The organism is Dyadobacter sp. CY343, from assembly GCF_021390335.1.
Classification (GTDB): Bacteria; Bacteroidota; Bacteroidia; order Cytophagales; family Spirosomataceae; genus Dyadobacter.
The window spans coordinates 1-42,324 of record NZ_JAJUXK010000011.1; the positions used below are offsets into that span (position 1 = coordinate 1).

The 42,324-nt window shown below is 45.6% G+C and carries 38 protein-coding genes; 23 read left to right on the top strand and 15 right to left on the bottom strand.

What is annotated here, in order from left to right; all coding sequences use genetic code 11:
- Window positions 1–159: 159 nt before the first annotated feature.
- Window positions 160–489 (top strand): hypothetical protein, encoded by a 330-nt coding sequence (locus tag LZG94_RS26000; RefSeq protein WP_233794574.1) that lies wholly within the window; start codon window positions 160–162, stop codon window positions 487–489.
- A gap of 37 nt (window positions 490–526) precedes the next feature.
- Here the strand turns inward: LZG94_RS26000 and LZG94_RS26440 are convergent, their stop codons facing one another.
- The 4 genes from LZG94_RS26440 to LZG94_RS26020 all read right to left on the bottom strand — a co-directional run bounded on the left by LZG94_RS26440 (window position 527) and on the right by LZG94_RS26020 (window position 6,412).
- Window positions 527–1,180 (bottom strand): DNA-binding response regulator, encoded by a 654-nt coding sequence (locus tag LZG94_RS26440; RefSeq protein WP_304488642.1) that lies wholly within the window; start codon window positions 1,178–1,180, stop codon window positions 527–529.
- Window positions 1,181–1,283: 103 nt separating this feature from the next.
- Complete coding sequence (locus tag LZG94_RS26010) at window positions 1,284–4,238, bottom strand: ATP-binding protein (RefSeq protein ID WP_233794575.1); 2,955 nt, start codon at window positions 4,236–4,238, stop codon at window positions 1,284–1,286.
- A 69-nt stretch (window positions 4,239–4,307) separates the two neighbouring features.
- Window positions 4,308–5,915 carry a murein L,D-transpeptidase gene (locus tag LZG94_RS26015; RefSeq protein ID WP_233794576.1) on the bottom strand — a complete coding sequence of 536 codons (1,608 nt, stop codon included), beginning with the start codon at window positions 5,913–5,915 and terminating at the stop codon, window positions 4,308–4,310.
- A gap of 77 nt (window positions 5,916–5,992) precedes the next feature.
- Window positions 5,993–6,412, bottom strand: a complete 420-nt coding sequence (locus tag LZG94_RS26020) for a hypothetical protein (protein ID WP_233794577.1) — start codon at window positions 6,410–6,412, stop codon at window positions 5,993–5,995.
- A gap of 334 nt (window positions 6,413–6,746) precedes the next feature.
- On the opposite strand from LZG94_RS26020, the gene LZG94_RS26025 reads away from it, so the two are divergent.
- Window positions 6,747–9,926, top strand: coding sequence for a SusC/RagA family TonB-linked outer membrane protein (locus LZG94_RS26025; RefSeq protein WP_233794578.1), 3,180 nt, complete (start codon window positions 6,747–6,749; stop codon window positions 9,924–9,926).
- Between the two features lie 32 nt (window positions 9,927–9,958).
- Window positions 9,959–11,512 carry a SusD/RagB family nutrient-binding outer membrane lipoprotein gene (locus LZG94_RS26030; RefSeq protein ID WP_233794579.1) on the top strand — a complete coding sequence of 518 codons (1,554 nt, stop codon included), beginning with the start codon at window positions 9,959–9,961 and terminating at the stop codon, window positions 11,510–11,512.
- A 7-nt stretch (window positions 11,513–11,519) separates the two neighbouring features.
- Here LZG94_RS26030 and LZG94_RS26035 read toward each other — a convergent pair whose 3' ends face one another.
- From LZG94_RS26035 to LZG94_RS26045, 3 genes are all read right to left on the bottom strand, one after another.
- Window positions 11,520–12,767: a voltage-gated chloride channel family protein gene (locus tag LZG94_RS26035; RefSeq protein ID WP_233794580.1), complete on the bottom strand. Its 1,248-nt coding sequence runs from the start codon at window positions 12,765–12,767 to the stop codon at window positions 11,520–11,522.
- 83 nt (window positions 12,768–12,850) lie between these two features.
- Window positions 12,851–13,384 (bottom strand): DinB family protein, encoded by a 534-nt coding sequence (locus tag LZG94_RS26040; protein WP_233794581.1) that lies wholly within the window; start codon window positions 13,382–13,384, stop codon window positions 12,851–12,853.
- A gap of 127 nt (window positions 13,385–13,511) precedes the next feature.
- Window positions 13,512–13,907, bottom strand: a complete 396-nt coding sequence (locus tag LZG94_RS26045) for a DoxX family protein (RefSeq protein WP_233794582.1) — start codon at window positions 13,905–13,907, stop codon at window positions 13,512–13,514.
- Window positions 13,908–14,034: 127 nt separating this feature from the next.
- Here LZG94_RS26045 and LZG94_RS26050 point away from each other — a divergent pair, with 127 nt between their 5' ends.
- The 14 genes from LZG94_RS26050 (at window position 14,035) to rhuM (ending at window position 25,329) form a co-directional block, all read left to right on the top strand.
- Window positions 14,035–14,373 (top strand): helix-turn-helix domain-containing protein, encoded by a 339-nt coding sequence (locus LZG94_RS26050; RefSeq protein ID WP_233794583.1) that lies wholly within the window; start codon window positions 14,035–14,037, stop codon window positions 14,371–14,373.
- A gap of 390 nt (window positions 14,374–14,763) precedes the next feature.
- Entirely contained in the window at window positions 14,764–15,750 is a 987-nt protein-coding gene (locus LZG94_RS26055; RefSeq protein ID WP_233794584.1) for a ScyD/ScyE family protein, read from the top strand.
- 1 nt (window position 15,751) lies between these two features.
- Window positions 15,752–16,729, top strand: coding sequence for a c-type cytochrome (locus LZG94_RS26060; RefSeq protein ID WP_233794585.1), 978 nt, complete (start codon window positions 15,752–15,754; stop codon window positions 16,727–16,729).
- 281 nt (window positions 16,730–17,010) lie between these two features.
- Complete coding sequence (locus LZG94_RS26065; RefSeq protein WP_233794586.1) at window positions 17,011–17,226, top strand: AraC family transcriptional regulator; 216 nt, start codon at window positions 17,011–17,013, stop codon at window positions 17,224–17,226.
- 292 nt (window positions 17,227–17,518) lie between these two features.
- Complete coding sequence (locus LZG94_RS26070) at window positions 17,519–18,757, top strand: site-specific integrase (RefSeq protein ID WP_233794587.1); 1,239 nt, start codon at window positions 17,519–17,521, stop codon at window positions 18,755–18,757.
- A 52-nt stretch (window positions 18,758–18,809) separates the two neighbouring features.
- Window positions 18,810–19,829 (top strand): hypothetical protein, encoded by a 1,020-nt coding sequence (locus LZG94_RS26075; protein ID WP_233794588.1) that lies wholly within the window; start codon window positions 18,810–18,812, stop codon window positions 19,827–19,829.
- Between the two features lie 72 nt (window positions 19,830–19,901).
- Window positions 19,902–20,201 carry a helix-turn-helix domain-containing protein gene (locus LZG94_RS26080; RefSeq protein ID WP_233794589.1) on the top strand — a complete coding sequence of 100 codons (300 nt, stop codon included), beginning with the start codon at window positions 19,902–19,904 and terminating at the stop codon, window positions 20,199–20,201.
- Window positions 20,191–21,396, top strand: a complete 1,206-nt coding sequence (locus LZG94_RS26085; protein ID WP_233794590.1) for a primase-helicase family protein — start codon at window positions 20,191–20,193, stop codon at window positions 21,394–21,396. Before LZG94_RS26080 ends, LZG94_RS26085 begins: the two co-directional genes overlap by 11 nt.
- Before the next feature lie 218 nt (window positions 21,397–21,614).
- Window positions 21,615–22,544: a toprim domain-containing protein gene (locus LZG94_RS26090; protein ID WP_233794591.1), complete on the top strand. Its 930-nt coding sequence runs from the start codon at window positions 21,615–21,617 to the stop codon at window positions 22,542–22,544.
- A gap of 123 nt (window positions 22,545–22,667) precedes the next feature.
- The gene (locus LZG94_RS26095) at window positions 22,668–23,045 is read left to right on the top strand and encodes a MobC family plasmid mobilization relaxosome protein (RefSeq protein ID WP_233794592.1); all 378 of its coding nucleotides are present in this window, start codon (window positions 22,668–22,670) and stop codon (window positions 23,043–23,045) included.
- On the top strand, window positions 23,035–23,418 hold the full coding sequence (locus tag LZG94_RS26645) for a relaxase/mobilization nuclease domain-containing protein (RefSeq protein WP_409013374.1): 384 nt from the start codon (window positions 23,035–23,037) through the stop codon (window positions 23,416–23,418). The genes LZG94_RS26095 and LZG94_RS26645 overlap by 11 nt, the downstream gene beginning before the upstream one ends.
- Window positions 23,419–23,472: 54 nt before the next feature.
- Window positions 23,473–23,970, top strand: coding sequence for a hypothetical protein (locus LZG94_RS26650; RefSeq protein ID WP_409013375.1), 498 nt, complete (start codon window positions 23,473–23,475; stop codon window positions 23,968–23,970).
- Window positions 23,967–24,551 carry a hypothetical protein gene (locus LZG94_RS26105; protein WP_233794593.1) on the top strand — a complete coding sequence of 195 codons (585 nt, stop codon included), beginning with the start codon at window positions 23,967–23,969 and terminating at the stop codon, window positions 24,549–24,551. The genes LZG94_RS26650 and LZG94_RS26105 overlap by 4 nt, the downstream gene beginning before the upstream one ends.
- Window positions 24,552–24,981: 430 nt before the next feature.
- Complete coding sequence (rhuM, locus tag LZG94_RS26110; protein ID WP_233794594.1) at window positions 24,982–25,329, top strand: RhuM family protein; 348 nt, start codon at window positions 24,982–24,984, stop codon at window positions 25,327–25,329.
- 527 nt (window positions 25,330–25,856) lie between these two features.
- Here rhuM and LZG94_RS26115 read toward each other — a convergent pair.
- The 5 genes from LZG94_RS26115 to LZG94_RS26135 form a co-directional block, all read right to left on the bottom strand.
- Window positions 25,857–26,693 (bottom strand): phytoene/squalene synthase family protein, encoded by an 837-nt coding sequence (locus LZG94_RS26115; RefSeq protein WP_233794595.1) that lies wholly within the window; start codon window positions 26,691–26,693, stop codon window positions 25,857–25,859.
- 33 nt (window positions 26,694–26,726) lie between these two features.
- A complete protein-coding gene (locus tag LZG94_RS26120) occupies window positions 26,727–27,440 on the bottom strand; it encodes a hypothetical protein (RefSeq protein ID WP_233794596.1) in 714 nt (237 codons plus the stop codon).
- A 21-nt stretch (window positions 27,441–27,461) separates the two neighbouring features.
- Window positions 27,462–28,226, bottom strand: a complete 765-nt coding sequence (locus LZG94_RS26125) for a LytTR family DNA-binding domain-containing protein (RefSeq protein ID WP_233794597.1) — start codon at window positions 28,224–28,226, stop codon at window positions 27,462–27,464.
- A gap of 54 nt (window positions 28,227–28,280) precedes the next feature.
- Window positions 28,281–29,315 (bottom strand): sensor histidine kinase, encoded by a 1,035-nt coding sequence (locus LZG94_RS26130; protein WP_233794598.1) that lies wholly within the window; start codon window positions 29,313–29,315, stop codon window positions 28,281–28,283.
- Window positions 29,316–29,398: 83 nt separating this feature from the next.
- On the bottom strand, window positions 29,399–30,349 hold the full coding sequence (locus LZG94_RS26135; RefSeq protein WP_233794599.1) for a fasciclin domain-containing protein: 951 nt from the start codon (window positions 30,347–30,349) through the stop codon (window positions 29,399–29,401).
- Window positions 30,350–30,445: 96 nt separating this feature from the next.
- Here LZG94_RS26135 and LZG94_RS26140 point away from each other — a divergent pair, with 96 nt between their 5' ends.
- Window positions 30,446–30,616, top strand: a complete 171-nt coding sequence (locus LZG94_RS26140) for a hypothetical protein (protein WP_233794600.1) — start codon at window positions 30,446–30,448, stop codon at window positions 30,614–30,616.
- Here the strand turns inward: LZG94_RS26140 and LZG94_RS26145 are convergent.
- The 3 genes from LZG94_RS26145 to LZG94_RS26155 all read right to left on the bottom strand — a co-directional run bounded on the left by LZG94_RS26145 (window position 30,613) and on the right by LZG94_RS26155 (window position 35,288).
- Window positions 30,613–31,350: a hypothetical protein gene (locus LZG94_RS26145; protein WP_233794601.1), complete on the bottom strand. Its 738-nt coding sequence runs from the start codon at window positions 31,348–31,350 to the stop codon at window positions 30,613–30,615. The genes LZG94_RS26140 and LZG94_RS26145 overlap by 4 nt on opposite strands.
- 510 nt (window positions 31,351–31,860) lie before the next feature.
- Window positions 31,861–32,259: a response regulator gene (locus LZG94_RS26150; protein WP_233794602.1), complete on the bottom strand. Its 399-nt coding sequence runs from the start codon at window positions 32,257–32,259 to the stop codon at window positions 31,861–31,863.
- On the bottom strand, window positions 32,256–35,288 hold the full coding sequence (locus tag LZG94_RS26155) for a PAS domain S-box protein (protein WP_233794603.1): 3,033 nt from the start codon (window positions 35,286–35,288) through the stop codon (window positions 32,256–32,258). Before LZG94_RS26155 ends, LZG94_RS26150 begins: the two co-directional genes overlap by 4 nt.
- A gap of 415 nt (window positions 35,289–35,703) precedes the next feature.
- On the opposite strand from LZG94_RS26155, the gene LZG94_RS26160 reads away from it, so the two are divergent.
- The 5 genes from LZG94_RS26160 to LZG94_RS26180 all read left to right on the top strand — a co-directional run.
- Complete coding sequence (locus LZG94_RS26160; protein ID WP_233794604.1) at window positions 35,704–36,963, top strand: PAS domain-containing sensor histidine kinase; 1,260 nt, start codon at window positions 35,704–35,706, stop codon at window positions 36,961–36,963.
- Complete coding sequence (locus tag LZG94_RS26165) at window positions 36,956–38,512, top strand: hybrid sensor histidine kinase/response regulator (protein WP_233794605.1); 1,557 nt, start codon at window positions 36,956–36,958, stop codon at window positions 38,510–38,512. Before LZG94_RS26160 ends, LZG94_RS26165 begins: the two co-directional genes overlap by 8 nt.
- Before the next feature lie 465 nt (window positions 38,513–38,977).
- Entirely contained in the window at window positions 38,978–39,718 is a 741-nt protein-coding gene (locus LZG94_RS26170; protein ID WP_233794606.1) for a cupin domain-containing protein, read from the top strand.
- A gap of 309 nt (window positions 39,719–40,027) precedes the next feature.
- Window positions 40,028–40,465 carry an Rrf2 family transcriptional regulator gene (locus tag LZG94_RS26175; RefSeq protein WP_233794607.1) on the top strand — a complete coding sequence of 146 codons (438 nt, stop codon included), beginning with the start codon at window positions 40,028–40,030 and terminating at the stop codon, window positions 40,463–40,465.
- A gap of 43 nt (window positions 40,466–40,508) precedes the next feature.
- The coding region (locus LZG94_RS26180) for a cbb3-type cytochrome c oxidase subunit I (protein WP_233794608.1) at window positions 40,509–42,324 on the top strand (1,816 nt) is incomplete at its 3' end.

Consider the following 42,324-nt stretch of genomic DNA (forward strand, 5'->3'; position numbering starts at 1 on the left):
AACCTGGTATAATAGAAAAAGGCTCCACTCGGCCTTAGGATATGTTTCACCAAAAGAGTTTGAGGAGCTTTTACACAAACAAAAAATTGCGGCTTAATATCTTGTCCGCTTTATTGTTGCAATTCCAATACCGATCCTCCAAAAATTAAGAGATTAGTAGTGGTCGGCGAAACGGGAGATAAATTAACGGTAGTATCAGTCTTCTTCAATACCAAATTAAACGAGAAGGTTAACTGGAATCTTGATTTTAAGGCACAACAGATTGAGTTTGGACCGGAAGGACGGGATTACTTAGATCACAAATGCCTTATTGACTGCTCCAAATTGAGGCCGATTCCCAGGGACGAAATCAACGAAGCAATAAAAGCCAGACCTGGAATTATTATTGGGAAACTGAGTGACGAAGACTTCTCTCTGGTCAGAACTCAGATTATACATTCCACAACTATAAAAGGCAAACTTAAAAAGAAATACGGTTTCCTTGATTAGGATTTTCCGTCGAACGACTGTATTCTCGACGTACTCTTCAAACAACCCCCAGCCTAACCGCTACTTTCGTCAACCCGACGGAGTTTTTTACGCCCAGTTTCTGGAAGAGGTTTCGGCGGTGGGATTCTACGGTTTTGCCGCTGATGAAAAGCTCGGTGGCAATGCGGTTGGTGGAATATTCGCTGGCTACCAGGCGGAGGATTTCTATTTCTCTTTTGCTCAGAAAATCTTTCGTTGTGCTAGGCGCAGGCTGCGCGTCCGACTGTCCGATCGGCGACTCCGACAGTCGCATCATTACTTCCTGGCCATAATAGATCTTTCCTTCCGAAACCGACCGGATCGCCTGTTCCCATTCGTCGATTTCTGCTTCGATCCCGATGTAGCCGCTGACACCCGAGCGGATGAGCTCTCTTACCAGTTTCATGGAGGAGCTGGGGCCAAGAAGCAGGAATTTCAGGTTGGGATGAATTTTCCGAAGGGCGAGTATCTGTCCCGCCGTATGTTCCGTGCGGTAGGCAAATGCGATCACGAGCTCAATGTCCATCAGGTAGGGAATGTGCATTACCCTGTCGAGGCAGGCACTTTTTCCGATCAGACTAATAGACGATCTGTTTTGGAGCCAGCCCGCCACCGCCTCGCATTCCAGCGGGTGGGGATGAACCAGTATTGCTTGTGTGACGCAATGTTTCATAGCCAGGGTTTTAGGACAGCACAAAACACGCCAATCCGGTTTTTCCCGACATTTGGATTTGTTGCAAAAGCATTTGAATGTGTAACAGCAGCCGAAAATGGGCCTATTTGGTACTAAAATCGACTTTTTTAAATGCTTCGCTGGGTGGATACCCGAAGTGCTGTGCAAAACTGGTGGAGAAATTAGAAGGATTTCCATAACCGACCTGATACCCTATTTCGGCCACGGTACCGGCATTTTTCCGGAGCAGTTCCAGCGCCTTTTCCATGCGTACAGTCCGGATCAGATCGCCGGGCGTTTGGTTGATCAGCGCTTTCAGCTTGCGGTGAAGTTGTGTTCTGCTGAGGTTTACGTCGCTCGCGAGCAGCTCAGCACTGTATGTTTCGTCCGACAAATGCGTTTCCAGCGCGGCGCGTATCTTGGTTAAAAAGGTTTGCTCGATCGAAGGCAGTTCGGCGGTGTGCGTGAGCCAGAGGTTGTTGCTGTTGTATTTTTCGCGCAGTAACTGCCGCGTGGTGATCAGGTTTTCGATCTGGGCGATCAGCTCGGCCTCGTGGAATGGTTTTCGGAGATAAGCGTCAGCGCCCGTTTGCAAGCCCGTGAGCCTGCTGGGCATATCTACTTTGGCGGTCAGGATAATAACGGGAATGTGGCTGGTTTTCTCATTGCTCTTGATATCCGCACAAACCTGGTAACCGTCTTTTACCGGCATCATCAGATCGGTGATGATCAGATCGGGGACTGTGTCCAATGCGAGATTAAATCCCTGTTCGCCATTTTCAGCTTCCAGGATCCGGTAATTGCCGGAGAGTGAAGAGCGGATAAACGTGCGGAGATCGGCATTATCTTCAATCACCAACACCAGATGCGAATCCGGCGCACGTGAAAATGCATTGTGATCAGGAAGTGAAACCGGGATCGAAAGCGATTGCTCCACTATTTTAATGCTTTCATAATCAGACTGTTCCGCCGCCATTTCCACTGGAATATGCACCGTTACAACGGTTCCTTTGCCCGGTTCGCTTTTAACCTCAATACTACCTTTCAATAAATCAACCAGCTCTTTTGTCAGCGCCAGGCCGATGCCGGTACCTTCCTGCGGCCGGATATCCGAAGAATCGGCCTGGTAAAACCGGTCAAAAATATAGGGAAGTTTTTCAGCCGCGATCCCGGTGCCAGTATCTGAAACGGTGGCGACCAGCTCATTTGAATGATCTCTTTGATTAAAAATAAGAGAGACAAAAATGCTGCCGCTGTGCGTGAACTTCACCGCATTGGATATCAGGTTGTAAAAAATATTTTCCAGCTTGTCCTTATCCGTATTCGCGGTGAATTTTTGCGCAGCCGCTGAAAAATGAATGCTAACCTGCTTCTGGTTCGCGAGCGTTTCAAACGAATAGGTAATGCTTTTTATAAATCCGACCACTTCCAGAGGAGCTTTGTTCAGCTCCATTTTTCCGGCTTCCAGTTTGCTCAGATCCAGCAGCTCGTTGATCATTTTAAGCAGCCTCTTCGCGTTTCTGGCGATCAGGCCGAGCTGGCTGCGCGTTTCTATGTCCCGGGTTTGGGATAGAATACGTTCCGCCGGACCGAGTATCAGTGTAAGCGGGGTACGGAATTCGTGGGTCAGGTTGATGAAAAACCGGGATTTAAATGTGTCCAGCTCACGCAGTTTGTCAGCTTGCTCCTGAACCTGAGCGGTTCTTTCTTTTACCGTTTTTTCAAGAGTAACTGCTTGTTGTTCAATTAATTCACGTTTATCCTGTTCTGCCAGCAGTTTTTGGGAAGATAGCGCTTCCACTTCTGCAAGCTGCCGGCTCAGGTCTTTGTTTGTTCTTGCAAAATCCAGTGCCAGGAAAATGGAAAAGCACAGCGGCATAAAAAGCAGCCCGACCGCCATGAGCCGGTCTATCAAATGCAGCTTGCCCGCAAAAAGATCAAGTATATCAACTCCGACAAAAAAGAAGAACAGGGCGGTAATAAACATGCCCAAACCAATCAGCCAGACACCTTTTCTCCCATTCCGCGAAGCTTTAAAAATCTCCCGTAGCCCATCGATAATGACCGCCAGAAAATACAGGTTGAATATGTCGTCATGCGCAGAATCGTGGAAAAAGGCGAACTCGATCACATAGTATATTCCCGGCATCAGAAACAGCGCGAGCCGCAGCCAGGTGAGTTTTGTACCTGCAATTTTATATAACAGTAAACCTGCGGCAATGGTAGTGAGCGTTTTGGAAACGTCGAAAGCCGGCCACATATATGCTTGCAGGTAGGGATCAGAAATTACCTGATTGAAATAACGAAAAATCTGCGTTGCAGCCGCAAAACCGACGAAAAGCGCATAATACAGATTTGCTTTTTGTTTGGGATAAAAAAAGAAGAGGAACAAATGCAGCAAAGCAAATGCGAACATGGCGGCAATGCTCATTAACATATAGTCCTGACTATCTGAGCTCAATTTCAAGACAGGCAACATCATTCCATATACCCCGATCCAGGCCTGGAAACCTGTAAAATTTGCAAATGCCGGCGCATAGTTGGCATACCGGATCGCGATCAGGATCGTGTCGGATTGCGGGGCTTCGAACGGGATCAGCTGATCGGGCGCGCGTTTCGGAATTGTTTCGGCTTTACTCCGCCCGATCTGACCAAATCCACCCTTTTTAATGCCATTAATAAAAATTTCAGAGGCTCCATCGTGGTTGATCCGAAAAGCGAGTGTTTGGCCAGCCAGTGTTGAATCCATGATCAGCCGCAGCCGGAACCAGCCAATTCCTTTCCAGTTTTTTGGTAGATTATCTTCTCCAAAAACACTTCCCAGCTCAGCCCAGTCGCTATCCTTATACTTCGCAGAGGCCCACTCAGGCGAATCACCGGGATGAAATTTCCATTTTAATCCTTGTAGCGAAAATGAATTGGTTTTATTGATCAGGCTGTCAGATGAAATCGGAACAGCAGCCGACTGAGCGAGCATTTCGCCGGAATACAGAAGGCAACAAAGCAACAGAAGCAGGTTTTTCGGTTGCTTGAATATGTTCTTCAGTATCCCGATCATCCAGTTATTACAAATTAAGATTGTACAACTTAGCGATTGAAAGTCACATAATCAAGCACTTGCAATGCATTACCTTGCAGCTACCTCCGCAGGTTCGGCAAAAAGTCTTTCAGCCATTTTTTTGTCGTGCCCGTAAACATCTTTCCGGAAATTCAGTTTGCCGGTATGGTCTACCCACGCGGTGAAATAGCCGATAAATACCGGAATTTCGTTTGCACCCCGCAGCCGCACATACTTTTCCTTGCCGCTATTCATCGCAGCTGTAATTTTCGCGGAAGTCCAGGTTGAATCTTTACGTAGCAGAAACTCAGCCAGCTTTTTAGGTTCAGACAACCGAATGCAACCGTGGCTGAATGCACGCTGTGACTCTCCGAACAGGCTTTTGGAAGGAGTATCGTGCAGGTAAATATTGTAGCTGTTCGGAAAGAGGAATTTCACCAAACCGAGTGAATTGGACTTGCCCGGTTTCTGGCGCACGCTGTTTCCATTCCACTCCATATTATGCCGCGCCAGGTAATTCTTGTTTTTCTTGATTCCGGGCAGAATTTCGTTTTTCAAAATGCCCGGCGGGATATTCCAATAGGGACTGAAAACGACCTGGTTGAGTTTGCCGGCGAATATCACCGTACTATGCGCCTCCGTGCCGACCACTACATTCATATCAAATGCAAGCTCGCCCTTTTCGTACATGTGAAGTCGGAATTCGGGGATATTGACGAGGATATAGTCGGTTGCCGGTGCCGCGGGGACCCAGCGAATACGCTCCATATTGATCAGCATCAGGCGAATCCTTTCGCTCACGGGCACATTCAATTCCTTCATAAATGCAGGCCCGATCTCTCCCGACGCCTTGAAGCCCATTCTGGCTTGAAATGATTTTACACCGACCACCAGCGTGGAATCGAAGATATTGGTAGAGTCGCCAGGTTCCATATCCTGCATCAGTGCGAGTCTTCTTTTTATTTCCGCAATAACCGGCGAGCTGTCGCCCATTTTTAATTTTTTGACCGGTTCCAGCTCTCGCCAATCCTCGTTTTTGAGGCTATTATAATGTTTAAGCTGCTCTTTCAACAGATTATATTGCCGGTTCACGGGTTCGTAAGACGCTACATTTTCTCCTTTATTTTTCAAAAGCGAATCCAGAAAGGCGGCGGGGTTGATCTTTTTCCGCGGGATAAACCAGTTGAGTTCCTGGATATTAAGACTCCCGTCGCCGGAATATGCTTTTTCGGTATAGTTAAAAAAGTGCTCCGTCAATGCAAGCTCGGTGTTGATCACCAAAGAGTCCGTCGGAACAATGCGTTTCAGGGTTTGTAGTGAATCAATTTGCGCCATGAGTTTCGCGTCGTAAAGCGAGCTGTCGCCTGAACCGTGGATATAATCGTTTTGCAAACTCAGAAAAGTCTGCACAAAATCGGCCATACCGTCGGGGAAAAACCAGGCAAACTGATAATTTCGTCGATTGTAAAAGCTCCGGATCTTATTGACCGTGCTATCCTGCATACTCCGCGTTTCCACAAAGCGGCCGAGCGCAGTTGTATCGATAAAAAGCTCGGTGAAGGAGTTTTCAACCTTAATGGTCGTGTCCCGCACCGCGATTTCCGGCTGCTGTTTTTCTTTGGTTTTGCAGGAAGCAAATAGCCCGCAAGCGATAACGAACAAGAATAGGATCCGCATAGAGAAGTAAGATGGCCGCCGAAACTTAACTTTTATTTCGTTCCCGAGCGCATCTTTTTTCGATTAATCGGTGCGGATCACTGATCGAATTTTTTCCGCAACCCTCTCACCAGCTTCCGCACTGAGGCGGATTGTGAATTGAACCCATTTGCGCCGTTTGGAGCAGCTTTGTAATATTCCGACTGCCAAATCTCGCGATCATCTTTTGTGACAAATGACGCGCTCAATGCCACGGCTTTACCTCCCCAGGAAGTCCAGGTAACGCCGCCGGATATTTTGGTATCAAGTTTTAAAATCACGTCCGCTTCACTTTTTGACGACGTTACTTTCCAGTATCCCCATTCCTCCAATGCACTTTTGAGTTCCTCGCCTGCACTTTTACCTACATCTGTTTTATTGCTTTCTACATACACCGACTTGCCTTTTTGCAGCGCCTCGTCTTGCGTGGCATCCAGCAGGGGAAAAAGTATGAGTATCAAAAATGAAATCCGTTTCATAGTGTTTGTGATTTGGTACAATGCAAAATTCGGGATTTAATCTGCCCGGCACCATCCCTGAAATCAGCCATATTTCTGTATAAACCTGGTGGGACATAATTTGTCGGAAAATTTCTCTGTATCCGGGCACAATTCAATAGCGCTTTGTGTTTGATAAACTGACACCTGGTAATCAGGGAATAAGACAAATAAATTTATTTACTCTATAAATTCGATAGAGAATAAATATTTAGACACTTTTTAATAAATTTGCAGCGAAATCAATACTTAAAGGCCAATACAGGTTTAGTGTAATCTCAATAAACAATCTCACCACTCTTACAATAATGCAATTATGAAAATACGGTTTCTATACCTTTTTCTGCTGACTTTCCTGGCGACCGGATTTGTCAGCGCGCAACAGCGTGTTATCACCGGTATCATTACCGACGCTGGCGATGGTTCTCCGCTGCCGGGCGCTTCTGTGGCTGTGAAAGGCACTTCATCAGGTACACTTTCTGATGCGGACGGCGCTTTCAGTCTGAATGTAAATGACGATGCCTCTATTCTCGTGGTATCTTTTATTGGTTACCTGGCTCAGGATGTGGCGATCGGTAATGTTGACAAAATCAGCGTCGCATTGAAAGCCGATACTAAGATCCTCAACGAAGTAGTGGTAACTGCACTGGGTATCTCGCGTGAAAAACGTGCATTGGGTTATGCGGTGCAGGAAATCAAAGGCGAAGCTTTGCAAACGCGTCCAACCAATGCATTAAGCGCACTTTCCGGGAAAGTTGCGGGTTTGCAGGTGGTTACTTCCGGTGGAAATATGGGCGGCTCGTCACGTGTACTTTTGCGCGGGGTGAATTCTATTTCAGGAAACAACCAGCCTTTGTATGTGATCGACGGAACGCCGATCGACAATGCGGATTTGAACAGCGCGGCGACGAGCTCTGGAAGTGGTGGAAAAGATGTGGGTAACATGATCCAGGATTTGAACCCGGACGATATTGAGAATATTTCGGTATTAAAAGGACCTTCGGCGGCGGCACTTTACGGAACGCGCGCTGCAAACGGGGTTATTTTGATTACTACCAAAAAAGGAAAAGAAAACAGCAAGGTCAACCTAACGCTGAATACAGGTATTGAATTTGAAAATATCGTTCGTCTTCCAAAACGCCAGAAACTCTACGGCGGCGGTTTTTCAAGCACATTTCAGCAAGCTAATATCGGTGGTACCAACTATAACATCGCCGAATATGCAGTAGACGAAAGCTGGGGCCCGAAACTGGATGGAACACCCGTTTTGCATTGGTATAACCTGGATCCTGAGAATACTGCGGACTATCTGAATCCGCAACCGTGGATTTACCCTAAAAACGATGTGCATACTTTCTTCGAAACGGGAGTAGCGAATACAAACAGTTTGTCTGTGAGTGGCGGGAATGCGAATTCAACTTACCGGCTTTCTTACACCAATAAAAATGTAACAGGTACTGTGCCGAATTCTTCATTGAAACGGAATTCGATCAACTTTTCGGGTTCTTCGCAGCTGGGTAAGTTGAAGGTTTATAACAATTTCAATTATATCAAAAACCATTCGACCGGCCGGCCGTGGACAGGTGCTACCAACCGGAATATCATCCTGGAAGCATTTCAATGGGGCGCGGTACAGGTGGATTACGAGAAGCTTAAAAACTACAAACGCGCCGACGGGACGCAGATTTTGTGGAACCGCAGCGGCTATCAGAATACGCCAGCGGGCGAGGCTGCCAAATTTATCGATAACCCCTATTGGTCGGCTTACGAAAGTTACCTGGACGAAAACAGGGATCGTTTTTACGGAAACGTAGGTCTGGTTTACGACGTAAACAGCTGGCTAAAAGTGAGTGGAAAAGTGAATGCGGATCTTTACAATTACCAATACCAGGACCGCATCGCGGTATATTCACGCACCCAGTCTCAATATCAGGAATATAACAACAATTTCAGCGAGTTCAACTACGAGTTGCTGGCTTCTGCGAACAAGAGCTGGGGAGATATCTCATTGAATGTGAATGCGGGAGGAAACCTGATGAGCCAGCGCCGCCGCATCAGCGACGCAGTGACGCAGGGTGGTTTGATCATTCCTGAATATTATAACCTGAAAAACGCGAGCTCGGTTTTGGTCAATTCCAATTCGTACCGGAAGCAGATCAACTCGCTTTTTGGAAGTTTCTCACTGGGCTGGAAAAGTTTGCTCTTCGTAGACGGAACCGTGCGTAACGACTGGTCTTCTACTTTGCCGATCGGAAGGAATTCATTTACATATCCTTCATTAACAACGAGTTTGATCCTGAGCGAGCTTAATGGAATTAAAGATGTAAGCTGGCTGGATTTTGCAAAAGTTCGTCTTGGTTGGGCGCAGGTGGGTAATGATACCGATCCTTACCAGTTGCAACGCGCCTACGAAGCAACCCAGTCTTTCGACGGACTGGCTTCTTACAGACTGCCGACCCAGCTGAACAACCAGGCTCTGAAACCGGAGATCACCAGTTCGTGGGAAACGGGTCTGAGCTTGCAGGCATTCAAAAACAGGGTAGGGCTGGACGTGACTTACTATGACAATGTGAGCCGCAATCAGATCATCAATATCCCTGTGTCTTCCGCTTTCGGGTACGATTCGAAGGTGATCAATGCGGGTAAGATCAATAACAAAGGGGTGGAAGTTACATTAACCGGCACGCCGATCCGCAGTAATGGTTTTGAATGGAATTCGAGCCTGAACTGGTCGCGGAACCGGAATAAGGTGATCCAGCTTGCGCCGGGTGTGAATACTTTCCAGCTGGCGAACAGTCTCGTTACATTGGTAGCGCGCGAAGGTCAGCCTTACGGACAGATTTTGGGTAACGATTTTATCTACACAACCGACGGTCAGAAAGTGATCAAAGCGGACGGAACTTACGAGCGCGGGCAGCAATTGACGCCGCTGGGTAGTGTTTTGCCAAAATATCTGTTTGGTTTCCAAAATAGCTTCACCTACAAAAACTTCAACCTCGGCTTTTTGGTAGACGGTCGCGTGGGCGGAAAATTCTTCTCACAAACCTATAAGGTAGGTATGTATGCAGGTGTGCTCGAAAAAACGGCTGCCGACAATGTGCGCGAAACCGGCGTGGTGCTGGAAGGTGTGAAAGGAACGGTAACCTACAATGCCGACGGGACTTACCAGGTAACCAACATTTCACCAAACGATACCCGCATTACGGCGCAAGCCTGGGCGCGGGGCGAATACAGCGGCCCGACGCCGCAAACGATCTTCGACGCGACATTTGTGAAGTTGCGTGAGGTAACGTTCGGATACAGTCTGCCACTGGCGAACAAAACGGTGAAGTCGATTTACTTCGGACTGTACGGAAGAAACCTGGTGAACATTTACACCGCCAGCAAATACATTGACCCGGAATTCACAAGCAGCGGCGGTAACATTCAGGGATTGGAAGGCGGAAGCATTCCGGTGCCGGCGACTTACGGTTTGAATGTGAATGTGAAGTTTTAAGCCAGCTATTTTAAAGTAAAAAATTGAAGACCATGCAAAAGTTCATATATCAGAAAAGCATTTTTTCACTCGCAGTTGCGGCATCAGTATTGCTCGCTTCTTGCAGCGACAGCCATTTCGAGGAAGTAAACAGGGACCCGAACCGTCCCGAAAATGCGACCACGACGACCATTTTATTGAATGCTGAAAAACAGGCGATCGATAACATTCGTAATGAAAACAGCTCATTGCGCGGAACCCAGCTTTTTGCGCAGTATTACAGTCAGAATATTTACAGTGACCAATCGCGTTACGATATTCCGCGCTCTTACTCGGATACTTATTGGAGCAATGCTTACAAGGCGCTCAATAACCTGAACGAAATCATTATCCTCAATACCGACCCGGCCAAAAAAGACGTGGCGGCGGCTGGTGTGGCGGGTACCAATGCAAACCAGATCGCGATCGCGCGGATTTTGAAAGCTTACGTTTTCCAGAACCTGACCGACGTTTTCGGAGATGTACCTTACCAATCTTACGGTAACCCGGATCCTGAATTTCAGGCTTTGCAACAAAATCCCGAGAACCTGAGCCCGGCTTATGCAAGTCAGCAGAAGATTTACCAGGATATCCTGAATGAGCTGAAAGCGGCTGGTGACACCTTGATCAAGTACAAAACGGCGACTACATTCGGGAATTACGATGTGATTTATAAAGGTAAAAATGAGTTGTGGGCCAAATTTGCAAACTCGCTTCGTCTGCGTATTGCTACCCGCATCAGAACTAAGCTACCTGCTGAGTCGAATGCACATTTTGAAGATGCATTGGCAAAAGGCGTTTTCACTTCGAATGCAGATAATGCAGTGTTCAAATACCAGGCACTCGCGCCGAACGAAGCGCCTTTGTACCGCGCTACGGTTACGGCCAATCGCAAGGATTTTGCCGTGTCGCACGTGCTGATCAATGCATTGAAAGGTCAGACCGGGACTGTGAAAGTGCAGGACCCGCGTTTGCCAATTTATGCAACCAAAAATGCAGCCGGTGAATATGTGGGCCAGCCTTACGGATTGCCGGTAGCAGCAGCAGGCTTGCTGACAGCCACAGACGTGAGCTTACCGGGAACCGCAGTGAATGCAGCTAGTTATGGCGAAGTATTGCAGGAATATGCGGAGGTAGCTTTTCTGATTTCTGAATATAAAAACTGGGATCAGCAGGCTTATATCAATGGCGTAACTGCCTCTCTGCAAAAGTGGGGCGTAGCGCAGGCAGATATTACCACCTACCTGGCAGCACTTCCGAAGGCGGATAAAGCGAACGTTTTGAACCAGAAATACCTGGCTCTTTATACCCAGGGTGACGAAGCTTGGAGCGAGATCCGCCGCACGGGTTATCCTACGTTTTTGGTAAAACCAGGCGACGTGGTTTGGAGCAGAACTGCGAACGGAGCCACTACGGATTATAAATTCCAGCCGCTTTTCGGAGAGGGTGTTCCATTGCGGTTATATTACCCGCCCAAAGAACAAAGTGTGAACCTGGCAAACTATCAGAATGCCGTGAAAGCGCAGGGAAATGACGATATCACCACTTCTTTATGGTGGAATAAGTAGAGAGAAATTATCTGTTTAGAGCAAATCGTCTATCAAAAGGATGCTTGGGCTCGCCTACAATCTGGGCACTATAAATACCCCGGTGACCGGAGCAGAGATAGGCGAGGACACACGCAATAGCCACATACACACCGCATTCGCTGCCGAACAGTTCGATCGCCAATACAATACACGCGAGGGGCGTATTGGCAGCTCCGGCGAAAACGGCGACGAAGCCCATTCCGGCGAGCAGGCCAACCGGCAGCGGGAGGAAATAGGAGAGTGCATTGCCGAGGGTAGCGCCGATAAAAAACAACGGGGTTACTTCCCCGCCTTTGAATGCGGCACCGAGTGTTACTGCCGTGAAAAGGATTTTTAGTAAAAAATCATAAGGAGGCAGCTGGTACTCAAAAGATTCGAGGATAACAGGAATACCCAGGCCAATATACCTGGTAGTACCGGAAGCAAAAACTGCAACCGCGACCAGCGCGCCGCCCAACAATGGCCGTAGCGGAGGAAAAGGAATACGTTTGAACAAGCTTCCGGCAGAATGGGTGAGCCTCGTAAAAAGCATTGATCCCCCGCCAAATGCAATACCTGCAATGCCGGCGTACAGCATATTCAGCGCAGAAAGATCAGGAATTGCTGGAATGTGATAATGCGTGTGGCCCACTTGCCACGCTCGGGTAGTGAGGTCTGCAACAATGGCGGCGGCAAATGCCGGCAAAAGTGCGTCGTACCGGATGCGGCCGATCAGGAAAACTTCAAGTGCGAATATCCCGCCTGCCAGCGGTGTCCCGAATACAGAGCCGAAACCCGCGGCGACTCCTGCGATCAGTACGAGCCTGCGATCACGCGGGCGCAAGCTCAGGAGTCGGGTCAGCTGGTCGGCCAGGCAACCGCCCATTTGCAATGCGGTCCCTTCCCTGCCCGCAGAGCCCCCAAACAAATGCGTGGCAACGGTACCGATCAGTACGAAAGGCGCCATTTTTAGTGAAATAATTTTGGAAGGGCGGTTGATGTTTTCAAGCAGCAGGTTGTTGCCGGCCTCCACTTCTTTTCCAAAGTAATGGTACATGCAACCGATCAGAAAACCAGCCAGCGGAAGAAATGCGATGATCCACCGGTGGGTTTCACGGTACTGCGTGGCCCAGTCGAGGGAAACTAAAAAGAATGCAGATGCAGATCCGGCAAGAATGCCGATAATGCCCGACAGGATCAGCCACTTAACTATAAAAACCAATTTCTTGGGAAGACGAAACCGGGGTGCTGACATGCTATTCATGCGTAGTTGGTCGGCAAAACAGCCCAAAAAGAAGTAGCAGCCGTTTCGTGGCTGCTACCTGAAATAAAGGAATATTAAAGCAACTTTTCTTTTGGAGGTGTAGCGCCTGCCATACGTATGTATACAGTTGTCTGGCCTCTGTGGTGAGTTTGATGTTCAAAGTTTTTGATCAGCGCCATTCCTTTTGTCATATCAAAACGACCAAAAAGTTTCACTGACTCAGCCATTTGCGCGGGCGTCATTTTTTTGATCCCGTTAATTACAAAATCATACCCTTCCAATACGATTTTGGTAATGTTCGCCTTCGACTTGTCTGTCGTCGATTTTTCCAGTTCTCCCATTCCGTAAGGGCTTTTTACGCCAGTCGCAGCGGAGGCGAATCCGTAATTTGCGTCGGTAATGTGCAGCATCTGTTCGGCAAATGAGCGCATTTCCGGGGTAGGCTTCAAAGCGTAACCGGTCTCAGGCATTGCGTCGAGGTATTCCTGGGTATAGGCTTTCGCTCTTTCCCATTCTTTAACCATCTCATCTGCCGACGATTGAGCGTTGGCAAACTGGATCATAGTAATCGCTATAAATAGCGTCGATAATAGTCTAAGTTTTTTCATGTCCATTCATGTTTAGTGATTTACAAAACTAACTAATCTAATCAGGCCGCGCTAATCATCTGATTAAGAAAGCGCGTTGACTCGTAGTTCTCTATTTGTTTCGTACAAAACGAAGGTTAAGCCGGTATTAACGGGATGGCGCATTTCCGTATCTTCCCCAGGCGACAAATGCAGCGAGTGCACCAAAAATGATATTGAACATCGCCGGTTCGCCCCTGGAAATGTGAAAAACCAGCGCGCTCAGCATGAGTACCACAATCCCTGCGGCCGCGGCAAATGTCAGACGAGGCCGGATGTTCACCAAAGTGGGAAGCAGGATGCCAATTCCTGCAATGAAGTCGATAATACCGGTAAATTTTACAAATGAGGCCGGCAATTCCCCTGTCCATGGCCACATCCCGGAAAGTAGTTCCGGCGACTGGAACAGTTTCATGTAAGAGGCCCAGATGAGCGTTAATGACAGTGCTAGCTGCATAACGAGCAACAATATATGCAGCGTTTTGGAAGATTTTCTGATCAACATTGGGATAGTCTTTTTGTGAGTAAGCAAAAGTATTTACATTCACTTCCCGTTCGTCAGTACTTTCCCGGTGGGATAATACTATCAGTTAGGGTAGTAACGCATCACCGCAATCACTAAAGAATCACAAATGCTAACCGAAAATGGCTGCCCTAAGACTGCATTATCCATACGCGATGCGCTCGAAGCCCTGGAAGGGCGGTGGAAACTGTTGATATTATTTGCACTCTCGTCAGGTCCGAGGCGGTTCAGGCAACTTTCTGTCGAAGTAGCGGGTATTACGGATAAGGTTTTGTCAAAAGAATTGAAAGCAATGGAAATGAACCAGCTGATCAAGCGGCAGGTTTTCGACACATTCCCCCCAACAGTTGAATATTCCATCACCGAGCACGGAGCATCATTAGACAAAGTCCTGGAAGAGCTCCATTACTGGGGCCTCGCGCACCGGGTCAAGATCATCGGGAAGTAAGTGTTCCGGCTTTGGAGATTTTCTGAACGGCAAGAGATATGTGCATTTACACAAGCCCTTGTGTGATAGCCAGGCTCACAGCTTCGGTTGCGCTGTCATCCGACAAAATTAGTGACTCAGGAGATAGCATTGCATAGCAAGAATTTGCTATTGTGCCTTCGCTCCCTGTCGTCTTCTTTTGCACTACATATTACTCAACGTTATTCTTTTTAACCACCACTATAAACCGGGATGCACCGGCCAAATCGACATTTTGGGGCCGGGCCACAAGAGCCCAACACCGTGGCCCGACCTACGCGGCGCGACCGACGTGGCCCGACCTACGCGGCGCGACCAGTATGCTTTGGTTTTCAAACTCAATCCTTAATCAAATACTCAATTTTCCAGACAATGAAAAAATTAGTACTATTCGTCAATGTTATCATTGCGTCCATGTTCATTCAGGCTTGCACCGACCATGTGGAGCCAGTCGCGGAACCGGAGTCTTTTTCTTCCGAACCCTTTGCGAGCGGATTAAAATACCCGATTGGACTGACGGTTGACGATCATGCAAATGTATGGGTGACCGAGGCTGGGACAGGTAACAACGGCACGGACGGAACTGTGTCTATGTTTACCTCCGCCGGCGTTAAAACAACATTCGTAACCGGACTCCAGTCGCTGGTTCGTGAAGGTTCGATTGAAGGTATTGGTCACCTTATTTATAAAGACGGGACCCTGTATTTTCTACACGGTTCGAATGGTATGCTTTATACTGCCGATGTATCTTCTTTTAAATCAGGTGACCCGGCCGTGAAGCTTGCCGATATTCCTTCTCAGGATCTTGGAACTTTTGTCAAAAGCCTGAAACTGACCGACCCGCTTAATTCGAATACATACGATCTCACTTTCGGGCCTGACGATCACCTGTACATTATTGACTCAGGGAGCAATGCGGTTATTAAGAGGGATAAAACAACCGGCAAACTGTCATTGTTTGCGAAATTCCCCAACGTTGCACCGGGTGTTGAACCAGTACCGACGGGTATCGTTTACGACGGCAGCAAACTCTTGGTCAGTACATTAACCGGCTTTCCTTTTGCACCGGGCAGTGCCAATATTTTACAGGTAGACCACGAGGGAACTGTGAATGTGTATAAATCAAAATTCACGACACTGACCGGCATTACACTTTCAGCGAACAATAAACCTGTTGTGATCCAGCACGGGGAGTTCGGCCCAATGGGATTTAAAGCAAAATCAGGTTTGGTACTGGACGAAAACGGAAAAACGCTTTTTGCTGGCATCACGCGGCCGACCGATATTATGCGTGCTGGTGATAAAACCTATTATTTGCTAAGCTACCAGGACGGAACAATCAGTAAACTCAGCTATTAAGGTGAAAGTGCTTAAAATCATTGGCAAAATAGTTGCCGGCCTTGTTGTAATTATTGCAATAGGAGTCATTTATGTGAGCGTCGGACTTCCCGATACCGGTCCCGCGCCCAAACTGAAAATTGAGCTGACACCAGCACGCGTCGAGCGCGGGAAATATCTCGCCAATCATGTGACAGTTTGTATGGACTGTCACAGCACACGCGACTGGTCGCAATATGCGGGACCTCTTAAAGGTGGACTGGGTGGCGGCGGCGAGGCATTTACGCAGGAAATGGGCTTTCCAGGCAAATTCTACGCGCCTAATATTACACCATACGCACTGGCTGGTTGGACGGATGGCGAGATTTTTCGCGCCGTCACAACCGGTGTGAATAAAAGCGGAAAACCACTTTTTCCGGTCATGGCTTACCACCGTTTCGGGCAGCTGGATAAGGAAGATATTTATTCAGTGATCGCCTACATTCGCGGATTAGCACCGATGGAGACTCATATTCCGGAGTCTGAGCCTGACTTTCCTGTCAATATCCTTATCAATACAATGCCCCGGGAAGCTGCTTTCACGAGCCTGCCTTCGGAAACGGATCAGGTGGCTTATGGTAAATATCTGATCACTGCTACCGGCTGCGTGGATTGTCACAGCAAAACTGAAAAAGGCAGCGTGGTAGCTGGAACTGAGTTTGGCGGAGGAATGGAATTTAAAAGTCCGAATGGTGTGGTGCGCTCGCCTAACATCACGATGCACAAAAAAACAGGCATTGGCAACTGGACGGAAGATGCATTCGTAGCACGTTTTAAAGCGTATACAGACAGCGGTTACGTTTCGCCGAAACTCAAACCCGGTGAGCTGAATACCCCAATGCCGTGGACCATGTACGCAGGCATGAAGGAAAAAGACCTTGCTGCAATCTTTGCTTATCTGAGCACGGTCAAACCGATTGAAAATCAAATAATAAGATTCGAGAAAAATCAGGTTCAGTGATGAAATGCGTTTGCTGATATGTTCTAAATTGGCATACTCACATCACAAACAGGCTTTTAGGTTGCACACCTGGAAGCCTGCTTTTTATGTCGGGATGATAAGATTTGCCTCGGCTGCCGCTTGTCTTAGCGATCTAAATGAGCCACAGAAGACATTAAATTGAGCCGCACAACTAACCGGGGATACATCGTTGATGGGCAGGCAGCCCGCAATTTTAAAATTCAATGTCCCGATCGACAATTTTGCTAAACTGACCGGAAGAAGTCCGGCAGGTTTCAAGCGTGACTTTAACAAAATATTCGGGATACCGCCCCCGGCATTGGTTACAAAAGAAACGGCTTATAGAGGCCCATTTTCAGATAACCAGGGAAAACAAAAAGCCTTCATCCATTTATTTAGAGCTTGGTTTTGAGAGTTTTTCCCACTTTTCGTATGTTTTCAAAAAGCAATTTGGTTACTCACCCAAAGATATTCGTAGTCTGAATATTGGCGGATAAGTATTCTTTCAGGTTTTCTACGATTGTGAAGAGAACGAATACCTACGTTCGAAAAAAAGCCACTCACAACTTTCGCTGTAAGTGGCCTGATAATCAATGTCGGGATGACAAGATTCGAACTTGCGACCCCTAGCACCCCATCGGAGCAAATTTGTATTATTCCAAGAAGTTTCTCTACGTAGAATTATCCTAAGCATCTCTAAATGAGCATTTTCATTATTTTTTGTAACTTTGGTTAACTTACGTTAGACACGAAATGTTCGACCTATGTTCGACCTAAAGTTGCAGCATCATGGCTATTTCAACCAAGTTTGTCCTAAGAAAGAAACAAGAATCAGCGGAAGATCAGTTTGCGATAATGCTTCAAATAATTATCGACAGAAAGAACCTGCTGGTTAGTACAAGGAGATATTCGGGTGAAAAGGAATGGCAGCCTAAATCTCAATCTGTAAGCAAAATACATCCAAAACATAAGGAAATCAACCTTTTGCTTAGGACGATAGAGTCAGAAGTTGATTTTATGATAATTTCCTTTGGCAAACAAGGCAAACGTCCATCGTTCGAAGATGTCAAGGCTCTGGTAAAAAAGCTGACCGGAGGCCAAACGGAAGGCGAGAAGAAGAAGCTCTTTGTACTTTTCGAAGAACATATCGCCAAGCTTCGTAGTTTGAACCGGTTGGGAAGCGCAGAGTCCTATGTTTCAACTTTGAAAAGCCTAAAAAATTTTACAAACCAAAAGGACCCAGATATGTTGTCAATTGGGCTTTCATTTTTGAATAAGTATGAGAACTGGCTGATTGACAGGGGTTGCTCTATAGTTACGAGAAGTTTTTACTTGAGAACATTCCGTACACTTTGGAAAGCTGGGATAAAGGAAAAGTATTACCCTGAAACACATTATCCGTTTAAGGACTTTTCATTTTCTAAGTATAATAATCCTCGCACCAAGAAAAGGGCTATAACCAGGGATCAGATTGAACTGATTGCATCTGCGGTGATAGATCCTGAAAACGACTCCTTAATCAATTCGAGAAATTACTTCCTTTTCAGCTTTTATTGCAGGGGATTAAATTTTACCGACTTGGCTGAACTCAAATGGACTAACATCGTAGACGAAGAGCTTCACTATGTAAGATCTAAAACCAAGGAGGAGTTCAGGTTTCGATTGCATCCAGCAGCAATTCAGATCTTAGAATACTACAGAGATTTGAAGGGGAATAGCGATGCTGGCTATTTATTCCCCATTCTTTACAAGCGGCATGCAACTATCCAGTCCATCCGAGATCGTAAGAAGAAAATACTCACACGAGTAAACAAGCAAATTAAAGAACTTGGAATATCCCTTGGTATCTTAAAACCAATAACCACCTACGTGGCCAGGCACTCATATGCAACAGCTCTCCGCAGGAATGGCATATCAAAGGAAACCATCGGTCGAAGCCTGGGGCATGATAGCCTTAAGACGACAGATATCTATTTAGAAGACATCGGTGATCCGTTGTTAGATGAATTGATCAACTCAACAATCTAGCTTAATGTACTTTTTCAATTTGCAGGGTTTTCATCCTAATCTTGGGATAGATTTGGATGAGCAAGGAAAATACCCTTTTCTTAGGTTTGAAGATCGCGTGTTTGCTAAGGCCGAGACCGACTATCTCTATTTCCATTTTCCTTTTCAAAATATCGCAGGTGATGATGTGGCCCCAGTTTTTGTCAGCGAACCCAATTTGCTAGCTCTTTTCGGCAAACAAAGCAAGTTGGACAACATCATCGTTGATCACCTTTTTACAGTTGGGCAGAATTATGTCAACGAGTTGAGAGGTAAATTCGAGCAAGGTTATTTTGAAGGAATGAAGGATTACCCGGGTCAAATCGTATCTGCCCTCTTGAATCCCGATCTCCACCAGAAAATCAAGCAACTTGATCACTTCATTAAATTCTGCTCTGACCATTTGTTTTTCGAGGGTTTTGCGGTCCCGTCATGCTTATATGCCTTAGGCTTTATTCAAGCCTATCTTGTCCGTGCCTGCGGGGAACGTGAAAACACCTTGCGCATTCTGCCGCATCAGCCAGCAGCTGTGGTGGTAGCCAAAGAAACCCAACAACCTGTTGAAGTGCTTCCAGGGGAATACGAGCGGATTCCGCTCGATTATTCCGTTGATGAAATTATATCGCTATGGTTAATCTTAGTCGATGCATGGAAATGCAAACCGGTCAATTCGATCCAAGTGTTTACCTCGGAGGCGGAAGTATTGCAACTTCTGGGAATGTTATTTGAAGACAAGGAAGGCAAGCTTGAAAGGCATGCCCACAAATACTTTGAATTGCCGCCAGGAAACTATGAAAGGATCCTTAATCTTTTGATGCATGCAACCTACAAGCTAAATACTGACAGAAACAACATTGGACTGGAACGGTATTGCCAACTTCTAATTGATACATTCTCCTGCTACTCGAAGACCAAGCTTGAAAGCCTTCGAAGTAACATCAATAAAGAGCGCGGAAACATTGTACAAAGTATCAGCAACTTAACTGGGAGTCCATATTCTAAAAATGTATTAAAAACATTAAGAAAGATCAACGAGTACAGGATCAGGGAATAGACTTAGTCAACTTCATATTGTTTTTTCACGCTTTTCTGGCATTGCTTTGCTCATCACCAAAACACAAAAGGGATGAGCACAACAGTTTTAGTTTCATTGAGCGATCAGCAATTTGCTGACCTGATTGAATCCTCGTTACGAAAGGTTTTAGATTCAAAACCGGCTACGGTTGCTGATACGAGTGACACGCTGCTTGATACAAAAGAGGCGGCAGTACTTACAAAGTATAAGGAGACTTCGATATATGGGCTGGTGAAAAGAAAGAAGATCCCATTCTGCAAAATGGAAGGCAAACTTCTTTTCTCCCGTAAGGAGCTCCTGGAATGGATAGCGAACGGACAACAAAAATCCGTAGGTAGCCATGAAAGATGAACCGCTTTATCTCCGCATCGGCACCAGCTATTTTAAACAGGTAAACCGTCCTTTATCTTCCGGGGATTCGATGGCGACCTTAATTCCCTGGTCAGCCGAATGCATCCGGTTAGATCATAGCCGGGATTACCTAAAAGACAGAGTAGAATGCTACGACGGTTTTTGCTTCGTCCCAAGCCATCTGGACTACCAGCAGAAAGTAGGTGGGTTCTATAATCGCTACCAGCCGTTTCAGCACGTTGCTCGTCAAGGCGAGGCTCCCACGATCTTTCATTTTCTCAAACATATTTTCGGGGAGCAGATCGAAATGGGCTATGACTACTTCAAGATCTTGCTTGAACGGCCTACACAGATCCTGCCGATTCTATGCCTGGTCAGTGAAGAACGTGGAACAGGAAAAACGACCTTTCTTCATTTTGTCAAGTCGATTTTTGGAGAGAACATGACCATCAACAGCAATGAAGATTTTCGTTCAAACTTCAACATCGAATGGGCGCAAAAGCTGGTCATAGGAGTCGATGAAACGTTCCTTGACAGAAAGGAAGACTCAGAGCGCATTAAGAACCTGAGCACCGCCCGTTTTTACAAGGTTGAAGCAAAAGGAGTCGACCGGCAGGAAACAGAGTTTTTTGGCAAGTTTATCCTGTGCAGCAACAATGAAGATCACTTCATTATTGCCGAGCCTGGAGAGATCCGGTACTGGGTCAGGAAGGTGCCGCCACTAAAATCAGATAATCACAAATTACTGAATGAGCTTCGAAGCGAGATCCCATTCTTTATCCATTTTCTATCCAGCCGGGACTTTGCCCATCCAAACAGAACAAGGATGTGGTTTACCCCAGAGCAGATCGCCACGCAAGCCCTAAAAAAGCTGCTTAACCAAAATAGGAACAAGCTGGAAGTAGAGATTGCCCACATTTTGCTAACCATCTGCGATGAGAAGGATCTTGACGAACTGCGGTTTTGCACGGGAGATGTTCAAGACTGGCTCAATAAGAAGCATGTGCGATACAAAGACGTTGTGCAAATTAAACGGGTGTTGCAAAATGCCTGGAAACTTACCCCGGCGAAAAACTCGCTAACGTACTCACAGTTTAAATTTTTGACGGATGGGACCGTCTACGAGCAGACAGGAAAAGGGCGATATTATTGCCTTACCCGAAGCCGGGTTTATGAGCTCAATGAACTGCTATGATTTTGATGAATTGATGCGCATCATATATAACATCTTGATTAGTAAATATATACGGCGCATCAAAATAAGCATCAAGACGCATCAACCTGAAATGTGTGATGCGGCAGCTGATGCAAATTGATGCAATTTTGATGCGGATATAAACCTCTGATATAAAGTCAATTACGCGACTCTCGCATCATTTCATCACCTTTTCAAACTTCTAAGACCTATAAACTATGACTTGTGAACAAGCCAGGGAGATTTCTATTGTCGAACTCCTGCAAAACTGCAACATCCATCCGCAATACGTCCGGGGCAAGGACTATTGGTATCTCTCCCCTTTGCGTGACGAGAAAACGCCATCATTCAAGGTCAATGCGAAATTGAACCTATACTATGACCACGGCAGCGGCCAGGGAGGCGATATCATCGACTTGGGCCGTCTGCTTTTCCAATGCGATACAAAAGCATTGCTGCAAAAACTTGGGTCTGAACATTTGTTGTTTCACCCGCAACAGTCCGTTGAACGGAATGCGCATAGAGCTAGGAACGTCACGCCTGAAACCAAACAACCGGTAATCCAGATAACAAGCACAAAAGATCTGGGTAGTAACGTTGCTATCAGCCAATACCTGCAAAATCGCGGCATTGACCTCTCTATTGCCCGGCAATATTGCAAGGAAGTCTATTATCAAGTTGGAGGCAAGAGCTACTATGCCGCAGGGTTTGAAAACCGCTCAGGTGGCTATGAGCTCAGAGGCCCACACTTCAAGGGCTCATCATCCCCAAAAGACATTACCCATATCCATAGCGGGCACAAGTCAGTGTGTGTATTGGAAGGCTTTATGGATTTCCTTTCCCTTTTAACACTGCGAAAACAGATGCCGGTCCAAAGCGATTTTCTTGTGCTCAATTCCGTCAGTCTGGCAGACCGGAGCCTGGATATTCTCAAAGATTACCGGACCGCTTTCATCTATCCAGACCGGGACGAAGCAGGAAAAAAGCTGATGGAAAAATATCAGGATGCAGGACTAAACTGCGTGGACGCCTCAAGCATTTATCGAAACCACAAGGATCTAAATGAGCTTTTAATGGCAAGCAAGTCCACCGAAAAACAGATCAAAAAGCAGCAGACTTTCAAAAAGTCTGGCGGGCTGCATTTCTAAAATCCTTTAGAGAGCAAGTTTGTGTTTTCGCTTCGCAAAAACCCGTCCCGCTCCAGCGTGACTGAAACTTGCCTTTTTCTCCCGATGGTCGCAAAAGGTTTAAAACAGATAATGGAATGTGAGATGGAAAAGACAGAAATCAAAGGCCGGAAACCTTATAACCCGAAAGGCGGAAGACCGCGCAAAAAAGTAAAAAGGGAAACTCAGCTCATGGTCAGGCTGACGGAAAACGAGCGTTTTCTGATCGAAGAAAAAGCCAGGGACGCTGGCATGAAACCAAGTGCGTGGTTCAGACTAGCTGCTAAGAAAGCGAAAGTCCTGGCCAGGCTCAAACCCGATGACCTTAAGCATCTCAGGACACTCACAGGCATGGCCAACAATCTGAATCAGCTGACGCACCTTGCCCATAAAGAAGGGTTGATATTCATCCGTCAATCCTGCAAAGAGCTGCTTTTGCAAATCGATTCGATACTGAAAAAGCTCGGCGGCGATGATCGGTAAGGTAATGATCGGAAGCAGCTTCGGAGGTGTAGTGCGGTATACTATGCAAAAACAGCAAGCCACTCTGCTGCTGGCAGAAGGTGTGAGAGCAGAACAAATCCGCACTATGATTGATGATTTCAATATGCAAAGAAAACTAAACCCTGACCTGACAAAGGCAGTCGGTCATATCTCGCTTAGTTGGAGCAAAGAAGACGCAGCCCGGCTAACACCAGATAATATGAAGCAGCGTGCATTGGAATACATGGAAAAGATGAAGATCACCGGTACACAATTTATCCTGGTCAAGCACCGGGACAAAAACCATCCCCATCTTCATATCATCTACAACCGGGTTAACAATGAAGGCAAAACAATCTCAGACCGGTTTTAAAAAGAGCGGAACCATAAGGTCTGCAAAGAGATCACGCTCAAATATGGCTATCATTTGGGAAAAGGAAAAGAACAGGTCAACCGGCAGCAGCTTAAAGGTGCAGACAAAATCAGATATGAATTATATGATGGAATCAAAGCAGCAAGTGCAGGCGCACAAAGCTGGAATGAGTTGAGCGCGAAGCTGGAAAAGCAAGGCATCGAATTAATCTTCAAATACAAATCAGGCACTAGTGAGATTCAAGGTGTCAGCTTCACCAAAGGCGGTCTGCAATTCAAAGGATCGAAGATCGATCGGAGTTTGAGTTTTGGGAAGCTGGATGCATTGATCCGGCAGAATCAGAAACTGGCGATGGTGCGGCAGTTTCGAATGCAGGCGACATATCAGCCCGATTTTTCAAAAGAAGGATTTCAGCCTGGTATGTTCTCGCAGGAAAGTCAGAACGACCGAATACTTGATGAGCTACTTAAACCTACCCAGCTGCATGATCAACCAATAACCAATCCGTCAAAAAAGAAAAAACGTAAAAAATACTTAGGTCAAAGCTTATGAAAAAGATAGAAGAACAACTCGAATCGATTGAAGAGGTGCTTTCGCTTGTGATCAGAAAAAACGCCTCGATTGAAAATCTGATCCAAACTGCAACTGAATCGCAAAACAAAACGCTTGCGGATTCCGTGATTGACATAAAAAATGATTTAAAACAGCATTCGTCTAGTCAAAATTTAGAGACTTACCTTTCGGAAATAAAGCAAGCAGTTGCAAGTGTGCCAAAAACTCCGGAAGTCCAACACCATCACCACTTCGACCTTCAATCGAAGGGCTTTATTATCTCCGCAGCATTGCTGTTGCTCTCAACGGCCATAAGCATCGCAGTGGCCATCAGCAACTACGGCGAGAGCAGCCGACTGCAAGAAAGCGATATTAAATTCCGCATTGCCAGGCAGCTCAGTCCAGCTTTGATCGCAGAGGTCGATAGTATTTACTATGAAGATCCTGACCGGGCGGAACTTGAAACACAGAAGCGTGAGGCACATGAGATAACAGTCAGAGAAGCCGAAAAACTTTTGAAACAGAGGCAAAATGAGGCGAAACAAGCGAGGGAGTTGCTTAACAATCTTAAAAGGGATTGATTTTGACTTGTGTTTTCGGGCAATCTTCTTTATGATTTAAATGGATGAATTCGGCAGTAAAAGTTTATGAAAGGCAGTGTAGGGGCCACTTAGTTAAGCTATGTACCTGACTGGCCGCACCCGGGAAGAGCAAGATGAGTAAGGGTGTATTATTACGCCCTTGTAAAACAGCTCCATTCGCGACGGCTTATTAACATTTATGAATTTATTGTAAACTTGAATTCTAAGTCCAGAAAATGCAAAATCAAATAGAAATCTACCAAAGCCAGGATGGGCAGACACAGATAGAAGTAAAATTCGGAGAAGAAACTGTTTGGCTGGACGCTCATTCCTTAGCTGAAATCTTTCGGTTCAGCGTCCCGCTGTGGTAAAACATATTAATAACATATATAAATCCAATGAGTTAGATCCTGCTGCAACCTGTTCCATTTTGGAACAGGTTGCAGCAGACGGAAAGAAACGAAAGATGCACTTGTATAACCTGGATGTTATAATATCTGTTGGCTATCGGGTGAATTCAACAAAAGCCACTCAGTTCCGACAATGGGCAACCCAGCGCTTAAAAAACCATTCATTTATTGACGGAAATAAGCGAATTGCTGCTGCTTGTTTCCTGTTGTTCCTAGAAAATAATGCTCTTTTAAAGTCGGGGACCGGGGCAGCACTTATCAGCAATGAAGCTCTTGCAAGTCTGACGCTTTTTGCTGCGGCTAGTAAACCAGAAGAGATGGATACGGTTAAGAAGTTGGTTATTAGTGTGCTTAATAGGAATCAGTGAACTTCTTATTTATTTAAAAGGTCTAGGGTAACGGACTCATAACCCCTCGGTATTTGTTAGGTAAATACTGAGTAGAGCAAGCTTTTTTCTAAATGATTTTGCTATTGTGGGTACAGAAATACCGTCGTTTAAACGAAATTTCACCAAGCTATCATTTTGTGAGTAATGATCTTCGAAATCGATAAAATAGTACATTTTAATATTGTTGTTGGGCGTTAAAATGTACTCGCAGACGTATGACCCGTCCTGAAATAAGTTGACCGTTTTGTAAATAGTCCTGTTATTTACTTATGTCACCGCGCTATCACCATGGATTTTGTGATATCACGGTGGGTCGGCACTACTCTGTCAGTGGTTTTCCATGGCCTTCATTGACCATACCATCGATCTTTCCGATTGGTATTAGTAGGGGAGACGCTACTGCTCTTGATCTTTCAGCTTGCCAAGTGCGATAAAGATAGCAATACCATATTGTATGCAGGCAATTTAAAAGATAATTCTTGCGGTTAGCTGGCTTGTATTGAGAATCATAGCATGTTCACTTGATGCCTTATCAATGAGCGCAACATAAGCCCGATCTTGTTGTAGTTAGAGATTCTGATCCTGGTATCCATTACTTTTTCGGCCGGCGTCTGACTGATCCGAAGGAAAAGCTTTTGGTAGTAATAATATGCCAAATATACACCACGCCTGGACGATGCAGGCAGTTTTTTTATGCCAATCAACGCCTGCCCAAAATCCTGGTGGATCTGTTGTTGGATAATCTCTTTGTCCACATTTGTGAAATGTGTGAAGTTGATGCCTGGGAAATAACTGCGTCCCAGGTCTTGATAATCAGCTTTTAAATCACGCAAAAAATTGACTTTCTGAAATGCGGCGCCCAGTTTCATAGCATAATACCTTAGGTCTTCATATTGCGCTGCGTCGCCTTCGGTGAATACACGCAGGCACATTAAGCCAACCACTTCGGCTGAGCCGAGTACATATTCCTTGAAACTATCTGGACTATGCTGTTTCTGACCAAGGTCCATTTCCATACTTTTTAAGAATGTATCAATCAATGACCACTCAATGCCATACTGGTTTACAACGTGTTGAAAGCTGTTTAAAATTGGATTGATACTGATGCCGGCAGCAATCGCTTCGGCGGTATCCTCCCTGATCTTGGCCATTAAACCGTGCTTGTCATAGCCGTGAAAGCTATCGACAATCTCATCGGCCAGGCGGACAAACCCGTAGATGCTGTAAATCGGGGCGTGAAATTTAGGCTGTAAGAAGTGGATCCCAAGTGAGAAAGAAGTGCTGTACAGTTGTGCGGTTTTCTTGCTGCAACAAAGCGATAATTGATCATACAAAGCCTTCATGACATTTTGGTTTAGGTAACTACCTACTTTGGTTCAAAAGGAAAAACCTGCTCTTAATGTTAGCCGGTTAAAGTCTTCCAGTTCTTCTAATCCAAGCTGGGCAACGGATGATCTCTGAAAGCGGTATCCTGCACCTATGACAAAACCCGTGTTGTCATTGAACAGCAACTTTAGTCCCAGACCTGCTGAAAACGTTGCCCCGCCGCCAAACCGGACATTATCTACATCATTGGAAGTGGCATTAAAACCGTAACCACCTTCAAGAAAATAGAAAGGGATCTTCGAGCCTTTGCTGGAAAAATCACCACGCACGCTTAATACGACCGGCACAAACGTCTGCACTGCATACAAGTCGCCCCCGATGCCTAGACCAGTGTAAACCCACTGATTGAATTTATAGCCGTTCGTGGTTTGAAAGGAGAAGGCGGATGTTGTCACGCCATTAGAGGCACGGTTGCTCATCGCCAACGGCCCGAGCTCGGTGTAATGAACAAATCCTTTTTTCTTGTATTGAATGTTTGGGTTAACGCGCTTTTCCGTAAAGAGGGTGTCAACATGTTCCTTTTGAAAAACCCAGACACTCTTGTCGTAAGTTTCTAAACGGTATACAGGATTTGCTTCAAGTAGCTGGCCGCGAATCACCGAGCCGTTTTTCAAGTGCATACTTACGTGCTTTGCTTCCTGGCCAAATGCACGCAGGGTAACAATGGCAAGCTCGAACATTAAAAATGTGGAGAATAGTCTCATGGGGTGAAGGATTGGTTTTTGCTAATTGTCCAGCCAGCTTTTGAATTCCTGGCTTTTGTACTTACTCACGAAAACTTCCTGATCAAAAGCGGGTTTGAGAAAGACCTGTAAGCGGTAGCTAAGCAATGTTTTGACTTTTTGTATTGACTCGATCCTGGCAATGACTTTACGGTTGATCCTAAAAAACAGGGCCGGGTCAAGGGCTTCTTCAAGGCTTTCCAGGTTGCTGTCCATCAGGTATTTCCTTCCGTCAGTACTCACCATAAATACAACCTTATCGTCGGCATAGAAGTAGGCTACTTCGTCTACATTTTTATAATGAATGGTATCAGCAAACCTGACCAGAAACCTGGACTTGTATTTTTTTGTAAGTTGCTGCAAAGTTGATCTGAGCTTTTCAATATCTGATGCAGAGAAGTTTCTGTTGTCATGGTTCAAGCTGTGGTATTTGTCCAAAGCTCTTGTCAAATCACCTTTGTCCAGGGGTTTGAGCAGGTAATCAATACTATTCAACTTGAAAGCCTGCAATGCATACTGGTCGTAGGCAGTAGTAAAAATGACAGGACTTTTCAGGGTAACGTGGTCAAAAAGATCAAAACACAGCCCATCGGCAAGATGGATATCGAGCAGCAACAGGTCGGGCTCGGGATTTTGACTAAGCCAGGCGATCGCGTCTTCGACCGAGTCCAGGATATCGGCTACCTGGATACCCGGATCATATTCGGTCAGGAGCTGCGAGGCCCTTTTGGCCGAAAGTATTTCGTCTTCTAAAATAAGCACTTTCATAACAGGTGGGTAGGATGTGGGTATTGCTAAAAATGAGCTATTTTGACATTAATATCAGGGCTCTGTTTTAAGATGTATCAGCGGGATCGTTACGCTAAAAGATTGCTCAGTATGCTGGATACTCACACCCTGATGCCCTAGAAAATCATATCTTTTTGCAATGTTGGTCAGGCCCAGGCGGGTAGAGTGGTCGTCGTCAACTTTCTTCTTTTGCAGGTTGTTTCTCACTGTAATAGAGTCATTGTCCAGGCATAAAATTTCAATATGCAATGGCTTGCTTTTGGAGACAATGTTGTGTTTCACCGCATTTTCGACCAGCATTTGCAGTGAAACAGGGAGAATGTAGGCGGACAGGCAGCCCTCGGAAATATTAATATCAACACTTAACCCTGAATCGAAACGCGTTTTGAGCAGATACAAATAAGAATGGATGAACCCAATCTCGTCGCGCAGATGGATAAGTTCCTTTTCATCACTTTTCAGGATATAGCGGTAGACATTTGAAAATTGCTTTACAAATTCAACCGAAGCATTCGTATCCTGACCAATCAGCGCCGTAAGCACACTGAGGTTGTTAAACAAAAAATGAGGGTTTACCTGATTTCTGAGGGATTGGAGCTGGGCCTGACTACTTATCCGCTTATAAGTTTCAAGTTGCTGGTGGCTTAATTCCAGCTGCTGCATGTAAAGAAAAATGACATGGATGGTGTTCAGGAACAAATTGATCCGGAAGCAAAACATCAGTAATAGTTTCATGGGTAACATCCACTCGTACCAGTCATTAGATATAGCATAACTGGCCGTAACCATGCCTAACACTAATGCCGCGACAACTGTAATGAGCAAACTTCCCGCAAAATTATAAACAATTCTAAGCCAGAAATGTCTGATCTGCTGCTGGGAAAGCCAGTTGTCCCAAAGGCGGTTACCTTCCCAAATGGCGGCAGTCACAGCAATGAACAGCAGAAATATGATCCACTTGTCGGCTCGGACATGGTAGTAGTCGAATGTTTCTATTAGCAGGGTATTCAGAAACGAATACGCGCCGAGCAGGAACATGAAAACATATCGAAACCTTAGCTGGAACATAGTATCGGTAAATTAAGCACGAAAAGGGAAGGTTGGCAAATTGGCCTTTTCGTGCTAATTTGCCAACCTTCCTTTATTCTTGGTTAAGGCATTAATACCTTGTCAATCACATGTATCACGCCATTTGTGGCTAAAATATTAGCCGCAGTGATCGCAGATGCACCACTGGTTTTTCCTACCACTTTTGCACCCCCGACCAGGTCAAAAGTCACCGTACCATTTGTGTTGGCTGTTGTAACAGGAGCTGTTACATTTGGCAGATCCGTAGAGAATACCCGGCTAGGTATTACGTGATAGAGTAACACACCGGTAAGCAATGCCCGGTTGGCTGGCGCCAGGAGTGTTGCCTTGGGAGTTGTCTTATATAACTCACGAAAAGCCGCATTGGTCGGTGCAAATACGGTTAATCCACTGGCAGCCGAAGAAAGTGCTGTAGCGACGGCTGGGTCTGCTGCAAGTACCAGCGAAACGAGCTCAGTAAAATTCGTATCCGCCTGGGCAATTTCGACCAGCGACCTAGTCGGTGGCACAATAACATTGTCAATAACATGGATAACCCCATTTGAAGCAGCAACATCCGTGGCAATTACTTTGATATTGCCATTGATAAACACGCCATCGGCATTTTTGGATAGGTAAATATCATTGTTGGTATTCACCGTTTCCACAGTCCCGCTTTTCACATCGGCAGCCTTCACCGAGGCGCTGATCACATGCGAGGTCAGGATAGGAGTGAGCGCATCCTTGGTAAGCGAGTTAAGACTAGTTATCCCGGCTTTGGTAAATGCGTCGTTATTAGGCGCAAAAACAGTAAACGGGCCGGTACCTTGAAGCGTGGTAACCAATTCTGCTTTGGTGAGCGCAGCCACAAGTGTTGAGAATTGGGGATTGGCCGAAGCAACCGCCGGAATATTTCCTGTAACTGGATCCACGGTCTGGTCATCATCGTCGTCATTGCAAGCTGAAAGCGAAAAGGCCATCACAGCGGCGATCAGGCAGGTTTTTAAAGTTTGGTGTCTTAGCATTGTTTTCATGATTTTAAAATGTTGAAGTTGTGAAAGATTATCAAACACTTGTCAAATCAACCCCATGAAAAGCTAATTCTGTTCCCTAACAGGAGCCAATGGTCAATGGTAGAGCGTGAAAGAGTAAAAAATAAAGGTGAGTGGTATTTAAGTATAATAATTGCTCATTGTGCCAGAAATATGGTTTGTTTATTGAGCAACAAAAAAGCAGCCACCTATCCTTATAAAGATGACCGCTTTATCAAAGCTAAAAATAAACTGTGTGTTTGTTCTTAAAATGAAATCAATAAACCCGCCGAAGCGTAATTGATCCAAGTGAAGTTATATATCTGGTCGTTATCAGCTCCGCCTTCAACAACCCGGTAACCCAATTTTATACCTAAATTTGGGTTTATATGATAGGATATACCAGCAAAGATATCTTCCGCCCTGCCAAATTTAGAAGCTAAGGCATCTCCTTCCAGAATGGCTGTCCAGTGCTCACCGGGTTTGTAACCAACGTAAAAATTCACAAGAGGAACAAAGCCGACATTGCTAAAATGTTGGTCATTTGAAGCATTTCGGTACCGGACATCTGCGTCCCGGATTTTACCGGTCAAACCAGCGCCAACCTTCCAACGCTCATTTGCAACGAAATCATACCGATAGGTTAATCGATATGAATTGAACTTATAATTCACGCTTACATCTTCATTTCTGCGGTAGATGGCATTGTTGAAGTTGACGTCCTGGTCGAATAATCCGTCATAATTTACGGTAAGGGGCGCATACAATGCTGAAATTGTGTGCCTGTTTGCAATGGTGTAACCTGCCCGGAGCCGGTAGAAAACCTGGGGCTTTACAGAAAGTTGATCACTCACATCGATGAGCGTTCCACTGGTGCCTGATATGCGGATATCGTTATATTTGGTGCCAAACACTAAGCCTCCTTCTAGGTCCAATCTAAATTGGGCTCTTAGCGGTTGAAATGCAGATAAGAGCAGGCAAATTGTAATTAATCTTAAAGTCATATTATAATCTATAAGTGAAGTACCTCAGATTAAAAAGTTTATGCCACTCATAAGAATAGTGACTGTCTTATTACTTGGCCATTGAGCTTGCTTTCAAGATATCGTTGGATATGAGCTGGTAAACTCATCCGGGTTTAAGTTTCATGCCCTGCTCTTTTGAATCTATCCCATTTTTTGGATAGAACATCAAATTCTCCAAGAGGCTGATAGAAAATGAAATTGCAGATCGGCTGAAATTACGCCTTGTCTTTACAAGAATTAATTTTTGTGGAAGTTCAAATTGCTATTGAGTCAGATCAGAGATGAATTTTGGAACTGCCGGCTCGCCTTTGAAGAATGCCCCTTTCTTACCTTTAATTGCCCAGCGGTGGATCCAAGTTGCCCCCCAGATTGTGAAAGCAAGAATCGATTCTTAACGAATTAAGTTTGCAAGCCACTTTTTTGACTTGCTGCCAGCCACTGCTTCGAATGAATTGCCTTTTGCCAGCCGTTGAACTTTAAGGTTGTTGCTTATGCACTAAATATCTGGTTTATCGTTTCCCTGCCTAAGGGTTTCGAATAATAACCATTAACAAGTGGGTGCTTTTCTGCTTTCTGGGTATCTTCCGGATCGATGGAAGAGGAGAGGATAAATATGGTGATTTGTTCCTGTACCAGGCTGGGAAACGAACAGAATGTATCCAGAAATTCCCACCCGTTCATTACCGGCATATTGATATCAAGAAAGAGGGCAGCGTGCTGATCCTGCGCGCTATTATTATAGTCTTCCTTGATCCATTCCAACGCCTTTTCGGGGTTAGTAAACAGATGGATACTGGCATCAGGTGCAATGGAGCCAATGATATATTTGCAGATCAGGTTGTTGCCGGGATCGTCATCGACGACAATGAATGTAGAAGGTAGTTTCATGAAATTGGAATTTGGTAAGCATGGGGACTAAATGCAACCCTAACTTCGGTGCCTTGATTAACGACACTCTCTACTGCAATTTTCCCGCCAAGCATTTCAACCTGCGTCTTGACCATAAATAACCCCATCCCTTTGCCTTCTACGTGGTGGTGGAAGCGTTTGTAGAGGCCAAAGAGCTGCGCACCTTTACTGGCCAGGTCAATCCCCATTCCATTATCCTGAAAGGAAAGCGTTACCAGGTCCTGATCCCGGCTGCTTGTTATCCTGATCACAGGATCGACGTCCTTCTGGCGGTATTTGATACTGTTCATGATCAGGTTAAAGAAAATACTATGCAAATAACTTTTAAGGGTGAATAATTCACTTATCACACTAAAATTGGTTTCTATCCGCACATTTTCTTTTTCGATGATATTTTGAATGCTTGAGCTGATTTGGTCTATCAGCTTCTGCAAAGGAACCGGTTCCCTATTTTCAATTACTCCTCTTTTAACCTGCAAAATCCTGTTAAGGTCTGAAATGACATCGTCGAGGCGTTTGACATTCACCAATATCTCGGTCACAAACTGCTGCTTTACTTGTGCAGGGTAGGCGTCCTCGTTTACCAGCTCGGCTAAACCTATGATATTGGCAACCGGGGCACGCAGGTTGTGTGATAAAATATAGGAGAATTGTTCAAGGCCCTTGTTGGAAGCCGAAAGCTCATCGGTATATTTCTGAAGGTTTTTGTGGAGCTCATCAAGCTCAAACTCCGAGTACTTGCGTTTGGTAATATCCCTGAAATAGACAGATAACCCATTTGCAGAAGGGTATGCGGTCACCTCGAACCACGCCTTGTCCCTTTCGTAATAGGATTCAAAATGCTTGATCGCGTTTTGCTCCACCGCTTTGTGATAGTTATGATGGAATTCGGTGCCTACGATTTCGGAAAATACATCCCATACAACCCGGCCCAATATGGTGTCTTTGGGGCAGTTTAGCATGGTTTCTGCTTGCTTATTCCAGTAGGTTACAATCCAGTTCTTATCCAGTGTGTAAAACCCATCCCCTATACTTTCCAGGATTACATTTTTTTCCTCAAGTGCTTTAAGGACTTCTTGTTTAGCCTGTTTTTCCCGGGTAATATCATTAACAAAACAAGAAAGGCCGGTAATAATATTGTCTTTGATGATGGGGTGAATGGAAAATCTCAGATAGCTGTTAAATCCGTTGTAGGTGAACAATTTCTCGAATTTCAAAATTTCACCGCTCAATGTACGTGCATTAATCACCTCCCATTCCTGGGCCGAGCCGGGATCAAACTTTCCCAGAGATTCGCGGATATCATCGCCTGGCTGTACATCTATGTCGTACCTTTCCTTCATCATGCTTTTCAGTGCGTCGTTGTAGGTGATGTATCTCAGGTCGGTGTCAAGGGAGTAGATGAGTGAATCCGTATTGTTGATGATAGCGTTCAGGTTCGATTCTGAGCGTTCGAGCAGCTCCTGGGCCAGCTTCCGATCAGTAATATCGCTCATAGACAAGCTTAGCCCCGTAATCTCACCGTTTTCATACACGGGGACGAACATAATGCTTAGCCATTTGCTGTCCCCATCAATTTGCTGATAGATATGGTCATACTGCCGGGTCTTACCGGATAGCACACCGGTGATCATGTTTTCATAATCAGCGCTTTTGTCCCCCCTGACCGCATCAAACAAACTACTGCCCACCTCAATTTCTTTGCCGGTGCTTAACTTATAGAAATTGCTGGCCTTGTTATTGAAGTACTTTACTACCGCCTGGGTATCGGCCAGGATAAAACCTTCCATAGAATTTTCAAAGACAGCCCGCAAGTTGGATTCCGAACTTCTCAGGGCCTGCTCAGATTTTTTAGTTTCCGTAACATCGTGCATCACGCCGTATAGGCTGACGGGTTGCCCCTGGCTATTTAGCTCAACATGGGTTTGCGCATGCAGGTACCTGATCTGTCCGTCCCTTCTGAGGATCCGGTAATAATAATCCATCGCCCGCAAGGAATTTAGAGCATCCTGGTTCTCTCGCAGTACGTATTCCACATCATCCGGATGTATGAGCGATATCCAGGAAGCCGCACTTTGGATATTTTCTGTTGGGGATAATCCACAAATCAGGCAGGCTTCATCCGAGAATACACTTGTTTGCGTCCCTAAATCAAGTTCCCAGCTGCCCAGGTGGGCAACGGCCTGGGCCTGGCTCAGACGCCCTTCCTTGTATTTGAGCTGCCGGTCGGCCAGGACCGTGTCGGTCACGTCGCGGAAATTGTCGACTATCCCGTTGATAGCGGGTTCATGCAATAGGTTGGTGACCGTAGCCTCAATCCAGCGCCAGGTGCCATTCTTGTGCAGCATCCGCCCGGTATGCCCCTGTATGGGTACGCCCGGACTGGCAAGAACTTTCATCAGGACCTTAGCGTGTTCTTCCACGTCGTCAGGATGTGGCAAAGTAAAAAGGTCCATGTTGAGGACCTCCTGTGGGGTATATCCCAGTACATTTTTAACGGCCGGCGAAACGTAGGTTGGCTGGGCCTGCGCATTGAGCACGACAACGGCCTCCATGCTGTTTTCCACCAGCGTGCGGAAACGCTTTTCACTGTTGGTCAACTGTTCGAGCATATAACACTGCTCTTTTTTAAACTTGTATTTTTCAAGGCTCTGCTGTATTGCGAACGGCAGTCGGCCGGGCTGGTCCTTGATAATGTAATCATCCACCCCCAGCAGCAGAAGTTCTTCCGCCATTTCATCGGACACTGCATTGGAGACGATAATGAAAGGGATTTTCAGCCCGCTCTGCCGGAGACCCGCAACTGCCTCTGAGCAATGGATAGCGGCCAGAGTATATTCAGAGAGGATAATATCTGGCACAAAACCCGCTAGTGCCGCTATATATTGATGGTTGTTGCAGGCAACACGTATCTCAGCGTTTATCCCTTTTTTGTTTAAGGTTTGTTTCGCTGTAAATGCTCCTGCCTCTGAATCTTCCAGGTACACTATTTTCAGATCGCTCTTCACTTTTGTTGTATTTATATATGCTAAACCCGGCAGGATCTTTGTTGCTATAAGAGATTTAATTACCCCACTATCCCCGGAATGTAAAATAATTTCGTGGAAAATGAATACATCTTTCAATGTTAAAGTATTGTGCCTGCTGAAATCAGTGTTATTGACTTGACTTCGGTCGGCTTCTCTTAGTGAGCCAGTCATGCGATTCAGCAGCGCTGCATTCACGCGGTTCCTTCAATAAATCACTCGGACCTGCTCAAGCCAGCGCTTACACTCATTCGCGATTAATATTTACGGTTTATATTACTTATCAGTCTTGTTTGACAAATGTCCCGACGATCATTGGTTATTCATGTTAGTGGAATGTCATATAATTCATTCTATATTTATCAATGAGTATTGAAGTAATTCGACATTTTTCTTTATGCATGATACTGGGGGAGAGATAAGTCCTGCTGAACAAAAAATGAAGGCCATTTTGCTGCATGCCCCGGTGGGGCTGGTTGAGATGAACGAAAGTGGGGAAATCGTCGACATTAACTTGATGGGTGGCAAACTGCTTAGTGCTTTGGCCAGCGAAAACCTTAAACCCGGCACAAATTTTTACCCCTGTTTATCAGCGCTGGATCCTGAAATAGTAACCCGCATCCGTGATTTTGCTGAGCCCTCGGGATTGATCATGCTGAATCAGCAATACAGTTTTTTAAATGTCGGCGTCGCAGGAGGCCAAAAGCACTTCCAGCTAACAGTATACAAAATATTTAGCGACTGCCTGGTTGTAAGCGCGGAAGACAGGACTGAAAAGATGCAGGAAGAACAAGCCCTGAAACAGGCGCAACAGGATAAAGCCGTTGCACAAGGTAAATTCGAAATAGCATCGGAAGTAATCCATGACATCGGCAATGCGGTAGTTGGCTTTAATTCTTATCTGACCCGTATCAACCGCATGCTGGAACAGTACAGCCAGGGCAACTTGCAAAAGGTTACAATGTTCTTAAAGCAGCAAAACGGGCCAATCAGTGCTGCAATAGGTGCACCCAAAGCCGATGCCCTGATTGAGATGATGGAGGCAATCAGCAAGTCTCTTGGCGATAGCCATGATGAACTTCGGCGGTCAGTCAACGAGCAGCTTCACCTTACCACCCATATTCAGGACATTTTAAATATTCAGCGTCAGTATATCAGCGGGCATGAATCCCAGGAAAGAAAACCTGTTAATCTCAAAGACATTATCAGCGATTGCCGTTCAATGGTTTTCGCTAACATGGAAAATAAGGGGATTAATCTCTCTTTAAGCATACCCCCGGAACGTATTGTAATTAAAGGTGACCGCACAAAGCTCATGCAGGTCCTGCTGAACATCCTTAAAAACAGTATTGAAGCGATCGATACGGACGCCAGTGTAAAAACTATTAGTATCGAAGTAAGTGGCTCTGAAGACAGTGTTCAGTTAGTGGTTTCGGATTCCGGAAAAGGATTTGATGAGCAGACAGCAAAACACCTTTTTGATCGGGGATATACCACCAAAAGTACGGGTACGGGCTTAGGCCTTTACAATTGCAAAGCCATTATTGAGAGCCATGGAGGTACTATTTCCATGGAAAGCAATGGGGCAGGTATGGGTAGCAAGACGACCATTTCATTTAATAAACAACCACAATCAGATTTTAATAAAGATGAATGAAATTAATACCTCTGTATTAATTATCGATGACGAGGAAATGGTCAGAGATAATATGGAAGAAATACTTGTACCCCGACATCAGTCCATTGAAAGCCAGCAGATAAACCATGCGGCCAGCATACTTTTTGATGCGCCGACGCCGATACTGGCACCGCTTACCAGCACTATTCCCGTTTTTAAGGTAGAAAAAGCATCAAATGGAATGGAAGGGGTCGAAAAAGTGAAAGCTTCCATTAAAAATAACAGTCCGTATGCCGTTATTTTCCTGGATATGCGCATGCCGGGTTGGGATGGTCTGGAAACCGCCATAGAGATCAGAAAATTTGACAGTAAAGCCGAGATCATCTTTGTTACTGCCTTTACTGACCGTTCCATTGAGGAAATTATCGAGCAGGCAGGCCAGAACGTAGGTTATCATTGCAAACCTTATGCTTCCCAGGAAATCATACAGCTGGCTACCAAAGCAGTAACTGATTACAGCCGTCTGCGCAACCTGGAAAGCCTGATTGAGTCTATTGCGTCTATCGGACTAAACGAGCGGCAGCTTACTTCTTTATTGAAGAACATATTAGACCAGCTGGCCACGACCATCGGTACTGATATGGCCTTTTTGGGCAGGCTTCGGGACGACTTCTCTTATGAGAAGGTCTTGTCGATCGGGGCGATGGAAGAAAAGATTAATCTTGAAGAGCTGGTAAGTCGCATCAGGGATATAGAAATCTCTGCTGAGGAAGTGGTCCAGCTTGATGAGCTGGTACTGGCTCGCTTAAACGGGTATTCGGTATTTGCCGTGCTGAAAAAAAATGGCAGGCTAAACACTGAAAAGATGTACCTGCTGCGGTTATTTGTGCAAAATGCTGCACAGGCGATCCGCAATGCGGAAATGAACGAAGAGCTCATTCGTAAGGAGAAGCTTTCGGCTGTGGGCAGTGCGATCGGCATGGTTATGCACGATTTACGGCCGGCAATCGGAAACATACAACTCCTTACTGGTATAATCCGTGAGGAAGGCTACAAAAGCGATTGGCTGGATATGATCGACAGATCAGCCGGTCAGGCTTCTGAAATATTTGAGGACTTTATGGACTTTATAAGGGAAACGCCAGTTGAAAAGGAAACCCTACTGCTTAAACCGCTGCTTGAGAGCGCTCTGGCCCAGTTAGCTCCAAAAGACGCGCTTGACAGCGTGCACATTGAAATCGAAGCTGACGATGAACTGACTGTTCAGGGTGATCAGAGCAAACTAAAACGGGTGATTATCAACCTACTTAATAACGCTGTTGACGCGCTCCTGGATCACAAAATCAGCGGGCCGCAAATTCAAATCATAGCCCGCCAGCAAACTGACTTCGTTTCCATACAGGTCAGAGATAATGGCCCAGGCATACCATTGAGCCTGCTGAAATCGCTTTTTGAACCATTTGTAACCAAAGACAAAAGCAACGGAACAGGCCTGGGCCTGGCCATCGTAAAAAATTACGTGACCGCCCATGGTGGCAATATCTCCGTTCTAAACGACAACGGTGCTGTTTTCAATATCAAATTGTAATTGTTCTTTATGTTCAATGCATCGCGATAATGCATTGAGCATAGTTTTGTATTGACGAACTGGTCACATAATGGCTATTACTCTTCCTAATCACTGACACAAGTAGTCCCGGTCAGCGCACCAGGAAAGGCGAACAGCGGTATATCTTTCTGCTAGCTCCTGAAGGCTACTTATAAACAATCCTCCATGGAAATGAATAAACGTCATAGCTTTCTGCTAAAAAAGCGCTTCAAACTTTGTGTCTGAGGTAGATAAGCAGGTACATGATGATGTTACGGCACTGTCAATTTAATCTGCAACGGCTTTGCAGTTGGAAGACTGACGAATACGACGATTGCTGACGGACAGTCAGCAGTCTGCTTATGTGCTCAATTGCAAACAAACGTCTTGCAAAGACGTGGATGTCCGGGTACAAGTGGCTTTGATTACATTTGCTTTATTTGAACGTAAATAGATATATCTCTTATGAATACTATGACCACCGTTTCGGAAGTTTTAAATGAGCTTAGATTAAGAGGTTATACAGTAGACTTTAATCTCGACGATAACTGCCTGATCTGCCATTCCAATTCGTTGAAAATACATCCGCAGGACTTTGTGGTTGATAAGCATTACCGTTTTGAAGGAATGTCTGACCCAAGTGATGAAGCTATTGTATATGCGATCTCTTCTCCAAAACACGATATAAAAGGTACTTTGGTAAACGGATATGGTATTTCAAGTGATAATATAACGGATGATCTCATCAAAGCGCTGAACGAAAAGCCCCCGGTTAAGCATCTCGAGCAGCTGCCAGATTCAACCCCAACTAAGTCGAACGAAGCCACTCCGCTTAGGCCGGAAGGTGAACGGGAACTGGACGCTCCTATGGTAACGATGGACCTGAATTTGTTGAAAGCCCAGATCAAACAAGAGGATTCTTACAAGAACGGCGACCGGAATGCCATAACAATTTTTAAGACCGGAGGTATGCGCCTGGTTTTGATCGCGCTACATAAAGGAGCAGAAATGAAAACCCATACAGCACCGGGGATTATCAGCGTGCAGGTCCTTGAAGGGCACATCACCTTTACTACGGAGCAAAAAACGGCAGAGCGTAGTGCAGGCCAGATGCTTGCACTTCATGCAGGAATTGCCCACAAGGTTTTTGCCAATGCAGAATCCTTATTTCTGTTGACAATATCTTCAAGGATTGAAAAGAAGTGAAGTATTGATTTTCATATTGATCGCAAACTCGATTCCGGCATATAGCCGGACTCCGGATCTGGCAAAAAAGTTAACAAAGTGATCCAATTTCTTTTGGCCTTTCTAGACGTTTCAGAGCAATTAAATTGACGTAATGCGGGCGCAACGCGGGAGCGTTGGGTATCGATAGCGCCTGGTTCTCACCCTATGTTTAGTTTAACCACTCAACGGACAAAAGCACAGCCCGGGACAAAGAGACATTTAATAAAAGAGTAAAAAGTATTTTATTTCCCGGATCTTGAAGATATATTTGCATATAAACAGATGCAGATGTTTTTTTCAAAAACGTGTGAATACGCGATCCGGGCCGTTATTTTTATAGCGCAGAAGTCAGAAGGTGGCAGGAAAGTGGGTATCAAGGAAGTTGCAGCTGGCATCGATTCTCCTGAACATTTCATTGCCAAGATCCTTCAGGATCTGAGCAAACGGGAGCTCATACAATCCAGCAAGGGCCCAAATGGCGGCTTTTATGTTGACAGCAGCGCCCGGAGCAATACGCTGGCAGATATTGTCAGGGCGATTGACGGCGAGAAAATATTCAAGGGCTGCGGGCTGGGATTGAAAAGTTGCTCTGAAACTAAGCCTTGTCCACTGCACAACGATTTTAAGGAGATTAGAAATAAAATGCAACTCACCTTACAGTCGGCCACGATAGGGGAGTTCAATGAGAACTTGAATTTGGGGCTGAGCTATATTAAAGAGAGATAAAATTTTCGAGAGTAAAAGATATTAGGGTCTTAATATATATAATATGATGATTGTCGGTAGATGTAAGATCGTGAGTAGCTTATGCCTTGGTGCTTACCTGGTGGCCATACCTGCATATGCTGAAACCCATTTCAGTCAGGCCGTTGTACTTTCGGTAGGAATCGTTGCACTAGTGATGGCGCTGGGTTTGCTTTTTGTTGCGATCTTGATCAGAGACGTTGTTCAAAATTATCTGATCAGTAGGGCCGACGAGGGGATAAAGGATTATCCAAAATACCTTGAAAACCTTAGCAGCAGGCAGATCTCATTGCTGCTCGACCGGATGGTTAAAAAAGGGCGTTTAGCGGCCATTTTGCTGGTCATGCTGAGTTTGCTAGATTCTCCCTCACTGGCGCAGTCGAGCCAGCCAGCTGCTGGTTCACTACTAAGCCAGGGTGGTATTTTAATTACCATTGTCTTGATATCAATCCCTGTGCTGGCGGGTGTTATCTTCTTATTTTTCAAGATTACCCATACATTAAACAGGTATAGAAACCAACAACGTCTCGCAGAAGCCGCGCGAGTTGCAGCATATCTGGACGGAATAGAAGGTAAGGACCTTGCATTAACATTGCAACGCAGAAAAGATGCGCTGGATTTCGCGTTGAGTCATAATGAACTATCGGGCATATTGCCGGCCAACGACCATAAAGGCTTGATCAACAATGTGGAACATGAGGCCTCACTTCCCTTCGTGGCACGTAAAAGAAAGGCGCCCGTTCGCCCGAAAGTCGATCCGCAACTTTCCCGACTGATCACCTGGTTCATTATCACCGCTACTTTTTGGCTTGTTTTTGGGACAACGGTGGGGGAATATATCGGGATAAAATTTGTTGCGCCCGACGCGGACCAATTCAGCTGGCTGAGCTTTGGGCGATTGCGCCCGGTCCATACCAACGCCGTTTTCTGGGGCTGGGCATCACTGGCGATGCTGGGGTTGGGTAACTATGTCGTGCCCAGGGTCAGCAATACAAATCTGTTCAGCATAAAACTCGGATGGTACACATTGATCCTTATTAATACGGCTGTGGTACTGGGCACATTGTCTTTAATGGCCGGAATTAATAATGGGGGCGGGGAGTACCGGGAGTACATATGGCCGGTGATGCTGCTATTTGGGATTGGACTTCTGCTAACACTGATCAATTACTTCAAGACAGTCGCCAGCCGCACGACAAAGGAGATCTACATTTCAAACTGGTACATTGTCTCTTCGGTGATTTTCGGAATTGTGATCTCGGTAGTTGCATACGTGCCTCTTTGGCAAAATGGGTTAGGCGAAACAATCATTCAAGGCTATTACATGCACCAGGGCGTGGGAATGTGGTTTATGCTTTTTACGCTCGGGATCGTTTATTACTTCCTGCCCCAGCAGCTCAATAAACCGATTTATTCGTATAGTCTGGGTATACTTGCATTTTGGACACAGATCCTTTTTTATACGCTGATTGGTACCCATCATTTTGTTTTTAGTGCAATTCCCTGGTGGCTGCAGACGGTCGCCATCGTCGGCAGTGTGGGTATGGTCATCCCGGTGGTGGCAGGGACAACCAATTTCCTGCTGACCTTCAAAGGCGCCTGGTACAAGATTACTGATAGTTATACGCTTCCATTCTTTTTGACGGGCATCCTTTTTTACTTTACCGGTTCAATGCAGGGAACTGCCGAAGCTTTCCGGTCTACCAATCTGCTCTGGCATTTCACTGATTTTACTGTCGCCCATTCCCATTTGACGATGTATGGCATTATCTGCTTTTTGCTCTGGGCAGGGATCTATGCACTCATGCCACGGATTACCGGGCAGGAACCGCCGCAGATTA

Excerpts from the sequence above, each read along its gene's own strand:
- LZG94_RS26140 (WP_233794600.1), top strand. The coding sequence starts at position 30,446 with ATGGTAGAGCGTGAAAGAGTAAAAAATAAAGGTGAGTGGTATTTAAGT.
- LZG94_RS26045 (WP_233794582.1), bottom strand. The coding sequence starts at position 13,907 with ATGTTGATCAGAAAATCTTCCAAAACGCTGCATATATTGTTGCTCGTT.
- LZG94_RS26040 (WP_233794581.1), bottom strand. The coding sequence starts at position 13,384 with ATGAAAAAACTTAGACTATTATCGACGCTATTTATAGCGATTACTATG.
- LZG94_RS26055 (WP_233794584.1), top strand. The coding sequence starts at position 14,764 with ATGAAAAAATTAGTACTATTCGTCAATGTTATCATTGCGTCCATGTTC.
- LZG94_RS26120 (WP_233794596.1), bottom strand. The coding sequence starts at position 27,440 with ATGAGACTATTCTCCACATTTTTAATGTTCGAGCTTGCCATTGTTACC.
- LZG94_RS26160 (WP_233794604.1), top strand. The coding sequence starts at position 35,704 with ATGCATGATACTGGGGGAGAGATAAGTCCTGCTGAACAAAAAATGAAG.
- LZG94_RS26015 (WP_233794576.1), bottom strand. The coding sequence starts at position 5,915 with ATGCGGATCCTATTCTTGTTCGTTATCGCTTGCGGGCTATTTGCTTCC.
- LZG94_RS26170 (WP_233794606.1), top strand. The coding sequence starts at position 38,978 with ATGAATACTATGACCACCGTTTCGGAAGTTTTAAATGAGCTTAGATTA.
- LZG94_RS26150 (WP_233794602.1), bottom strand. The coding sequence starts at position 32,259 with ATGAAACTACCTTCTACATTCATTGTCGTCGATGACGATCCCGGCAAC.
- LZG94_RS26130 (WP_233794598.1), bottom strand. The coding sequence starts at position 29,315 with ATGTTCCAGCTAAGGTTTCGATATGTTTTCATGTTCCTGCTCGGCGCG.
- LZG94_RS26085 (WP_233794590.1), top strand. The coding sequence starts at position 20,191 with ATGAAAGATGAACCGCTTTATCTCCGCATCGGCACCAGCTATTTTAAA.
- LZG94_RS26115 (WP_233794595.1), bottom strand. The coding sequence starts at position 26,693 with ATGAAGGCTTTGTATGATCAATTATCGCTTTGTTGCAGCAAGAAAACC.
- LZG94_RS26025 (WP_233794578.1), top strand. The coding sequence starts at position 6,747 with ATGAAAATACGGTTTCTATACCTTTTTCTGCTGACTTTCCTGGCGACC.
- LZG94_RS26125 (WP_233794597.1), bottom strand. The coding sequence starts at position 28,226 with ATGAAAGTGCTTATTTTAGAAGACGAAATACTTTCGGCCAAAAGGGCC.
- LZG94_RS26080 (WP_233794589.1), top strand. The coding sequence starts at position 19,902 with ATGAGCACAACAGTTTTAGTTTCATTGAGCGATCAGCAATTTGCTGAC.
- LZG94_RS26035 (WP_233794580.1), bottom strand. The coding sequence starts at position 12,767 with ATGTCAGCACCCCGGTTTCGTCTTCCCAAGAAATTGGTTTTTATAGTT.
- LZG94_RS26020 (WP_233794577.1), bottom strand. The coding sequence starts at position 6,412 with ATGAAACGGATTTCATTTTTGATACTCATACTTTTTCCCCTGCTGGAT.
- LZG94_RS26135 (WP_233794599.1), bottom strand. The coding sequence starts at position 30,349 with ATGAAAACAATGCTAAGACACCAAACTTTAAAAACCTGCCTGATCGCC.
- LZG94_RS26095 (WP_233794592.1), top strand. The coding sequence starts at position 22,668 with ATGGAAAAGACAGAAATCAAAGGCCGGAAACCTTATAACCCGAAAGGC.
- LZG94_RS26105 (WP_233794593.1), top strand. The coding sequence starts at position 23,967 with ATGAAAAAGATAGAAGAACAACTCGAATCGATTGAAGAGGTGCTTTCG.
- LZG94_RS26145 (WP_233794601.1), bottom strand. The coding sequence starts at position 31,350 with ATGACTTTAAGATTAATTACAATTTGCCTGCTCTTATCTGCATTTCAA.
- LZG94_RS26010 (WP_233794575.1), bottom strand. The coding sequence starts at position 4,238 with ATGATCGGGATACTGAAGAACATATTCAAGCAACCGAAAAACCTGCTT.
- LZG94_RS26050 (WP_233794583.1), top strand. The coding sequence starts at position 14,035 with ATGCTAACCGAAAATGGCTGCCCTAAGACTGCATTATCCATACGCGAT.
- LZG94_RS26090 (WP_233794591.1), top strand. The coding sequence starts at position 21,615 with ATGACTTGTGAACAAGCCAGGGAGATTTCTATTGTCGAACTCCTGCAA.
- LZG94_RS26175 (WP_233794607.1), top strand. The coding sequence starts at position 40,028 with ATGTTTTTTTCAAAAACGTGTGAATACGCGATCCGGGCCGTTATTTTT.
- LZG94_RS26645 (WP_409013374.1), top strand. The coding sequence starts at position 23,035 with ATGATCGGTAAGGTAATGATCGGAAGCAGCTTCGGAGGTGTAGTGCGG.
- LZG94_RS26070 (WP_233794587.1), top strand. The coding sequence starts at position 17,519 with ATGGCTATTTCAACCAAGTTTGTCCTAAGAAAGAAACAAGAATCAGCG.
- LZG94_RS26440 (WP_304488642.1), bottom strand. The coding sequence starts at position 1,180 with ATGAAACATTGCGTCACACAAGCAATACTGGTTCATCCCCACCCGCTG.
- LZG94_RS26030 (WP_233794579.1), top strand. The coding sequence starts at position 9,959 with ATGCAAAAGTTCATATATCAGAAAAGCATTTTTTCACTCGCAGTTGCG.
- LZG94_RS26165 (WP_233794605.1), top strand. The coding sequence starts at position 36,956 with ATGAATGAAATTAATACCTCTGTATTAATTATCGATGACGAGGAAATG.